Source organism: Streptomyces sp. NPDC030143 (assembly GCF_055573695.1).
Genome location: NZ_JBVIAY010000016.1, coordinates 113,591 through 169,749, shown reverse-complemented (window position 1 = coordinate 169,749; position 56,159 = coordinate 113,591). Strand labels below are relative to the sequence as shown.

54 protein-coding genes (1 of these 54 cut by a window edge) are annotated in these 56,159 nt (G+C 71.8%); 10 read left to right on the top strand and 44 right to left on the bottom strand.

Translation table 11 applies throughout. From position 1 onward, the window contains the following. Positions 1-280: 280 nt before the first annotated feature. The 3 genes from ACZ4YY_RS25970 (at position 281) to ACZ4YY_RS25960 (ending at position 2,772) form a co-directional block, all read left to right on the top strand. Positions 281-700: a VOC family protein gene (locus tag ACZ4YY_RS25970; protein WP_468294734.1), complete on the top strand. Its 420-nt coding sequence runs from the start codon at positions 281-283 to the stop codon at positions 698-700. 34 nt (positions 701-734) lie between these two features. Next, entirely contained in the window at positions 735-1,865 is a 1,131-nt protein-coding gene (locus ACZ4YY_RS25965; protein WP_468294731.1) for an LOG family protein, read from the top strand. Positions 1,866-2,025: 160 nt separating this feature from the next. After that, complete coding sequence (locus tag ACZ4YY_RS25960; RefSeq protein WP_468294728.1) at positions 2,026-2,772, top strand: LAETG motif-containing sortase-dependent surface protein; 747 nt, start codon at positions 2,026-2,028, stop codon at positions 2,770-2,772. A 387-nt stretch (positions 2,773-3,159) separates the two neighbouring features. On the opposite strand, the gene ACZ4YY_RS25955 is transcribed toward ACZ4YY_RS25960, so the two are convergent. The 4 genes from ACZ4YY_RS25955 to rlmN all read right to left on the bottom strand — a co-directional run bounded on the left by ACZ4YY_RS25955 (position 3,160) and on the right by rlmN (position 8,291). After that, entirely contained in the window at positions 3,160-4,194 is a 1,035-nt protein-coding gene (locus tag ACZ4YY_RS25955) for an ABC transporter ATP-binding protein (protein ID WP_468294725.1), read from the bottom strand. Next, entirely contained in the window at positions 4,194-5,867 is a 1,674-nt protein-coding gene (locus tag ACZ4YY_RS25950) for an ABC transporter permease (protein ID WP_468294722.1), read from the bottom strand. Before ACZ4YY_RS25950 ends, ACZ4YY_RS25955 begins: the two co-directional genes overlap by 1 nt. Beyond that, the gene (locus ACZ4YY_RS25945) at positions 5,843-6,973 is read right to left on the bottom strand and encodes a thiamine ABC transporter substrate-binding protein (RefSeq protein WP_468294719.1); all 1,131 of its coding nucleotides are present in this window, start codon (positions 6,971-6,973) and stop codon (positions 5,843-5,845) included. Before ACZ4YY_RS25945 ends, ACZ4YY_RS25950 begins: the two co-directional genes overlap by 25 nt. 211 nt (positions 6,974-7,184) lie before the next feature. Beyond that, positions 7,185-8,291 (bottom strand): dual-specificity RNA methyltransferase RlmN, encoded by a 1,107-nt coding sequence (gene rlmN, locus ACZ4YY_RS25940; RefSeq protein ID WP_468294715.1) that lies wholly within the window; start codon positions 8,289-8,291, stop codon positions 7,185-7,187. 369 nt (positions 8,292-8,660) lie between these two features. Between rlmN and ACZ4YY_RS25935 the strand changes: the two genes are divergently transcribed. Next, positions 8,661-8,996, top strand: a complete 336-nt coding sequence (locus tag ACZ4YY_RS25935; RefSeq protein WP_468294711.1) for a DUF6233 domain-containing protein — start codon at positions 8,661-8,663, stop codon at positions 8,994-8,996. Between the two features lie 167 nt (positions 8,997-9,163). On the opposite strand, the gene ACZ4YY_RS25930 is transcribed toward ACZ4YY_RS25935, so the two are convergent. From ACZ4YY_RS25930 to rpsB, 5 genes are all read right to left on the bottom strand, one after another. Continuing rightward, a complete protein-coding gene (locus ACZ4YY_RS25930) occupies positions 9,164-10,429 on the bottom strand; it encodes a phosphatidate cytidylyltransferase (protein WP_468294708.1) in 1,266 nt (421 codons plus the stop codon). Then, positions 10,429-10,986, bottom strand: a complete 558-nt coding sequence (gene frr / locus ACZ4YY_RS25925) for a ribosome recycling factor (RefSeq protein WP_468294705.1) — start codon at positions 10,984-10,986, stop codon at positions 10,429-10,431. The genes ACZ4YY_RS25930 and frr overlap by 1 nt, the downstream gene beginning before the upstream one ends. Before the next feature lie 228 nt (positions 10,987-11,214). After that, positions 11,215-11,973: a UMP kinase gene (pyrH, locus tag ACZ4YY_RS25920; protein WP_468294702.1), complete on the bottom strand. Its 759-nt coding sequence runs from the start codon at positions 11,971-11,973 to the stop codon at positions 11,215-11,217. 189 nt (positions 11,974-12,162) lie between these two features. Continuing rightward, a complete protein-coding gene (gene tsf, locus ACZ4YY_RS25915) occupies positions 12,163-12,999 on the bottom strand; it encodes a translation elongation factor Ts (protein WP_468294699.1) in 837 nt (278 codons plus the stop codon). A gap of 155 nt (positions 13,000-13,154) precedes the next feature. Beyond that, on the bottom strand, positions 13,155-14,075 hold the full coding sequence (gene rpsB / locus ACZ4YY_RS25910) for a 30S ribosomal protein S2 (protein ID WP_468294696.1): 921 nt from the start codon (positions 14,073-14,075) through the stop codon (positions 13,155-13,157). A gap of 275 nt (positions 14,076-14,350) precedes the next feature. Between rpsB and ACZ4YY_RS25905 the strand changes: the two genes are divergently transcribed. Continuing rightward, a complete protein-coding gene (locus ACZ4YY_RS25905) occupies positions 14,351-14,923 on the top strand; it encodes a peptidoglycan DD-metalloendopeptidase family protein (RefSeq protein ID WP_468294694.1) in 573 nt (190 codons plus the stop codon). Positions 14,924-15,220: 297 nt separating this feature from the next. Here ACZ4YY_RS25905 and ACZ4YY_RS25900 read toward each other — a convergent pair whose 3' ends face one another. The 18 genes from ACZ4YY_RS25900 to proS all read right to left on the bottom strand — a co-directional run bounded on the left by ACZ4YY_RS25900 (position 15,221) and on the right by proS (position 30,288). Next, positions 15,221-15,775: a TetR/AcrR family transcriptional regulator gene (locus ACZ4YY_RS25900; RefSeq protein ID WP_468294691.1), complete on the bottom strand. Its 555-nt coding sequence runs from the start codon at positions 15,773-15,775 to the stop codon at positions 15,221-15,223. 93 nt (positions 15,776-15,868) lie between these two features. Beyond that, entirely contained in the window at positions 15,869-16,711 is an 843-nt protein-coding gene (gene whiG, locus ACZ4YY_RS25895) for an RNA polymerase sigma factor WhiG (RefSeq protein ID WP_468294688.1), read from the bottom strand. Between the two features lie 232 nt (positions 16,712-16,943). Continuing rightward, a complete protein-coding gene (gene dprA / locus ACZ4YY_RS25890) occupies positions 16,944-18,182 on the bottom strand; it encodes a DNA-processing protein DprA (RefSeq protein WP_468294685.1) in 1,239 nt (412 codons plus the stop codon). Further along, positions 18,179-19,804, bottom strand: coding sequence for a YifB family Mg chelatase-like AAA ATPase (locus tag ACZ4YY_RS25885; protein WP_468294682.1), 1,626 nt, complete (start codon positions 19,802-19,804; stop codon positions 18,179-18,181). Before ACZ4YY_RS25885 ends, dprA begins: the two co-directional genes overlap by 4 nt. A 1-nt stretch (position 19,805) precedes the next feature. Next, positions 19,806-20,168 (bottom strand): YraN family protein, encoded by a 363-nt coding sequence (locus ACZ4YY_RS25880; RefSeq protein WP_468294679.1) that lies wholly within the window; start codon positions 20,166-20,168, stop codon positions 19,806-19,808. Positions 20,169-20,276: 108 nt separating this feature from the next. Further along, positions 20,277-20,585, bottom strand: coding sequence for a DUF2469 domain-containing protein (locus ACZ4YY_RS25875; RefSeq protein ID WP_003965949.1), 309 nt, complete (start codon positions 20,583-20,585; stop codon positions 20,277-20,279). A 56-nt stretch (positions 20,586-20,641) separates the two neighbouring features. Next, positions 20,642-21,166, bottom strand: a complete 525-nt coding sequence (locus ACZ4YY_RS25870; RefSeq protein ID WP_468294676.1) for an NUDIX hydrolase — start codon at positions 21,164-21,166, stop codon at positions 20,642-20,644. Next, positions 21,156-21,938, bottom strand: coding sequence for a signal peptidase I (lepB, locus tag ACZ4YY_RS25865; RefSeq protein WP_468294673.1), 783 nt, complete (start codon positions 21,936-21,938; stop codon positions 21,156-21,158). The genes ACZ4YY_RS25870 and lepB (ACZ4YY_RS25865) overlap by 11 nt, the downstream gene beginning before the upstream one ends. 123 nt (positions 21,939-22,061) lie before the next feature. Further along, positions 22,062-23,048: a signal peptidase I gene (lepB, locus tag ACZ4YY_RS25860; protein WP_468294670.1), complete on the bottom strand. Its 987-nt coding sequence runs from the start codon at positions 23,046-23,048 to the stop codon at positions 22,062-22,064. Beyond that, entirely contained in the window at positions 22,936-24,030 is a 1,095-nt protein-coding gene (gene lepB / locus ACZ4YY_RS25855; RefSeq protein ID WP_468294667.1) for a signal peptidase I, read from the bottom strand. Before lepB (ACZ4YY_RS25855) ends, lepB (ACZ4YY_RS25860) begins: the two co-directional genes overlap by 113 nt. Beyond that, positions 24,023-24,886 (bottom strand): signal peptidase I, encoded by an 864-nt coding sequence (gene lepB / locus ACZ4YY_RS25850; RefSeq protein ID WP_468294664.1) that lies wholly within the window; start codon positions 24,884-24,886, stop codon positions 24,023-24,025. Before lepB (ACZ4YY_RS25850) ends, lepB (ACZ4YY_RS25855) begins: the two co-directional genes overlap by 8 nt. Positions 24,887-24,931: 45 nt before the next feature. Next, positions 24,932-25,282 carry a 50S ribosomal protein L19 gene (gene rplS / locus ACZ4YY_RS25845; protein ID WP_020128707.1) on the bottom strand — a complete coding sequence of 117 codons (351 nt, stop codon included), beginning with the start codon at positions 25,280-25,282 and terminating at the stop codon, positions 24,932-24,934. 134 nt (positions 25,283-25,416) lie between these two features. Beyond that, positions 25,417-26,250, bottom strand: a complete 834-nt coding sequence (gene trmD / locus ACZ4YY_RS25840) for a tRNA (guanosine(37)-N1)-methyltransferase TrmD (RefSeq protein ID WP_468294661.1) — start codon at positions 26,248-26,250, stop codon at positions 25,417-25,419. Next, positions 26,250-26,792: a ribosome maturation factor RimM gene (rimM, locus tag ACZ4YY_RS25835; protein ID WP_468294658.1), complete on the bottom strand. Its 543-nt coding sequence runs from the start codon at positions 26,790-26,792 to the stop codon at positions 26,250-26,252. The genes trmD and rimM overlap by 1 nt, the downstream gene beginning before the upstream one ends. 83 nt (positions 26,793-26,875) lie before the next feature. Continuing rightward, positions 26,876-27,115 carry an RNA-binding protein gene (locus tag ACZ4YY_RS25830; protein WP_005479813.1) on the bottom strand — a complete coding sequence of 80 codons (240 nt, stop codon included), beginning with the start codon at positions 27,113-27,115 and terminating at the stop codon, positions 26,876-26,878. Positions 27,116-27,120: 5 nt separating this feature from the next. Then, positions 27,121-27,540 carry a 30S ribosomal protein S16 gene (gene rpsP / locus ACZ4YY_RS25825; RefSeq protein WP_468294655.1) on the bottom strand — a complete coding sequence of 140 codons (420 nt, stop codon included), beginning with the start codon at positions 27,538-27,540 and terminating at the stop codon, positions 27,121-27,123. A 475-nt stretch (positions 27,541-28,015) separates the two neighbouring features. Next, the gene (locus ACZ4YY_RS25820; protein ID WP_468294652.1) at positions 28,016-28,612 is read right to left on the bottom strand and encodes a hypothetical protein; all 597 of its coding nucleotides are present in this window, start codon (positions 28,610-28,612) and stop codon (positions 28,016-28,018) included. 260 nt (positions 28,613-28,872) lie between these two features. Next, complete coding sequence (gene proS, locus ACZ4YY_RS25815; protein ID WP_468294649.1) at positions 28,873-30,288, bottom strand: proline--tRNA ligase; 1,416 nt, start codon at positions 30,286-30,288, stop codon at positions 28,873-28,875. Positions 30,289-30,487: 199 nt separating this feature from the next. Between proS and ACZ4YY_RS25810 the strand changes: the two genes are divergently transcribed. After that, complete coding sequence (locus ACZ4YY_RS25810; protein ID WP_468294646.1) at positions 30,488-31,348, top strand: SAM-dependent methyltransferase; 861 nt, start codon at positions 30,488-30,490, stop codon at positions 31,346-31,348. A gap of 369 nt (positions 31,349-31,717) precedes the next feature. Here ACZ4YY_RS25810 and ffh read toward each other — a convergent pair whose 3' ends face one another. The 5 genes from ffh to nsdA form a co-directional block, all read right to left on the bottom strand. Next, a complete protein-coding gene (ffh, locus tag ACZ4YY_RS25805) occupies positions 31,718-33,268 on the bottom strand; it encodes a signal recognition particle protein (protein ID WP_468294643.1) in 1,551 nt (516 codons plus the stop codon). 111 nt (positions 33,269-33,379) lie between these two features. Beyond that, a complete protein-coding gene (locus tag ACZ4YY_RS25800; protein WP_468294640.1) occupies positions 33,380-35,827 on the bottom strand; it encodes a [protein-PII] uridylyltransferase in 2,448 nt (815 codons plus the stop codon). 26 nt (positions 35,828-35,853) lie between these two features. Beyond that, positions 35,854-36,192, bottom strand: a complete 339-nt coding sequence (locus tag ACZ4YY_RS25795; RefSeq protein WP_030990174.1) for a P-II family nitrogen regulator — start codon at positions 36,190-36,192, stop codon at positions 35,854-35,856. Next, positions 36,189-37,526, bottom strand: coding sequence for an ammonium transporter (locus ACZ4YY_RS25790; RefSeq protein WP_468294637.1), 1,338 nt, complete (start codon positions 37,524-37,526; stop codon positions 36,189-36,191). The genes ACZ4YY_RS25795 and ACZ4YY_RS25790 overlap by 4 nt, the downstream gene beginning before the upstream one ends. 325 nt (positions 37,527-37,851) lie before the next feature. Beyond that, on the bottom strand, positions 37,852-39,345 hold the full coding sequence (nsdA, locus tag ACZ4YY_RS25785) for a transcriptional repressor NsdA (protein WP_468294634.1): 1,494 nt from the start codon (positions 39,343-39,345) through the stop codon (positions 37,852-37,854). Between the two features lie 450 nt (positions 39,346-39,795). Between nsdA and ACZ4YY_RS25780 the strand changes: the two genes are divergently transcribed. Beyond that, a complete protein-coding gene (locus ACZ4YY_RS25780; RefSeq protein WP_468294632.1) occupies positions 39,796-40,452 on the top strand; it encodes a bifunctional DNA primase/polymerase in 657 nt (218 codons plus the stop codon). A 100-nt stretch (positions 40,453-40,552) separates the two neighbouring features. Here ACZ4YY_RS25780 and ftsY read toward each other — a convergent pair whose 3' ends face one another. Continuing rightward, positions 40,553-41,755 (bottom strand): signal recognition particle-docking protein FtsY, encoded by a 1,203-nt coding sequence (ftsY, locus tag ACZ4YY_RS25775; RefSeq protein ID WP_468294629.1) that lies wholly within the window; start codon positions 41,753-41,755, stop codon positions 40,553-40,555. A 132-nt stretch (positions 41,756-41,887) separates the two neighbouring features. Between ftsY and ACZ4YY_RS25770 the strand changes: the two genes are divergently transcribed. Continuing rightward, on the top strand, positions 41,888-42,859 hold the full coding sequence (locus ACZ4YY_RS25770; RefSeq protein ID WP_468294626.1) for an LLM class flavin-dependent oxidoreductase: 972 nt from the start codon (positions 41,888-41,890) through the stop codon (positions 42,857-42,859). A gap of 463 nt (positions 42,860-43,322) precedes the next feature. On the opposite strand, the gene ACZ4YY_RS25765 is transcribed toward ACZ4YY_RS25770, so the two are convergent. The 4 genes from ACZ4YY_RS25765 to ACZ4YY_RS25750 form a co-directional block, all read right to left on the bottom strand. Further along, complete coding sequence (locus tag ACZ4YY_RS25765) at positions 43,323-44,741, bottom strand: sugar porter family MFS transporter (protein ID WP_468294623.1); 1,419 nt, start codon at positions 44,739-44,741, stop codon at positions 43,323-43,325. A gap of 202 nt (positions 44,742-44,943) precedes the next feature. Beyond that, positions 44,944-48,684 (bottom strand): AAA family ATPase, encoded by a 3,741-nt coding sequence (locus ACZ4YY_RS25760; protein WP_468294620.1) that lies wholly within the window; start codon positions 48,682-48,684, stop codon positions 44,944-44,946. 243 nt (positions 48,685-48,927) lie between these two features. Continuing rightward, positions 48,928-49,131, bottom strand: coding sequence for a hypothetical protein (locus ACZ4YY_RS25755; protein WP_058922942.1), 204 nt, complete (start codon positions 49,129-49,131; stop codon positions 48,928-48,930). Positions 49,132-49,512: 381 nt separating this feature from the next. Then, positions 49,513-49,794, bottom strand: coding sequence for an acylphosphatase (locus ACZ4YY_RS25750; protein ID WP_468294617.1), 282 nt, complete (start codon positions 49,792-49,794; stop codon positions 49,513-49,515). Between the two features lie 196 nt (positions 49,795-49,990). Here ACZ4YY_RS25750 and ACZ4YY_RS25745 point away from each other — a divergent pair, with 196 nt between their 5' ends. After that, the gene (locus ACZ4YY_RS25745) at positions 49,991-51,115 is read left to right on the top strand and encodes a CAP domain-containing protein (protein ID WP_468294614.1); all 1,125 of its coding nucleotides are present in this window, start codon (positions 49,991-49,993) and stop codon (positions 51,113-51,115) included. 80 nt (positions 51,116-51,195) lie between these two features. After that, on the top strand, positions 51,196-51,597 hold the full coding sequence (locus ACZ4YY_RS25740; protein WP_468294611.1) for a winged helix-turn-helix transcriptional regulator: 402 nt from the start codon (positions 51,196-51,198) through the stop codon (positions 51,595-51,597). Here the strand turns inward: ACZ4YY_RS25740 and mutM are convergent. The 7 genes from mutM to rsmD form a co-directional block, all read right to left on the bottom strand. Beyond that, positions 51,570-52,430, bottom strand: a complete 861-nt coding sequence (gene mutM, locus ACZ4YY_RS25735; protein WP_468294609.1) for a bifunctional DNA-formamidopyrimidine glycosylase/DNA-(apurinic or apyrimidinic site) lyase — start codon at positions 52,428-52,430, stop codon at positions 51,570-51,572. The two genes, ACZ4YY_RS25740 and mutM, sit on opposite strands and share 28 nt — an antisense overlap. A 124-nt stretch (positions 52,431-52,554) precedes the next feature. Further along, positions 52,555-53,394, bottom strand: coding sequence for a ribonuclease III (gene rnc, locus ACZ4YY_RS25730; protein ID WP_468294606.1), 840 nt, complete (start codon positions 53,392-53,394; stop codon positions 52,555-52,557). 19 nt (positions 53,395-53,413) lie between these two features. Then, positions 53,414-53,587 (bottom strand): 50S ribosomal protein L32, encoded by a 174-nt coding sequence (rpmF, locus tag ACZ4YY_RS25725; protein ID WP_003951102.1) that lies wholly within the window; start codon positions 53,585-53,587, stop codon positions 53,414-53,416. Between the two features lie 2 nt (positions 53,588-53,589). Continuing rightward, the gene (locus ACZ4YY_RS25720; protein ID WP_468294603.1) at positions 53,590-54,234 is read right to left on the bottom strand and encodes a YceD family protein; all 645 of its coding nucleotides are present in this window, start codon (positions 54,232-54,234) and stop codon (positions 53,590-53,592) included. 142 nt (positions 54,235-54,376) lie between these two features. Beyond that, a complete protein-coding gene (locus ACZ4YY_RS25715) occupies positions 54,377-55,453 on the bottom strand; it encodes an ATP synthase F0 subunit B (protein ID WP_468294601.1) in 1,077 nt (358 codons plus the stop codon). 99 nt (positions 55,454-55,552) lie between these two features. Next, on the bottom strand, positions 55,553-56,032 hold the full coding sequence (gene coaD, locus ACZ4YY_RS25710; RefSeq protein WP_468294861.1) for a pantetheine-phosphate adenylyltransferase: 480 nt from the start codon (positions 56,030-56,032) through the stop codon (positions 55,553-55,555). 26 nt (positions 56,033-56,058) lie between these two features. After that, on the bottom strand, positions 56,059-56,159 hold the final stretch of the coding sequence (gene rsmD / locus ACZ4YY_RS25705; protein ID WP_468294598.1) for a 16S rRNA (guanine(966)-N(2))-methyltransferase RsmD. Its footprint extends 484 nt past the window's final position; 101 of the gene's 585 nt are visible here — the last part of the coding sequence; its start codon lies off the right edge, out of view; its stop codon occupies positions 56,059-56,061.

Below are 56,159 nucleotides of genomic sequence, written 5' to 3'. Positions count from 1 at the left end.
CTCATTTTCTCTTGGTTTTTTGTCTTCTCCCTTTCTGTGCGCTCCTCGTTCTTCCCCCCCCCCCCCCCCCCCCCCCCCCCCCCCCCCCCGGCCCGATCAGGCGCTCAGAGTGCAAGGACCCCTGAGGCACGGCGCTCGGAGAAACCGGCGCGGCAGCCCACCCGAAAACCCGCGCGAAAAAAGTCACCGACCACCGATGAGTTCCGCACGACCCCCCGGTCTACCCCACCGAACACCACGAACGAGCCGCACACGCGCCAGATCCGAAAGGGAGAGACCGATGACCGCCCCCGCCTACCAGCAGATGATCTTCGTCAACCTGCCCGTGAACGACCTCGAGGCCTCCAAGAAGTTCTTCACGGAGCTGGGCTACTCGATCAACCCCCAGTTCAGCGACGAGAACGCGGCCTCCGTGGTGATCAGCGACACCATCGTCGCCATGCTGCTCACCAAGCCGTTCTACTCGACCTTCACCAAGAAGGAGATCGCGGACGCCACGAAGACCAGCGAGGTGCTCATCGCGCTGAGCGCCGAGAGCCGCGAGAAGGTCGACGAACTGGTCGACCGCGCCCTGGCGTTGGGCGGCAGCCCCAGCGGCGACACCCAGGACCTCGGTTTCATGTACGGCCGTTCCTTCGACGACCTCGACGGCCACACCTGGGAGGTCGTCTGGATGGACCCGTCCGCCGTCGAGGGCTGACCACCGGCCGTTCGGCGACGCCTAGCATGGGCGGGTGCATCCGACCACACCCGCCCAGACGTTCGACGGATCCCATGACCGGGAGATCGAGTCCCTCGCCGAGTTCGACGAGGTGGTCTCCGCCCAGGGCACCCTGTCCCACTACCGGGTCCAGGCCGTCGACCTGACGGACCGTACGCCGGACCTGCTGGCACTCGACACCACCGGCGCCGTCTTCCTGGGCTGCCCCATGGCCCCGGAGGCGGCGGCCGGGGTGCGGGCCTCGGGCGCCCTGGTCTTCCCGCCGGTCCCCGGCCTCGCCTTCGATCCCTACCGGGCGTTCGTCTACTCCCCCGACGAGCTGTTCGCCTCGCTCGACGAGGGCGGCTACGAGGCGACCCCGGACGCCCGCGCCTACGCCTGGTTCCAGCGGACCAGGGCGAACGGCGACGTCTTCGCCTCCGTCCTCCGCTCGATCCACGACGACGCCGTCTCCGACGCCCTCGACGAACTCCTCACCGGACAGCGCGTGGTGGGCGTCATGGGCGGCCACGCCATGGCGCGCGGAACCGAGGCGTACGCCGGTGCCGCGCGCCTCGGCCGGGAACTGGCCCGCGCCGGACTCACCGTGGCGACCGGCGGCGGCCCGGGCGCGATGGAGGCGGCGAACCTCGGCGCCTACGCGGCACCTCTCGCCGACGGCATGCTCACCGAGGCCCTGCGGATGCTGGCCAAGACACCGTCGTTCACACCGTCGGTCACCGACTGGGCGACGGCCGCCTTCGAAGTGCGCGCCCGCTGGCCGCGGGGCGGCCCCTCGGTCGGCATCCCCACCTGGTTCTACGGCCACGAGCCGCCGAACCCCTTCGCCGCGCACATCGCCAAGTACTTCTCCAACGCCACCCGCGAGGACGGCCTGCTGGCCCGCTGCACGGCGGGCGTGGTGTTCCTGCCGGGCGCCGCCGGCACCGTCCAGGAGATCTTCGACAACGCCACGCCCAACTACTACGGGTCGCGGGGCGAGCCGACGCCGATGGTGCTGGTGGACCGCTCCCACTGGACCGAACGGCTCCCGGCCTGGCCGCTGCTGCGGGCGCTCGCACGGGAACGGTCGATGGAAGGGCGGATCGCGCTGGTCGACCGGATCGAGGAGGCCCCGGAGGCGCTGCGCCGTCTCAGCGGCTGAGAACCGGTCGCCTCCCGGGGCGCACGGGGGGCGCACGGATTGACATTACTTATGAAACGCTTATAGACCTGTGGGACTCGTGGGGACGCTGTCGCCGCCGTATCGGGGGCGTCACCTCCCCCTCCACCCCCCGCAGTTGCGCATCTCGTAAAGGACAAACGTGTCCATATCTCGTCGTACCGCCGCTCGTTCGGTGCGCATGCTCGGTGTCACCGCCGCTTCGGCAGCCCTCGTGTTCGGCGTCGCCGGCCCCGCGCTGGCCTCCGACATCAAGGACTTCTCGGCCGAGGCCGCGTGTGACGGCGCCAAGGGCGTCATCACCGTCACCGACAAGGGCAAGTCGGCGGCTCCGGCCGTCGTCAGCGTCTTCCTCGAGAACAACGGGGCCGACCTGCGCAAGGTCGGCGAACTGCCCGTCGCGGCATCGGCCAAGGGCGTCACCGTCACCTTCGCCGAGGACTGGGAGCCGGGCGCCATCTACCGGGTGCACGTCACGACCGCCGACGTCAACGCCGACATCGAGCCGCACCTGACGACGCCCGCCAAGGCCTGCCGGGCCGGTGCCCCCTCCACTCCGTCCGCCTCTGCGTCGCCCTCGCCCTCGGCGTCGCCGTCGGACACCGCCTCGACCCCGGCCGCCCCGGCCGAGCCCGGGACGCCGTCTGCGTCGGTGCCCTCCGGCGACGGTTCCGCGCCCGCCGCGGGCACGCCGGGCGCCGGAGGGACCGGGGGTACGGCAGGCACCGCGAGCAACGCCCCGTCGCCCGCGGTCGGCGAGTCCAACCTCGCCGAGACCGGCGCCGGCTCGAACACCGGTCTGATCGTGGGCATCGCGGTCGCCCTGGTCGCCGTCGGCGGCGGCGCGGTGTTCTTCGGCCTCCGCCGCAAGGGCTCGAGCAACCGCTGACCCCCACCGCCGCTGCCCCACGCTTCCGCGGTGAGTCGCACCGCTGAGCACGGCCCCGGGGCGGCGGCCCCCACAAGCACGGCCCGGCGCCCCCACCCCCCGCCCAGCCGTCGCACCGGACCACCGGGACACCTACCACCCCGCCTGCGGGCAGTCGTCGCACCGGACCCCCGGGACACCTACCACCCCACGTGCGGGCAGTCGTGCCCCAGCGGCGGCGCACCCCACCTCCCGAACCTGCGGGCAGTCGTGCCGCAGGGGCGGCACGGGTGGGCGCAGCGGCACCCCCCGAGCACGGGCCGGCGACAACCACCCCGCCCCAGCCCCGACACCGGCACCGGCACCGGCCAACCGGCCCGCCGCGCCGACGCCCCCGCCCAGCGCTCCTCAGCCGAGCACCACGACCTCCGCGGCGTCGAACGCCACACCCACCTCGTCCCCGACGCCCGGCGCCAGCCGCAGCGCACACGCCGCCTCCACCCGCGGCGGCGCATCCCTCGGCCCACCCGCCGGCTGGAGTCGGACGGCGACATGCGTACCCCGAAACGTGCGCGCGGCGACCGTGCACCGCAGCCCCTCGTCCGCACCGACCAACCGCACCCCCGCCGGCCGCACCAGCAGCGTGCACGCCCCCTGCCGAGAGCCGGCCGGCACCGGCACCTCGCCCCACGGGGTGTCCGCCACCTCTCCGCGGACGCTCGCCTCCACCACGTTGTCGAAGCCGAGGAACCGCGCCACGAACGCGTCGGCCGGCCGCTGCCACACCTCGAGCGGCGTACCGGACTGGGCGATCCGCCCGTCCCGCATCACCACGACCCGGTCGGCCAGCGCGAACGCCTCCCCCTGGTCGTGGGTGACCGCCAGCACCGTCGTGCCCAATCGCCCGAACAGCTCCCGCAGTTCGACGACGAGCCGCTCCCGCAGCGACCGGTCGAGCTGACCGAGCGGCTCGTCCAGCATCAGCAGCCGGGGCCGGGGCGCGAGCGCACGGGCCAACGCCACCCGCTGCTGCTCCCCGCCGGAGAGCGCGGCGACGGACCGCCCACCGGCACCCGGCAGCCCGACGAGGTCGAGCAACTCGCCCACCCGCTCCCGCCGTCGGTTCTTCGGCGTGCCGTGCATCCGCAGTCCGAAGGCCACGTTGCCGCCCACGTCCCGCTGCGGGAACAGCTGGTGGTCCTGGAACATCAGCCCGAGCTCCCGCCGGTGCGCGGGCACGTCCGTCTGGTCGCGTCCGTCGAGCACCACCCGCCCGCCGTCGAGGGGTTGCAGTCCGGCGACCGCCCGCAGCAGCGTCGACTTGCCGCTGCCGCTCGGCCCGAGCACGCACACCACCTCGTGCTCGGCGACGGCGAGGTCGACACCGTCGAGCACCGCCCGCCCGCCGAACCGCACGGTCGCACCCTCGAGGCGCAGCAGCATCAGAACTCCCCGGTCCGGTCGGTCCGCAGCCGCTCCAGCACCAGCAGGGCCACCGCGCACACCAGCATCAGAATCGTCGAAAGGGCCATCGCCTGGCCGTAGTTGAGCTCACCGGCCCGCCCCAGCAGCCGGGCCACGGCGACCGGCAGGGTCGGGTTGTCGGGCCGCGCGATGAACACCGTCGCGCCGAACTCCCCGAGCGACACCGCGAAGGCGAACCCGGCCGCGACGAGCAGCGCCCTCCGCACCATCGGCAGGTCCACCTCCCGCCACACCCGCCACGGCGACGCCCCGAGCACCGCCGCCGCCTCCCGCAGCCGCTCGTCCACCGCCCGCAGCACCGGCAGCATGGTCCGTACGACGAAGGGGACGCCGACCAGCGCCTGCGCGAGCGGCACGAGGATCCAGGTGCCGCGCAGGTCGAGCGGGGGTTCGTCGAGCGCGATCAGGAAGCCGAAGCCGACGGTGACGGCGGAGACGCCGAGCGGCAGCATCAGCAGCGCGTCGAAGCCCCTGACCAGGCGTCCGGCGTCCCGCCGGGTCAGCGCGGCGGCGGCCAGCCCACCGATCACCACCGCGATGGCGGTCGCGACGACCGCGTACTGGAGGGAGTTGCCGATCGCCTCGATCGGCGGCACCAGGAAGACGTTGCCGTCGTCGCTCGTCAGTGCCCGGTAGTAGGCGAAGCCGGGCGCGTCCAGGGAGCGCTGCACCAGCACCGCCAGCGGCAGCAGGAGCAGGACGACGACGGTGGCGAGGACCCCGGCGAGCAGCGCCCACTGCCCCGCCCCGCGCGGCCGGCGCGCGGTCAGCGAGGCGTCCACCAGCCGCAGGGCCGTCTCCCGCCGCCGTACGGTCCAGGCGTGCAGGGCGAGGATCGCGCCCACGGCGGCGAACTGGACGAAGGTGAGGACGGCGGCCGTGGACAGGTCGAAGATCTCCGACGTCTGCCGGTAGATCTCGACCTCCAGGGTGGAGAAGGTCGGCCCGCCGAGGATCTGCACCACGCCGAAGGAGGTGAAGGTGAAGAGGAAGACCATGAGCGCGGCGGCGGCGACGGCGGGCCCGAGGGCGGGCAGGGTGACCGTGCGCCAGGCGGTGAGCCGGGACGCGCCGAGCAGCCGCGCCGCCTCCTCCTGTCGCGGGTCGAGCTGCGCCCACAGCCCGCCGACGGTCCGCACGACGACCGCGTAGTTGAAGAAGACGTGGGCGAGCAGGATCGCCCACACGGTGGTGTCCAGCCGTACGCCCCACAGCTCGTCCAACAGCCCGCCGCGCCCCACGAGTGCCAGGAACGCCGTACCGACGACGACCGTCGGCAGGACGAACGGGACGGTCACCACCGCCCGCAGGAGCTGCTTGCCGGGGAAGGCGAAGCGGGCGAAGACGTACGCGGCGGGCAGGGCGAGCAGCAGGGTGAGCACGGTGGAGGCCAGCGCCTGCCAGGTGGTGAACCACAGCACGTGCCGGATGTCGGACTGCCCCAGTACGTCGGCGAGGCGCCCGAGGTGCCACGCCCCGTCGTCGTTCAGTCCGCGCGAGACGATCGCGGCGACGGGGTAGGCGAAGAAGACGCCGAAGAACGCGACGGGCAGGGCCATCAGGCCGAGCCGCGCCGCGCTCCCGCGCCGGGTGGTCCGCGCGTCGCTCACTTCAGGACGAGCGAGGTCCACGACTTGACCCAGTCGTCACGGTCGGCGGCGATCTTCGCCGGCTCCATGGTCTCGGGGTCCTTCGCGGCCGGGCCGTACTGCGTGAACTCCGCGGGGACGGCCGCGCCCTTGAGCACCGGGTAGACGAACATGTTGAGCGGCATGTCCTCCTGGAACTCCTTGCCGATCAGGAAGTCGATCAGCGCCTTGCCGCCCGCGCTGTTCTCGGCGTTGCTCAGCAGTCCCGCGAACTCCACCTGCCGGAAGCAGGTGCCGGTCGCGACGCCGGTCGGGGCGGTGGTGGGCTTGGGGTCTCCGTAGACGACCTCGGCGGGCGGCGAGGAGGCGTAGGACACGACGAGCGGCCGGTCGGCGCCGGCCTTCTTCCCGCCGGCCGAACCGGAGAACTCCTCGTTGTAGGCCTGCTCCCAGCCGTCGACGACCTTCACGCCGTTGGCTTTGAGCTTCTTCCAGTAACCCTGCCAGCCTCCCCCGCTCCCCGCTCCGCCCGAACGGGAGGTGTCCCCGTCGCCGTACCGGGCGGCGGTGCCGAGGAGGAAGCCGAGGCCGGGTGAGGAGGTGGAGGCGTTCTCGGTGACGAGGAGGTTCTTGTAGGCGGGCTTGACCAGGTCGTCGAAGGAGGCCGGCGGGGCCAGCCTGCGGTCGGCGAAGTACTTCTTGTCGTAGTTGACGCAGATGTCGCCGAAGTCGACGGGCGTGACGCGGTGCTTGTCGCCGTCGAGCCGGTAGCGGGCGTCGACCTGGTCGAGCCCCTTGGCCTCGTACGACTGGAACAGGTCGTTGTCGAGCGCGCGGGACAGGAGCGTGTTGTCGATGCCGAAGAAGACGTCGCCCTGCGGGTTGTCCTTGGTGAGGATCGCCTTGTTGACGGCCTGCCCGGCGTCGCCGTCCTTGAGGACCTTGACCTTGTAGCCGGACTGCTTCTCGAAGTCGGCGAGCACGTTCTTCGAGACGGCCCACGAGTCGTGGCTGACGAGGGTGACGGTCTTGGAACCGCCGCCGCCGGAGCCCGAGTCGGAGCCGGAGCCGGAAGACTGCGACCCACACGCGGACAGCGTGACGAGACCGAGGCCGACGGCCGCGGCCACGAACGTCCTGGTGTTCACGGATTTCCTCCTGGAGGTGACCAGGAAGAGACGCGGCCCTGCCCGGACCCAACGGGGCCCGGGCAGGGCGCAACAGCTTGAGCGATGACCGAACTTCCTACCCAGAATGACCTGGGCGAGGTTCAGAGGGTCTGCGGCCCGCTCGCCGCACTCTCAGCGCTGTGGCGCTCCCCTGTCGGAATACGAAGGTATGAAGTTGTCCGGGATCAGACTACCGCTCGGTGGCCGCGAGCTGGCCACAGGCTCCGTCGATCTCCTGGCCCCGGGTGTCCCGGATGGTGACTGGCACCCCGTGCGCGGCGATGGCCTCGACGAACGCCTTCTCGTCCGCGGGCCGGGAAGCGGTCCACTTCGAGCCCGGGGTCGGGTTCAGCGGGATCAGGTTCACATGCACGGGCCGCCCCTTGAGCAGCCGCCCCAGCCGGTCGCCCCGCCAGGCCTGATCGTTGATGTCGCGGATCAGGGCGTACTCGATGGACAGCCGCCGCCCGGACTTCGCCGCGTACTCGAACCCGGCGTCGAGCACCTCGCGCACCTTCCACCGCGTGTTCACGGGGACGAGGGTGTCGCGCAGTTCGTCGTCGGGGGCGTGCAGCGAGATGGCGAGGCGGCACTTGAAGCCCTCGTCGGAGAACCGGTGGATGGCGGGCACCAGTCCGACGGTCGAGACGGTGATCCCGCGCTGCGACAGCCCGAGCCCGTCCGGCGTGGGGTCGGTCAGGGCGCGGACGGCCCCCACGACCCGCTTGTAGTTGGCGAGCGGCTCGCCCATCCCCATGAAGACGATGTTGGACAGCCGGGCCGGCCCTCCGGGCACCTCCCCGTCCCGGAGCGCCCTCATCCCGTCGACGATCTGGTGGACGATCTCGGCGGTGGACAGGTTCCGGTCCAGCCCCGCCTGTCCGGTCGCGCAGAACGGGCAGTTCATCCCACAGCCCGCCTGCGAGCTGATGCACATGGTGACCCGGTCCGGGTACCGCATCAGCACCGACTCGACGAGCGTCCCGTCGAACAGCCGCCACAGGGTCTTGCGGGTGGTGCCCTGGTCGGTCGACAGATGCCGCACGACCGTCATCAGCTCGGGCAGCAGCGCCTCGCGCAGCTTCTCGCGCGATCCGGCGGGGATGTCGGTCCACTCGGCGGGGTCGTGCGCGTACCGCGCGAAGTAGTGCTGCGACAGCTGCTTCGCCCGGAACGGCTTCTCCCCGATCCCCGCCACGGCCTCCTTCCGCTCGGCGGGCGAGAGGTCGGCGAGATGCCGCGGCGGCTTCTGGGCTCCGCGGGGGGCGACGAAAGTGAGTTCTCCGGGCTTAGGCATGGCCTTACCAGTGTCGCAGATCGATGGAGTGACCCGGATCTCACCGGTGCCGGCCGGCCGTCGGGGGGGCGTCGGCTCCCGTCGGGGTCAGGGCCGGGAGGCGGCGACCTCGATTCCGGATCCGGTCAGGACGACAAGGGTCGGGACGGCGAGCACACCGATGGCATGGCCGCAGCGGGCTGAGCGGACATCCGGCTCGGTCTCGCACCCGCGACCGCCGCACCCCTTTCGCGGGGCCGGCCCGCCGGTCGGACGTCGGTGGCACGACAGGGCCGGCGTCAGCCTCCGGCGGCGTGGCCGCGCGCGGGCGAGGGACACCGCCCGGTCACGGGGGTGTCCCTCCGGACCACGCACCATAGAATCGAACACGTGAACGATGATTTGCCGCCGGACCTGCCGAGGCTCCGGGTGCTGGAAACGTGGCTGGGCCTCTCCCTGGCGCGGGTGCGGCAGCGCATCGCCGACGTGGAGCGCCGCGAGGCCGAGCGGCGCCGCGGCGAGCGGCGACGGCCGCGGCGGCCCGACTGGACGGTCGACCTGGGGACAGGCGGCGGCGTTCCGGTCTCCGTGCACGTGGGCGGCTGCCACATGGCGGGCAGGCGGCTGCGCGCGATCTCGCGCGAGGAGGCCGTCCGCACGATCGCCGACGGGGTCACGCCGTGCACCCACTGTCGTCCCGACAGCGAACTGGGAATCCTGGACTGAGGGGTCCTTGCAGCACTGTGCCCGCCTGGGCCGCGCGGCCTGATCAGGCGCTCATGGCGCAAGGACCCCTGAGCCCTCACCGCCGCGCACCGGCCCCGGACGCCGTCGAACGCCCGAGCCCCCGCTCACGGGAGCGGGGGCTCGGCGGACGGAGACCGGGGGCAGGGTCAGCCGGACCCCACGAACAGCACCAGCAGCAGCCACACCACCGGAGCCGTCGGGAGCAGGGAGTCCAGGCGGTCCATGATGCCGCCGTGCCCCGGAAGCAGGGTGCCCATGTCCTTGATGCCCAGGTCCCGCTTGATCATGGACTCGCCAAGGTCGCCGAGCGTGGCGCTGGCCGCGACCGCGACGCCGAGCAGCAGGCCCTGCCACCAGGTCCCGTCGTCGATCAGGAACTGCATGCACAGCGCGCCCGCCACCATCGCGAACGACACCGCGCCGAGCAGGCCCTCGCGGGTCTTGCCCGGGCTGATGCGCGGAGCGAGCTTGTTCTTGCCGAAGCGCCAGCCGACGGCGTACGCCCCGGTGTCGCTGACGACCGTCAGGAGCAGGAACGTCAGGACGCGCTGCGGTCCGTCGTCCGCGGTGAGCATCATCGCGACGAAGGTCGCCAGGAACGGCACGTAGAAGGCCGCGAAGACACCGGCCGTGACGTCCTTGAGGTAGCCCTCAGGCGGTTCCGTCATCCGCCAGACCAGGACGGCCAGCGCCGTCAGGGCCATGGCGACCCAGGCGCCCTCGGCGCCGCGGACGTACCCGGCGACGACCATCGCCGCACCGCCCAGCGCGAGCGGCACGAGCGGGGCCCTGACGGCCTTGCGCTCCTGCAGCCGGCTGGTCAGCTCCCACAGGCCGACGACCACGGCGACCGCGACCACACCGACGAAGACGGCCTTGACGACGAACAGCGACGCGACGATCACCGCGCCGAGCCCGACCCCGACGCCTATGGCCGCGCCCAGGTCACGGCCCGCGCTCTTCTTCTGCGGTGCGGGCGCCGGCTGCGGGGCGTCGGGCATGGGCTCCGGATTCTGCGGCACCGCCGCAGGGGGCTGCGCCGACGGGGTCTCGTGGGTCCCGCCGCGGTACGCCCCGTGGCCGTGGGACCGGTGGCCGTAGGGGTCGTCGCCGCCGCGGTGGGTGTCGTCTCGGTGCGCTCCGTCCCGGTGGGTCCGGCCGGAGTGCGTCTCGTGTCGGAACAAGGGGCCGCCCGGCTGAGCGGCCCCCCGGTCGTCATCCTGGTTTCCGCCGTGAGCGGGTACGTCGGGGACGATGGGCATGGGGCGAGTCTGTTGCGCCTCAGGCGCATCGTACGTGGGACCCGCCGGGGCAGCCCCCTGGACAGGCCCGTGGCCTTCGGGCCCCCAGTACCCGGCCTGTGCACCGTGTGAACCGGCTTGTGGCGGAGCGCCCCAGGAAGAGTCGTTCATCAGACCTCGAGAAGCTCCGCTTCCTTGTGCTTCAGGAGCTCGTCCACCTGAGCGACGTACTTCGCGGTGGTGTCGTCGAGCTCCTTCTCCGCACGGCGGCCCTCGTCCTCGCCGACCTCGCCGTCCTTGACGAACTTGTCGATGGCGTCCTTGGCCTTGCGGCGGACGGAGCGGATGGACACCTTGGCGTCCTCGCCCTTGCCCTTGGCGACCTTGATGTACTCGCGGCGGCGCTCCTCGGTCAGCTCGGGGAACACCACACGGATGATGTTGCCGTCGTTGCTCGGGTTGACGCCCAGGTCGGAGTCGCGGATCGCCTGCTCGATGTTGCGCAGAGCGCTCTTGTCGAACGGGGTCACGACCGCCATGCGCGGCTCCGGCACGGAGAACGAGGCCAACTGGTTGATCGGCGTCGGCGCACCGTAGTAGTCGGCCACGATCTTGTTGAACATCGCCGGGTGCGCACGGCCGGTGCGGATCGCGGCGAAGTCCTCCTTGGCGACCACGACGGCCTTCTCCATCTTCTCCTCGGCCTCGAGGAGGGTCTCTTCGATCACCACTTGCTCCTGCGTGTCTTGAGTAGGCCCGGCTGCGGTTCCTTGCGGGGGCGGCGGCCGGCTGCGTCGCGTCTTCTTCCTGCACGGTTCCCGACCGGCAGGACATTGTCCATCCCTCGACCAGGGTCCGTCCCCCGGTCAGGTGTTGTCGTGGCGACCGCTGTTCTCGTCGGTCGGACCGGGGGTCGTGCCGGTCGAACCGGCGGTCTCACCGGTCGGGCCCGGCCGTCAGACCTGGCCGGTCTGGTCGCCCACAAGCGTGCCGATCTTCTCACCCTTGACGGCCCGCGCGATATTGCCCTCGGCCAGAAGCTCGAAGACGAGGATCGGGAGCTTGTTGTCGCGGCACAGCGTGACCGCGGTGGCGTCGGCGACCTTCAGTTCGCGCGTGATGACCTCGCCGTAGCCGAGGGAGTCGAACTTGACCGCCTCCGGGTTGGTCTTCGGGTCGGAGTCGTAGACGCCGTCCACGCCGTTCTTGCCCATGAGCAGCGCCTCGGCGTCGATCTCCAGGGCGCGCTGCGCGGCGGTGGTGTCGGTGGAGAAGTAGGGCATGCCCATGCCGGCGCCGAAGATGACCACACGGCCCTTCTCCAGGTGGCGCACGGCGCGCAGCGGGATGTACGGCTCGGCGACCTGGCCCATGGTGATGGCGGTCTGGACCCGGCTGTCGATGCCCTCCTTCTCCAGGAAGTCCTGGAGGGCGAGGCAGTTCATCACGGTGCCGAGCATGCCCATGTAGTCCGAGCGGGCCCGGTCCATGCCGCGTACCTGGAGTTCGGCGCCGCGGAAGAAGTTGCCGCCGCCGATGACGACCGCGATCTGCGAGCCGTCGCGCACGACGGCCGCGATCTCACGGGCGATCTTGTGCACCACGTCGGGGTCCACGCCCAGGCCCCCGCCGCCGGAGAATGCCTCGCCGGACAGCTTCAGCAGGTACCGGCCGCGTACTTTGCCGTCGTCGCTCTTCTGGGCCTTGGTGCTCATGGGAGATCCCGCCTCTTTCACGTGGTGCACATACGAAGAAGGCCATTGCCGGTGGGGTGTCGTTCGCAACCCATGCGCGGCAATGGCCTCCTCGTCAGATCTGCTGTCGTCCGCCACACGTCCGGTGACGACGTACCCGGACGACTGCTGCCGACCCTATCGGGGCCGGGCGTCCGTCGCGGTACGGACTCAGATGCCGACCTTGATGCGCGTGAAGCGCTTCAGGGTGACACCGGCCTCGTCCAGGACCTTCTGGACGGACTTCTTGTTGTCGAGCGCGTACGGCTGGCCGAGCAGCGTGGCGTCCTTGAAGAAGCCGTTGAGGCGACCCTCGACGATCTTCGGCAGGGCGGCCTCGGGCTTGCCCTCGGCGCGGGTGGTCTCCTCGGCGACGCGGCGCTCGGACTCCACGACGTCGGCGGGGACGTCCTCCTTGGAGAGGTACTTCGGCGCGAAGGCGGCGATGTGCTGGGCGACGCCCTTGGCGACCTCGGCGTTCGGCTTGTCCAGCTCGACGAGGACACCGATCTGCGGGGGCAGGTCGGGCATCGTGCGGTGCATGTACGCGATGACGAAGCCGTCGGTGAACTGCGCGAAGCGGTCCAGGACGATCTTCTCGCCGAGGTTGGCGTTGGCCTCGTCCACGAACGCCTGGACGGTCTTGCCGGGCTCGATCTCGGAGGCGAGCAGGGCCTCGATGTCGGCCGGGGAGGTCTTGGAGACGTGCTCGGCGATGGCGGTGGCGACGCTCTGGAACTTCTCGCCCTTGGCGACGAAGTCCGTCTCGCACTTCAGCTCGACGAGGACGCCGGCCGAGTTGTCGTCGGCGATGATCGAGACCACGGCGCCGTTCTCGGCGGAGCGGCCCTCGCGCTTGGCGACGCCCTTCTGGCCCTTGATGCGGAGCGCCTCGACGGCCTTCTCGACGTTGCCCTCGGCCTCGTCCAGCGCCTTCTTGCAGTCCATCATGCCGGCGCCGGTGAGCTCGCGGAGCTTCTTGACGTCGGCGGCGGTGTAGTTCGCCATGAGTCTGTGAGTCTTTCTCGAAGTCTGGAGGATCGAAGATCTGCGGCGTGCGCTCCCATGGAGACCGGGAGCGCTGTCCGTTCGCTGACCTACGGGTGAACGGCGGGAGCGGACTTCATGTCACCGCTCCCGCCGTCACCAGGGACGCTGACGGGTCAGGCCTGCTCGGCCTCGGCGGCCGGCGCCTCGGCGGGAGCCTCGGCAGGGGCCTCGGCAGGGGCCTCGGCGGGGGCCTCGGCAGCGGGCGTCTCAGCGGCGGGCGCCTCGGCAGCAGCCTCGGCGGCCGGGGCCTCCTCGGCCTTCTTCTCGCCCTCGAGCAGGTCGCGCTCCCACTCGGCCAGCGGCTCGCCGGCGGCCTTCTCGCCCTTGCCCTCGGTGGCGACACCGGAGCGGGCGATGAGGCCCTCGGCGACGGCGTCGGCGATCACGCGGGTGAGCAGGGTGACGGAGCGGATCGCGTCGTCGTTGCCCGGGATCTTGTAGTCGACCTCGTCGGGGTCGCAGTTGGTGTCGAGGATCGCGACGACCGGGATGTTGAGCTTGCGGGCCTCGCCGACCGCGATGTGCTCCTTCTTGGTGTCCACGATCCAGACGGCGCTGGGCACCTTGGACATCTCGCGGATACCGCCGAGGGTCTTCTCCAGCTTGGCCTTCTCACGCGAGAGGACCAGGAGCTCCTTCTTCGTCAGACCCGAGGCGGCGACGTCCTCGAAGTCGATGAGCTCGAGCTCCTTGAGGCGCTGCAGACGCTTGTAGACGGTCGAGAAGTTGGTGAGCATGCCGCCCAGCCAGCGCTGGTTGACGTAGGGCATGCCGACGCGGGTCGCCTGCTCGGCGATGGCCTCCTGCGCCTGCTTCTTCGTGCCGACGAACATGACCGTGCCGCCGTGGGCCACGGTCTCCTTGACGAACTCGTAGGCGCGGTCGATGTACGACAGCGACTGGAGCAGGTCGATGATGTAGATGCCGTTGCGCTCGGTGAAGATGAAGCGCTTCATCTTCGGGTTCCAGCGACGGGTCTGGTGACCGAAGTGGACGCCGCTCTCCAGCAGCTCCCGCATCGTGACGACGGCCATGGCCGTTCTCCTTGGGTTTCTCGGTTGTGCCGCGGATGCCGGACGGCTCCCGCGCCTGACGCCCGCGGTGCGCCGAGCCACGAAGGACCGAGGGGCGCTGATACGTACGGACCGTTTCCGGCCCCCGTACCGGGGCGTGCGAAGTCGACCCGGTGACCCGGATCGCCAGAAGAAGTGTACGGGACCCGCAGGGCACCGGGTGACGCCGCTGTCCACAACACCCGGTTCGTCCACAGGTGCGGGCCGGAGCGGGGCGCCGTCGGCAGGCTTCTCCCATGCACGTGAAGCGATACGCGGCCCTGCTGCTGACCCTCGCGGCCACGACGGCGGCCTCGGCGTCCGGCGCGCCCGCGCCCCCGGTCCCGCCGTCGGCACCGGTCCCGGCGGTCGCCCGTTCGTGGCCGGTGGGCCCGCCGGGGAGCCGGCCGGCGGTGGTACGGGCGTGGAATCCTCCGGTGACGCCCTACGGCCGCGGTCACCGCGGAGTGGACCTGGCGGCCGCGCCCGGCACCCCGGTGCGGGCGGTGGCGGCGGGCCGGGTGTCCTTCGCCGGCCGGGTGGCGGGCAGGGGCGTGATCACGGTGGAACTGGCGGGGACGGGCGCCCCGCCCCTGCGCACCACCTACGAGCCGGTACGGCCGCTGCTGCGGAAGGGGGACGAGGTCACCGCGGGCCGGCCGATCGCCGACCTGGAACCGACGCCGGTCCCCCACTGCCCGACGAGCTGCCTCCACTGGGGCCTGCGCAGAGGCGACTCCTACCTGAATCCCCTCCTGCTACTGCCGCCCTGGCTGGTACGAAGGGGGCCGTCGAGACTGCTGCCGGTCCTGGGAGTCCCGCTCCCCTGAACGCCGGGCCACGGGCGGCGGCACGTCACGGGACGAGGCCCCCGAGCACCTGGCCACATGCGGTGCGCCGCGGACCAAGCCCCGAGCACCGAGCCGCGGGCGGCGCCTCCCGGAGCCCCTGAGCCACGGCCGCAGGCGGCGTGTCCCGGAGGGAGCGGCATGGATCAAGACCCTGCACGCCGGGCCACGGGCGGTGCGTCCCGGAGGCTCTGCGCCTCAAGCCCCGAGCTGTGCGTCCGCAGGCCCCAGACCCCAGGCCTGTGCGTCATGGGTCTGAGCCCACACGGGCGGGGCTCCCTACCCCCGCACCCCCCGCAGCACCATCCCCACCGCGGCCTCCGTGACCCCGGCCGGTTCCTCCGCGCCGAGTTCGATCCTGCGGACCGCCGCGTCCACCACACCCTGCACCAGCATCGCCGCCAGGCGCGGCTCCGCGTGCCCCGTCTCCCCCAGCGCCTCGACGATCATCGCCACGAGCCCGCCGTGCGCGGCGCGGATCTTCTCGCGCGCCCCCGCGTCCAGCTCGCTCGCCGAGATCGCCACGACGGCCCGGTGCCGCCGGTCCCCCACCAGCGCCAGCTGCTGCCGGACGTACGCCTCGACCTTGGCCTCCGGGCCCTCCGCCGCGGCCATCGCCGCCTCGACCTCCGCCGCCCACAGGGGGAAGTCGACCTCGCACAGCTCCTCGACCACGGCCGCGCGGGACCGGAAGTACTCGTAGACGGAGGAGCGCGCGAGCCCCGTCCGCTCGGCGAGGGCGGGGAAGGTCAACGCTTCCGTCCCGCCGTCGGACAGCAACGAGCGGGCCGCGTCCAGCAGGGCGGCTCGCTGCATCGACCGATGCTCGGCCACGGAGGCCGCTCGAATCCTTGGCACACCGACCACTTTACGGACGCGGTACCGCCGGGGAAGTGCAACCGCGCGCACGTCCCTCATACGGCCAGGTCAACGACCGAAGCTCGCCAGCTTCGCGCGCAGTTGCAGCACGGACTTGGTGTGGATCTGACTGACCCGGCTCTCGGTCACACCCAGTACGTTCCCGATCTCGGCCAGCGTCAGCCCCTCGTAGTAGTAGAGCGTCACGACCGTCTTCTCCCGGTCGGGCAGCGTGTTGATCGCCCGCGCCAGGAACCGCCGCAGCTCCCGGTCCTCGGCCACCTCCACGGGGTTGTCGGCGGCGGTGTCCTCCAGCGTGTCCATGACGCTGAGCCCGTCGCCGCCCTCCCCCCCGACGTGCAGCAGCTCCTCCAGCGCCACCACGTTGGCCAGCGACAGTTGGCTGAACACCGCGTGCAGCTCGTCCACCCCGATGCCCAGCTCGGCGGCGACCTCCCCCTCCGTCGGCGTCCGCCGCAGCCGCGCCTCGAGTGTCGCGTAGGCCCGCTCCACGTTGCGGGCCTTCTGTCGCACCGAGCGCGGAATCCAGTCCAGCGCCCGCAGCTCGTCGATCATCGCGCCCCTGATCCGGGTGATCGCGTACGTCTCGAACTTGATCTCCCGGTCGATGTCGAACTTCTCGATCGCGTCGATCAGCCCGAAGACCCCGGACGACACGAAGTCGGCCTGCTCCACGTTCGGCGGCAGACCCACGCTCACCCGCCCCGCCACGTACTTCACCAGCGGCGAGTAGTGCAGGATCAGCTGCTCCCGCAGTCGCTCGTCCCCCGTCGCCTTGTACGACCGCCACAGCTCGTCGAGCGTCGAGGGAGCGGGCGGCCGCACGCTGCCACCGTCGCGGGCGGCTGGGGGGATCGCCGCCCGGTCGGACCCGGAGGTGTGCTGGGGCATTCGTCGCCTTGTGCCGTTCTGCCGTGAAGTACGTGACGTGGAGGTGCGTGGGGAGAGCTGTCGGTCTGGGGTCGGGTGGTACGCGATGGCCGGTCTGTGCCGGAATCCTCGTGAGCGTAGCGTGACTGGACTGTCGCGGTGTGCGAAGGGCGTGACCGGACCTGTGCGCAGATACGTTCCGCTCGACGCCCCCCGGGCCACGGCAGTCGCCCAGGGTGACCGCCGTGGCGCGTCAACTACGGTCATTTCCAAGGCCGTCCGCATTCCCCCGGACGGCCGAACGGTCTCGGTCAACACGAGCCTCGCCCCCTCGCACGGAGAGCATCGCCTGGCGTGTCAACTTCCAGTTGTCGCCGTGTCGTTCGACGTAACCGAGTGCCCTGAGTTCGTACAGCCTCGCGATCGCGTCGTCCTGGGTGGTACCCGCCTCGCGGGCGATCTCCCCGGCCGCCGCCGGCCCGCGGCCCGGCAGTGCGGCCAGGACGCGCCGGGCGCCCGGTGCCAGCAGGTCCCGCGGCAGCACCGGCCCGCGCCGCTCCGGGGCCAGCTCCCCCATGTCGCCGACCAGCTCGACGACCTCCGCGGCGTCGGTGACCAGGGCGGCCTCCCCGCGCAGCAGCTCGTGCACCCCGGCGGAGAGACCGCTGGTGGCCGGACCGGGCACCCCCATCGTGTGCCGGCCGAGCCGCTGCGCCGCCCGGGCGGTGACCAGCGAGCCGCTGCGGTACGCCGCCTCGACGACGACCGTGCCCCGGGTGAGTGCGGCGATCACCCGGTTGCGCAGGACGAACCGGCTCTGCGTCGGATGGTCCCCCGGCGGCAGCTCCCCGACGACCAGTCCCTGTTCCGCGATCCTGTTGATCAGTGCGGTGTGTCCGCGCGGATAGGGCCGGTCCACCCCGCAGGCGAGGACGGCGACGGTGGCGCCGCCCGCGCCGAGGGCACCGCGGTGGGCGGCGCCGTCGACGCCGTAGGCACCGCCGGAGACCACCACCCAGCCGCGTTCGGCGAGGCCGGCGGCGAGCTCGGCCGCCATGTGCGCGCCGTACTCCGTGCAGGCGCGGGCGCCGACCACCGCGACCGACCGCAGCGACCACATCCGCAGGCTGGGGCGGCCCCGGACCCACAGGCCCACCGGTCTGCCGTCGCCGAGGTCGTCCAGCGGGCCGGGCCACTCGGTGTCCCCCGGACACACGAACCGCACCCCGGCCGCTCCGGCGTCGGCCAGGTCCCGCTCCGGCTCGGCCTGCCCGGCCCGCGCCAGCAGCCCCGACCAGCGGCGGGCGCTCACCCCGGGCAGCGGCGCCCCCTCGCCGCGCACCCGCCGCGCCACCTCCGGCGCCCCGACCTCCCGCAGCCACCCGCCGGCGACCTCGTCACCGGGCTCGACGACCCGGGTGAGGAAGACCCGGGCGAGCCGCTCCTCGCCCGGTGCGCCGGCACCGCAGGTGTCCGCGGCGTCAGGGCTCACGTCAGCGCCCCGAGCGCCATGGGCACCCCGCGCGGCACCCCCGTGCGCAGTTGCAGCGCCAGGGCGACGTCCGTGGCGTCGGGCCGGTCGTGGCCGAGGAGGTCGGCGACGGTCCAGGCGACGCGCAGGACGCGGTCCAGCCCTCGCGCGGTGAGCACCCCCCGCTCGAGGTTGCGTTCGGCCTCGTCCATCGCCCCGCTCACGGGATGCCAGCGGCTGCGCAGCTCCCGGCCCGGCACTTCGCTGTTGGTCCGCCAGGGCGTGCCCGCCAGCCGGGCCGCGGCCCGCTCCCGCGCCGCCCGCACCCGCTCGGCGACCGTCGCCGTCGACTCGCCGCCGGGGCCGCGGTGGGCGAGTTCGGCCCGGCCCACGGGATCCACCTCCACGCGCAGGTCGACCCGGTCGAGCAGGGGCCCGGAGAGCCTGGCCTGGTAGCGGCGGATCGCCGAGGGCGGGCACTCGCACAGGGAGTCCCGCTGCGAGAAGCGGCCGCAGGGGCAGGGGTTGGCCGCCAGGACCATCAGGAACCGCGCCGGGAACCGCACCACGCCGGCGCTGCGCGCGATCACCACGTGCCCCGCCTCCAGCGGCTGCCGCAGGGCGTCCAGGGTGTGACTGCTGAACTCGGGGGTCTCGTCCAGGAACAGCACCCCCCGGTGGGCCAACGAAACCGCTCCGGGCCGCGCGACGCCCGGTCCGCCCCCGACCAGCGACTGCATGGTCGCCGAATGGTGCGGGGCGCAGTACGGCGGGACGTCGATCAGCGGCTTGCCCGGGGGCAGCAGCCCGGCGACCGAGTGCACGGCCGTGACCTCCAGCGACTCCTCGCGGCACAGCCGGGGCAGGACGGCCGGCAGCCGCTCGGCGAGCATGGTCTTGCCGGCGCCCGGCGGCCCTTCCAGGAACAGGTGGTGCCCGCCCGCCGCGGACACCTCCACCGCCGTCCGCGCGGAACGCTGGCCCACGACGTCCGCCAGGTCGTGCCCCTGGTCGTGCCGGGCGGCGCCGATGCCGTGCATGCCGGGGGCCGCACCGGTGCCCGGCATCCGCAGGCCGGCGAGGAGCGGATCCGGTCGGCCGAGGTCGTCCGGCTCCTCCTGCGGCACGGGTTCGTCGGCCAGGACGGCGATGAGCTGGCGCAGACTGCGCACGCCGAGCACGGAAACGCCCGGGACCAGCGAGGCCTCGGCGGCGGCGCACTCCGGCACCACCACCTGCTCGTACCCGGCGTCGGCCGCGGCCAGCACCGCGGGCAGGATCCCCCGGACCGGGCGCACCCGGCCGTCGAGGCCCAGTTCCCCGATCATCACGATGTCGGCGAGCACGCGCGGGTCGATCCGCTCCGACGCGCCGAGCACCGCGCAGGCGACGGCCAGGTCGAACCCCGAACCGGCCTTGGGCACGGAGGCCGGGCTCAGACCGACCGTGAGTTTCTTCTGCGGCCACTCGCCGCCCGAGTTCACCACCGCGGCGCGGACCCGGTCCCGGCTCTCGGTCAGGCTCTTGTCGGGGAGCCCGACGAGGGTGAAGGCCGCGACACCTGGCTCCAGGTCGGCCTGGACCTCGACCACGACCCCTTCGACGCCCACCAGCGTCACCGAGCACGTACGGGCGAACCCCATCTCACGCCACCCCCGGCACGTGCTCGACGACGGGTGCGCCACGCCGGGGCAGGACGACGCCGACCAGGTCGATGCGCACTCCGCCCGGTGGCGCGCCTCCGTGGGCCTGGATCCAGCACTCGGCCAGTCCCCGCAGCCGCTCCGCCTTCTGGGGTGTGACCGCGGCCATGGGATGTTCGAAACCGCCGCCCCGGCGGGTCTTCACCTCGCAGACCACCAGGGTGTCGCCGTGCCGCGCGACGATGTCGATCTCTCCGGTCCTGCCGCAGCGCCAGTTGCGTTCCAGGACCGTCATTCCGGTCTCCGCCAGCCTTCGAGCGGCCAGCGCCTCGCCGTACCTGCCGAGTGCACTGCGTGCGTTCATGTCGGCACCACCTCCGGCGCCAACCGTCACGCATCCGGCTCCACGGTGTTGATCTTGGTGGAGAACCCGGCGGCTGTGGACAACCCCGTCACCCACACGGGTGCGGCCTCACCCGCCTGGAAGCTCCAGGTCGCTCTTGTTCAGCTCCTCGATGTTCACGTCCTTGAACGTCAGCACGCGCACCTGCTTCACGAACCGGGCCGGCCGGTACATGTCCCACACCCAGGCGTCCGCCATCGACACCTCGAAGAACACCTCGCCCTGGACCGAGTGCACCTGCATCTCGTAGTCGTTGGTCAGGTAGAAGCGCCGCTCGGTCTCGATCACGTATTTGAACAGCCCGACGACATCGCGGTACTCCCGGTAGAGCTTCAGCTCCATCTCGGTCTCGTACTTCTCGAGGTCCTCGGCGCTCATGGCATGTTCCCCTTCAGCCGTGCGATCCCCCCATTGTGCGCCAGTTCCGTGAGCCGCTAGACAATTTCCGTGTCAAGGGTGACGGGGCGGGCCGGGGCACCTTCGTCGAGCAGCGTGCGCAGCAGCTCGGCGAGTCTGGTCGGGTACACCGTCTCATGCGCCCGGGCCAGTTCCCCACACGTCCACCAGCGTGCTCCGGCGACACTGCGGCGCTCCAGCTCGGTCAGGGCCGTCGCGCGGGTCGCCGTCACCGTCGTACGGGCCAGGTAGTACCACTCGTCCTGGTCCCAGCGGCGGCCCGCGAACGGGAACGAGCACCTACGCCGCCACACCACCGGCCCGAGGTCGACGTCGGTGATCCCGGTCTCCTCGGCGAGTTCCCGCAGAGCGGCCTGTTCACGGGTCTCGTCGCCCTCGACGCCGCCGCCGGGGGTGAACCACCAGTCGTCGGCCGGATCGTCCGGCTCGTGGCCGTGCAGCAGCAGGATGCGGTCCTCGGGGTCGAGCAGGACGACCCGGGAGACCCTGCGCAGTCCGCCCCGGTAGGTGTCGGCGGCCGCCTCGGCCGGCTCAGCGGACACCGGCGGGCTCCGCGCTGCCGACGCCGCGCCGGCGGGCGGCGCGCTGGGCGACCGGGCCGTAGGCGCCGCCGCCCAGGACGAGCACCGCGCCGGCGACGATCAGCCAGACGATCGTGCGCAGCGGACCCGGCTGGGAGAGCGCGCCGAGCGCCTCGAAGCCGGTGGGCCGCTCCAGCAGACCCTCCATGGGCCACACGACGGCGTCGACGCGGGCCGAGACGGCGCTGCGCGCCACCGTTCCGCTGGCGGCGTCCGTGAGGTGGGCGGTGGAGTCCAGGGAGCCCTGACGCTCGTCGCCGAGCAGGAAGAGCCGGCCCTCGGGGACCTTCACGGTGGGGAAGTTCTTGATCTCGGCGAGGCTGCCCGGGGGCAGATACGGTTCCTCGATCTGCTTGCCGTTGACGGTCAGCCGGCCCTCGGTGCAGCAGGAGACCGTGTCCCCGCCGACCGCGACGACCCGCTTGACCACGGGCGCGTTGTCCGCCCAGGTCTTGTCGGTGAAGACGACCACGTCCCCGCGGCGCACCTCGTCGCCGTCCACGACCTGGGCCAGCACCCGCTCACCCGCCTTGATCGTCGGGCTCATGGAACTGGTGGGCACGGTGTACGGCCGGTAGACGAGCGCTGCCCAGCCGAAGCCGCCGAGGAACAGCACGAGGCCCAGCGCGACGGCCACACCGGACAGAACCTGTCCGGTCCGGCTGCCCACCGGGCCACTGCTGGTGCCGCCACCGCTGTGCGGGGCCGTACGTGTCGTGCTCTCGCCACCCATGGATCCGCACCCTACCCGGCGGTACCGAGCCGGGTCAGCCCTTCCCCGCGCGCGGGGACGGCATCCTTGGGAAAGGGTTTGCCCAAGGGTTTCGCCGCGGCCGGCCGTGAGCTCGGGCCGGGATCAGCGGGTCTCGTCCGCCCGCGCCCGCCGACGACGCCACAGGGCGACCGGGACGACACCGGCGAGGGCGAGGCCCTCCGGGGCGACGGTCAGTGCGGTGGCGGCGGCCGACCGGGTGTTCAGGCCGTCCTGGTCGAAGGTGTCCGGAACGGGCAGGGTGCCCCAGCGGTTGATCGGCCAGGCCTTGACGATGGCGCGGCCGACGACCTGGTCGACGGGGACCATGCCGTGGTTCTTGTCGCTCTGGTTGTAGCGGGAGTCCCGTGAGTTCTGACGGTGGTCGCCCATGACCCAGATGAAGCCCTTGGGGATCTTCACCGAGAACTGGCCGCCCTGGTCGTCCTGGCTGCACGGGGTGTTGCCCGGGTACACGTACGGCTCGTTGAGCGCCTTGCCGTTGACCGTCAGCGGGCCGGTGCCCTTGCAGGTGACGGTGTCGCCGCCGACGCCGACCACCCGCTTGATCAGGTCCTTCTCCTCCGCCGACGGCATGAGGCCGATCCAGCTGAGGAAGGTCTGCAGGGCGTTCGGATCGAGCGTGGGCTCGCCGGCCAGCCAGTTGTCGGGGTCGTGGAAGACGACCACCTCGCCGCGTTCGGGCTCGGAGCCGAACCACGGCGTCAGTTTGTCGACGAGGACGCGGTCACCCTCCTGGAGGGTGTTCTGCATCGAGTCGGACGGGATCGAGAACGCCTGCACCAGGAACGTCTTGATGAGCAGCGCGAGGACGAGCGCGATGCCGATCAGTATCGGCAGCTCCTTCCAGAAGGAGCGCGGCTTCTTCGGCCTGGGGGCCGGGCCGCCGCCCGGGCCGTGCCCGTCCCCGGGGGGCTGCTGCCCGTCGCCCGGGCCGCCGTCCCCGGCCGGCGGGTCGTCATTCCCGTCGGTCACGACGCCGTCCACAGCCGGGTCGGCCGCTTCCACGGGACGTCCGCGGTGCTCCTCGCCGTCGTGCCCGGACCGTGCGCCAACCGCCACATCCCCCACGCCAACTCCTTACTCTGTGCCGCTGCCTGCCCCACGTACGGCGCAGGCCCACCACTCCCATAACGAGCGGGAGTTCCGCAGGGCTCGGGAGTCGGATCGTTCCGTTCGGATCGTCGGGAGCAACCCTATGCGACAGCTTGGACGACGCGGTCGTCCCGATGACCGAGTCGGTCACGGAAGAGAAGGTCGGCGGCTCCTGGAGGCGGTTCCAGTGGCCCAGCGGCCAGGCGATGACCATGGCCCGTCCGACCACCTCGCCCTCGGAGACCGTGCCGCCGTAGTCGGTGTCCTGGTGGGCGCGGGAGTCCGCGGAGTTGTCGCGGTGGTCGCCCATGACCCAGAGCCGCCCCTGGGGGACGGTGATGTCGAACGGCGTGCTGGAGGGGGCGTTGCCCGGGTACAGGTAGTCCCCCTCGTTCAGGGGAACGCCGTTGACGGTGACCCTCCCCTGCGTGTCACAGCACTGCACCCGGTCGCCGCCGACGCCGACGACCCGCTTGATGAGGTCCTTCTCGTTGTCCGACGGCAGCAGACCGATGAAGGTGAGCCCTTCCTTGATCTGCTTGATGACGACGGGGTCGTCCTTCTTGGCGGTCGTCTGCTCGTCCTGGAGCCAGCCGCCGGGGTCCTTGAAGACGACGACGTCCCCGCGGGCGGGCTTGGAGCCGAACCACGGGGTGAACTTGTCGACGAGGACGCGGTCGCCGATCTGGATCGTCTGCTCCATGGAGCCGGACGGGATCACGAAGGCCTGCACCAGGAAGGTCTTCAGGACCAGGGCTATGAGGACGGCGACACCGACGAGGAGCGGGATCTCCCGGACCGCGCTGCGCCGGCGTTTGCGCTTGACCTTGCGCTGGAGCTTGCGCCGCTCCGCGCGCGTGCGCCCGCCGCCCAGGCTGGAGGTGCGCCGGGCGCCGGTGGGCAGGAGGTTGTCCGCGGGACTGCTGGGGACGCCGCGTGGCTTGCCGCGGTTACCCATGGGCGCCCGCCGGGGACCCGGGACGGTTCGCGCCCACACCCGCCGGGGCCCCGGGAAGGTTCCCCCCGGCACCGGCCGGCGACCCGAGAAGGCCCACGCCGACGCCCGCCGCGGACGGGGACGGGCTCCCGGGGGCGCCCGCCGCCCGGGCGGGGGACGCGTCCGGCACGCGCGCGTAGGCGCTCGGGCGGTGCAGACGGGTGAGGTGCGCGAACGGCCACACGACCCAGTCGGCGCGGCCGATCACCCGGTCCACGGGAATCATGCCGCCGCCCGGTGAGCCCAGGTGGTCACGGGAGTCGCGGGAGGCACTGCGGTGGTCGCCGAGGAGGAACAGGGTGCCCTCGGGCACCGCCACGTCGAAGGGCACGGTGGACGGGCTGTCGCCCGGATACAGGAAGGTCGACTCGTCGACCGGCCGGCCGTTCACCTGGATCCTCCCCTCCTTGTCGCAGCAGACCACGTGGTCTCCGCCTACACCCACAACGCGCTTGATGTAGTCGGCGTCCCCGAAATACCCAGTGCCGTCGAACACAACCACGTCCCCGCGCTGCGGCCCGGCTCCGAAACGGTACGCCAACCTATTTACGAGTACGCGGTCGCCGATCCTCAATCCGTTCTCCATGGATCCGCTGGGAATCTGGAACGGTTTGACCACGAAAGCGTTGAGGACGGGCAGAAACAGCAGGCAGATCAGCAGGGTCAGACTGATACGGCCACCGGGCAGCCGGTCCGTGACCCGCGCCACCAACGCGAAACGCGACCGGTCCCCCGGTCCTCCGGCGTCCGGAATCGCTCCGGAGGCGGAAGGGCGGGAGGAGCGGTCGCGCTCCGTCGGCTGAGCTTCGGTGTCCATCGGGGCCAGATGCTATCCGGCCCCGCCGGGAACTCCCGAGCGCGCTCAGTTGTCGCGCTTCTCCTTGATCTTCGCGGCCTTGCCGCGCAGCTCGCGCAGGTAGTACAGCTTGGCGCGACGCACGTCACCGCGGGTGACGAGCTCGATCTTCTCCACGATCGGGGTGTGCACCGGGAAGGTGCGCTCGACGCCGACGGAGAAGGAGACCTTGCGGACCGTGAAGGTCTCGCGGACACCGGCACCCTGGCGGCGGATGACTACGCCCTTGAACTGCTGCACACGGGAGCGGTTGCCCTCGATGACGCGGACGTGGACGTTGACGGTGTCACCCGGGCGGAAGGCCGGGACGTCGCTGCGCAGCGACGCGGCGTCGACGGAGTCGAGCAGGTGAGACATTTCGTCTGCTTTCCTCGCTGATGCCACAGGTCATCAACGGAAACTAGGAGTTCTGGAGGGGAGTCGTGCGGGTCGGGGCGGGCGTCGTGTCCCCCTGTGGCAGGGGCGCACGCCGGACGGCGCACAACAGCGGCCTATTCTTCCACGTCGTCGGTCCTGCGCCAAAATCGGCCGTGGGGCCGGCCCTCGGGATCGGGCGCCCAGCCGAGGATGGAGAGCATCTCGCGGTCCTTCTTGTCGAAGGCCTTGGGGTCGGCGCGCTCGATCAGGTCGGGCCGGTTGGCCGTCGTACGCCTCAGGGCCTCGTCGCGGCGCCAGCGGGCGATCTTCCCGTGGTGGCCGCTGAGCAGCACCTCGGGGATCTCCCGGCCGCGCCAGGCGGGCGGTTTGGTGTAGACGGGGCCTTCCAGCAGGGCGGCCATGGCGCCGGGGGCGAAGGAGTCGTCGCGGTGGGACTCGGCGTTGCCGAGCACACCGGGCAGCAGCCGGGCGACGGCCTCGGTGACGACGAGGACGGCCGCCTCCCCGCCGGCGAGGACGTAGTCGCCGATGGAGACCTCGTAGACGGGGATGCGGGTGGCGTACTCGTCGACGACGCGCCGGTCGATGCCCTCGTAGCGGGCCGGCGTGAAGATCAGCCAGGGACGTTCGGAGAGCTCGACGGCGAGCTCCTGGGTGAAGGGCCGCCCGCTGGGGGTCGGGACGACGAGCGCGGGGGCGTGCGCGCCGCTCTCGTAGCCGTCGGCGAGGACGGAGTCGAGGGCGTCGCCCCATGGCTCCGTCTTCATGACCATGCCGGGCCCGCCGCCGTAGGGCGTGTCGTCGACCGTGTTGTGGCGGTCGTAGGTCCACTCCCGCAGGTCGTGCACCCGCACGTCCAGCTGCCCGCGCGCGCGTGCCTTGCCGACGAGGGAGACGTTCAACGGGTCGAGGTACTCGGGGAAGATCGTGACGACGTCGAGGCGCATCAGGACTTGTCTCCGGGGGAGGCGATCTCGGCGCGGTCGTCGATCAGTCCCGGCGGCGGGTCGATGACCGCCCGCTGCTCCTGGAGGTCGATCTCGGTGACGATCTCCTCGACGAAGGGGATCATCACCTCGCTGCCGTCCGGCCGCTCGACGATGAACAGGTCCTGGGAGGGCAGGTGGGAGATCTCGGTGATCCGGCCGACCTCCACACCGTCCTTCGTCACCACGTCCAGGTCGACGAGCTGGTGGTCGTAGTACTCGTCCTCGTCCTCGGGGAGTTCCTCGGGGTCGACCTCGGCGATCAGGAGGGTGTTGCGCAGGGCCTCGGCCGCGTTGCGGTCGGCGACGCCCTCGAAGCGCAGGAGGAGGCGGCCGCTGTGGACGCGGCCGGTCTCGATGGTGAGCGGTCCGGTGGAGGCGGGGTCGGTGGCCAGGACGGCGCCCGGGGCGAGCCTGAGCTCCGGCTCGTCGGTCCGTACCTCGACGGTGACCTCGCCCTTGACGCCGTGGGCGCGACCGATCCGTGCGACTACGAGCTGCACTTTCGAAGATCTCCTGTCGTAACGACCTCGGGCCGGGGACGGCCCAGTGGCCCTCCCCGGCCCGAGCCGGTGCTGCGAATGCGTCAGCGGACGTGGTCCACGTCGACGAGGTCGACGCGGACACCGCGGCCGCCGATGGCGCCCACGACGGTGCGCAGGGCGCGTGCGGTGCGACCGTTGCGGCCGATCACCTTGCCGAGGTCGTCCGGGTGGACCCGGACCTCGAGCACACGCCCACGGCGCAGGTCGCGCGAGGCGACCTGCACATCGTCAGGGTTGTCGACGATGCCCTTCACGAGGTGCTCAAGCGCCTCTTCGAGCATGCTGCTCAGGCCTCGGTCGACTCGGACTCAGCCGCGGCCTCGTCCTTCTTCTCAGCCTTCTTCTTCTGGGTGATCGCCTCACCCTTGCCCTCGTCGTCGCCGCCCAGGGCCTCGAACGACGGGCGGGCCTTCTTCGGCTCGGCAACCAGCAGCGGAGCCGGGGCGGGCTCGCCCTTGAACTTCTGCCAGTCGCCGGTCTTCTTCAGGATGGCGAGCACGGGCTCGGTCGGCTGGGCGCCGACGCCGAGCCAGTACGCCACGCGGTCGGCGTCCACCTCGATGACCGACGGGTTGTAGGTCGGGTGGTACTTGCCGATCTCCTCGATCGCACGGCCGTCACGACGGGTGCGGGAGTCGGCGATGACGATGCGGTAGTGAGGCGAACGGATCTTGCCCAGACGCTTCAGCTTGATCTTGACTGCCACGGGAGTGGGTTCTCCTGGATTTGACGTGGTTGGGCACGGCGAGAAGGCCGCGTGGGGTTGCGGTACCCGAGTGCCCGATGGACGCGTCAGCCGGAGGAGAGAGGGGTCCTGTGCGACTGTCGAGTACAGCTAGCCATTGTGCCACACCCGGTGGGTCGTCCTGAGCCGAGGGCTTGTCGGGCATGCCCGGGAGGCATCCGGCGTGGAGGGACACGTCGGATGCGCCGGCCCCGCCCGGCACGCCGTCGCGGGCTGCACCGGCCGCCGGGCCGTCCTGCCCGACCTGTCCGGTCCCGACGCGGTCCGGCGTGGACGAGCCGGGAGGTCCTGAGCGCGCTGCCGCGCCACGAGGTGCCGCCGCGCCCGCCCGTGCCCCAGCGGCACGACTGCCCGCAGTCGGGCGGGACAGCGGCTCCCCGCAACGTTCGTACGCCGTACCGGCAGCCACGAGATGCCGGTGCCCGGCGCTCGGCGGTTACGCCGCGCCCATGATGTCCGGGATGCGGAACGGCTTGCCGCAGCCGCCGCACACGATCGGTGCCTGGGCCAGGACGGAGGGGACCACCCGGACGTTGCGGCCGCAGTCGCAGACGGCCTTGACGCGGACGCCGCCGCCGGAGGATCCGTGACGGGCGGCCGGGCCGCGGAAGGCGCGGGTGGTGTCGGAGGAGGTGGCCGCCGTGTGGGCCTTCAGGGCCCGCTGGAGGCGCTCGATGGTCGGACGGTAGCGGCGCTTCGCCTCGGGGTTGAGCGTGACCAGCGAGAAGCCGCTGCTGGGGTGCGGTTCCTCGGGGTGGTCCAGGCCCAGCTCCTCGGCGATCGCGAGGAATCTGCGGTTGTGGTAGCGGCCGGCGCGGGAGGTGTCGCGGACGCCGCGCGCGGCGGCGATCCCGTGGACTGCCTCGTGAAGCAGTCGCTCGAAGGAGAGCTCGTGACCGCAGGCGGACGACGACTCCCCGATCAGGGATTCTGGCGCGGCAAGGTCCGGCAGCTCGGGGTGGTACCGCTGAATGTCGGCCCACGCCTGTGCCAGCTCTGCGGCGAGAACAGGTGGTGTCTGTGTCGTGCTCACGTAATGACAACGAGCGGGGGTGCCACTGTGTTCCTATTCCGGGGCATCCCAAATAATTTGCACGTACCCGTCAGTTGCGACTCATGCGTCCTGACGAGGGCGGGTGCGCTGATCTGCGGAGAAGCCTCACAGCTCCTACCAAGCTGGTGCGTAGTTCGCCGTACGGCCCGGCGCGTAGACCCTGTCCGCGCGCCGGGGTACGGATGTGCGAGGGATGCACAAGGGGCGTTTCGGCCGCTCTCGCGGCGGAGGGCTCCGTCTCAGTAAGCGCGTGCCACGACCGCGACGTTACCGGGAGCGTCCCCGTCGTCCGGCACCGACCCGTCCTCGGCGACCAGACACCGTACGGTCACCGCGTGCTCGGCCAGCCCGGCCTCGCCCTCCTCGCCGAGCGTCGCCCAGGGGATGCGCGCCCAGCCGCCGGCGGTCACCGCCTCGACGGCCTCCTCGAGGGTGGACACGTCGGCCGTGCGGGACTCGCGGCGCTCGCGCGACTGCCGCAGCAGCAGCGCCTGGTCCTCCTCGAGGGCCGTGGGCAGCAGGCCGGCCAGGGCGTCGAGGGACACCGGCTCCTTGCCCCCGGGGATGCGGCGCGCCAGCATCGCGGTGCCGTTCTCCAGGTCGCGCGGGCCGATCTCGATACGGACGGGCACGCCCTTGAGCTCCCAGTCGACCGCGCGCCGCCCGAAGGGGATGTCGGTGCGGTCGTCGACGTGAACGCGGATCCCGGCCGCCTTCAGCCGGTCGCCGACCTCGCGGACCTTGGCCAGAACCGTCTCGTCGCCCTTGATCGCGAGGACGACGGCCTGGATCTGCGCGAGCCGCGGCGGGACGCGCAGCCCGTCGTCGTCCCCGTGCGTCATCACCAGCGCGCCGATCATGCGGGTCGTCGAGCCCCAGGAGGTCTGCCAGACGTGTTCCTGCGTGCCGTCCTTGGAGAGGTAGCGGGTGCCGAAGGCCTTGGCGAAGTTCTGGCCGAGCTCGTGGCTGGTGACCATCTGCAGGGCCTTGCCGTCGCCCATCATGCTTTCGCAGGTGAGGGTGTTGATGGCGCCCGCGAAGCGTTCCCTGACCGTCTTGCGGCCGGCGACGAAGTCGATCGCGAGGACGTTCTCCAGGAAGTCCCCGTAGACGTTCCGCTGGATGTGCGCGGCGAAGTCGCGGGCCTCCTCCTGGGTGGCGTGCGCGGTGTGGCCCTCCTGCCACAGGAACTCCGAGGTGCGCAGGAAGAGCCGGGGCCGCAGTTCCCAACGGACCACGTTGGCCCACTGGTTGATCAGCAGGGGCAGGTCGCGGTAGCTCTGCACCCACTTGGAGAAGTACTCGTTGACGATGGTCTCGGAGGTGGGCCGCACAACCGCCGGTTCCTCCAGCTCCTTGCCGCCGCCGTGCGTGACGACCGCGAGCTCCGGCGCGAACCCCTCGACGTGGTCGGCCTCCCGGGTGAGGTACGACTGCGGGATCAGGAGGGGGAAGTACGCGTTCTGGGTGCCGGTCTCCTTGATGCGGGCGTCCATCTCCGCCTGCATCCGCTCCCACAGTCCGTACCCGTACGGTCGGATCACCATGGTGCCGCGCACCGGCCCGTTGTCGGCCAGCTCGGCCTTGGCGATCAGATCCTGGTACCAGCGCGGGAAGTCGTCGGTCCGCGGCGTGAGAACGGGTGCCTTTGCCATGGCGCGATGGTACGGGTCCAGGTTGCCGCCATGTGAAATCTCGCCACACACGCGGGCCGTCCGCAAGCAGGGCTCCGCAACCCCTGGACGCGGGGTCGAGTGGGGAGTTACCTGACATACGGGGGGAGTGCGAGTGCACTGAACGGGGGCCACCTGATCGGCTACGGCGGCAACTGTCCACGGATGGGGGCACTTTTCCATGACACCTACGCTCGTGCGGCAACACCTGCCTCACGCGGGGCCGGCACCCCGCGCGGATCTGGGTGCACGCGCGCGTGACTGGTCCGAGATCCAGGAACGGATGCTGGTCCCGCTCTACGAGGCCGTCTACGAGCGACTGGAAGTGGGCCCGGGCACACGGCTGTTGGGCCTCGGCTGCGGCTCCGGTCTCGCTCTGCTCATGGCGGCCTCCAGAGGCGCCGCGCTCACCGGTGTCGAGAGCTCCTCCCCCGAACGGCTGGCCCTGGCACGGCAGCGACTCCACCCGACGGAGGAGCCGGACAGGCACGCGCGCGTGCGTGTCCGGCTCGTGGACGGCCCGCCCGGGGAGGCGGCCGACGCGGGGACTCCCGCGTACACCCTGGTGACCGCGTTCGAGCCGGTGGGCTGTCTCGCGGGCGACGCGGAGGGGTTGGTCGAACAGCTCGCGGCGGCCACACCGCTCGCGGCACGCGGCACGCCCGTGGTGCTGGTCGGCTGGGGCCCGCCGGAGCGCTGCGCGACGTCGACGGTGCTGCGGGTCGCCACCAAGCTGGCGGATCCGATGCGGGGAGCGGGCCGTTGGCGTCCCGCCCTGCGCGACGACCTGGAGCAGGTCGCCGAACGGGCCGGGCTGCGCCCGGACGGATCGGGGCGCGTGGCCTGCCCGTTCGGGTACGCGGGCGTGGACAGCGCCCTCAGGGGCCTGCTGTCCACCGGCCTGTTCGACGCGGCGGTGGCCGCGACCGACCAGGAACAGGTGGACAAGGAGATGACCGAGGCGCTGCACCCCTACCGCCGCAAGGACGGCACGGTGTGGATGCCGAACGTGTTCCGGTACCTCGTCGCACGGACTGTCTAGGCGCCGCACGGGCGGACCGGGCACAGCACGGACGGACCGGGCACAGCACGGACGGACCGGGCACGCACGGACGGACCGGACGCCGCACGGGCGGACCGGACGCCGCCCGTCGCCGACGGCGTCCTCCTGCTCCGGCATGGTCGCCCAGCGCAGACGGCGCCGCCCTGCGCCGAGGGGCCGACCGGCGCCGCGCGGGTGCCCAGGGCGACGGCGGGGCGGCCCCTCGGCAAGGGATTGGCCGAATCCGTACTCATCGGGCCCCGTCGCACCCGGCAGCCGTACCCGGACCCCTGCTCGAGCACGTACCGGTACGCGCCGAGGGCGCCCTCCCGGAGGAGGGCGCCCTCGGTGTCGTGCGGCTCGGCGCGGTCAGCCCATGAACTTCTTGAACTCGTCCGGCAGCTCGAAGTCCTGGCCGGCCTGCTGGCCCGGCAGGCCGAAGGCACCGCCCTGGGCGGCGGCCGCGCGGCGGGCGGCCTCCTCCTGCTCCTGCTGCTTGCGCTTCATCGGGTTGCCGGAGCGCTGCTTGCCCTTGGCCTTCTTCGGCTGCTTCTTGGTGCGGCCGGGGCCGCCCCCCATGCCCGGCATCCCCGGCATCCCGGGCATGCCGCCGCCCTGGGCCATGCGGGACATCATCTTGCGCGCCTCGAAGAACCGCTCGACCAGGCCCTTCACCGCGCTGACCTCGACACCGGAACCCTTGGCGATACGGGCGCGGCGGGAGCCGTTGATGATCGTCGGGTCCTGGCGCTCGGCCGGGGTCATCGACTTGATGATCGCGGCGGTGCGGTCGACGTCCCGCTCGTCGAGGTTGTTGATCTGGTCCTTGATCTGCCCCATGCCCGGCAGCATCCCGAGCAGCTTGGAGATGCTGCCCATCTTCCTGACCTGCTCCATCTGGGCCAGGAAGTCGTCCAGGGTGAAGTCCTGGCCCTTCTTGGACGCCAGCTTGGAGGCCATCTTCTCGGCCTCTTCCTGGCTGAACGTCTTCTCCGCCTGCTCGATCAGGGTGAGCAGGTCACCCATGTCGAGGATGCGGGAGGCCATCCGGTCCGGGTGGAAGGCGTCGAAGTCGTCGAGCTTCTCGCCGTTCGAGGCGAACATGATCGGCTTGCCGGTGATCTGCCGGATCGACAGGGCGGCACCACCGCGGGCGTCGCCGTCGAGCTTGGAGAGCACCACGCCGTCGAAGCCGACGCCGTCGCGGAAGGCCTCGGCGGTGTTGACGGCGTCCTGGCCGATCATCGCGTCGACGACGAAGAGGATCTCGTCGGGCGAGACGGCGTCGCGGATGTCCGCGGCCTGCTGCATCAGTTCCTGGTCGATACCGAGGCGGCCGGCGGTGTCCACGATCACGATGTCGTGGACCTTGGCCTTCGCGAACTCGAGGGAGTCCTTGGCGACCTGCACCGGATCACCGACGCCGTTGCCCGGCTGGGGCGCGTAGACCGCGACGCCCGCGCGCTCGGCGACGACGCTCAGCTGGTTGACGGCGTTGGGCCGCTGGAGGTCACAGGCGACGAGCAGCGGGGAGTGGCCCTGCTCCTTCAGCCAGCGGCCGAGCTTGCCGGCGAGGGTCGTCTTACCGGCACCCTGCAGACCGGCCAGCATGATCACGGTCGGCGGCTGCTTGGCGAAGCGCAGACGGCGGGTCTCGCCGCCGAGGATCGTGACCAGCTCGTCGTTGACGATCTTGAGTACCTGCTGGGCCGGGTTCAGTGCCCGGGAGACCTCGGCGCCGAGGGCGCGCTCCTTGACGTTCTTGATGAAGGACCGCACGACCGGCAGGGCGACGTCCGCCTCGAGGAGGGCGATGCGGATCTCGCGCGCGGTGGCGTCGATGTCCGCCTCGCTCAGACGCCCCTTGCCGCGCAGATTCTTGAAGGTCGCTGAAAGGCGATCGGAGAGAGTATCGAACACGGCGGCGTCGGTCCTCGGGGTCGGAGTCGGTGTGAGCGTCTTCCAGGGTATCCGGCCGTGCAAGGCAATCGCCCCCGCCTGCTGTATTCGGCGGGCGGGGGCGATCCGGGGTCACCCCCGCAGGGTCTCCTCCAGCTTGCGCGCCACCGCCACCGCCTCGTCCCCGGGCAGCGGCACGCCCCGCACTCCGGTGACGTAGAAGGCGTCGACGGCGTTGGCGCCCAGCGTGCTCACGTGCATGCTCCGCACGCGCACGCCCGCGTCCTCCAGGGCCTGACCGATCCGGAACAGCAGCCCCGGTGCGTCCTGGGCGCGGACCTCGATGACGGTGGCGTGCCGGGAGGCCGCCGAGGCCACCGTCACCCGGGGCGGCGGCGCGACGACACCGCGCCGCCTGGGATAGGCCGCGTCGCGCTCGGCGAGCCTGCCGGCGATGTCCAGGGAGCCGTCGAGGGCGCGCACCAGGTCGGCGCGGAGCCGGGCGGCCTGGGGCAGGGAGCCGTACTCGGCGGCGACCCGCCAGTCCAGCAGCAGGACGGAGCCGTCGACTCCGGCGGGCAGGTCCAGGGCCCGCAGCTCCGCCGTGCGGACGGTCAGCCGGTGCATGGCGAGCACACCGGCCACGGCCGGCAGCACGCCCGTCTGGTCCGGTACGGCGATCAGCAGCTCCACGCCGAGCGGTTCCGGGTCGCCGGACGGCTCCTCGGCCGACGGCGGCTCGGTCTGGGCCCGCAGCGCCAGCACCGGGCTGCCGGTCGCGGCCGCCTCCAGGGCGAGCCGCTCCTGCTCGGCGGTGGGCGCGGCGGCCTCCGGCTCCTCGGGGACGTCCCCGGCGAGCACCGACGACACCCGCTGGACGAGGTCGGCGACGAGCGAGCCGCGCCAGGTGGACCAGGCGGCCGGGCCGGTGGCCAGGGCGTCCGCCTCGGTGAGGGCGTGCAGCAGCTCCAGCGTGCCCTGCGAGCCGACCGCCTCGGCGACCGAGCGGACGGTGGCCGGGTCCTCGAGGTCACGCCGGGTGGCGGTCTCCACCAGCAGCAGGTGGTGACGTACGAGGGTGGAGAGCACCGTCACGTCGTCGCGGTCGAAGCCGATGCGGGCGGCGACGTCCTTGGCGATGATCTCGCCGGCCACGGAGTGGTCGCCGGGCCAGCCCTTGCCGATGTCGTGCAGGAGTGCGGCGACCAGGAGCAGGTCGGGCCGGCTGACGCGGCGGGTGAACGCGGAGGCGCGCACGGCGGTCTCGATGAGGTGCCGGTCGACGGTCCAGACGTGCACGGCGTTGCGCTGCGGCCGGCAGCGCACCCGCTCCCAGTCGGGCAGCAGTCGGGTGATCAGTCCCTCCGCCTCCAGCGCCTCCCAGACCTCGACGGTGGGGCGGCCGGAGCCGAGCAGCGTCACGAGCTGTTCGCGGGCCTCGGCGGGCCAGGGTGTGGGCAGGGGGCGCACGGTGGCGGCGAGGCGCCGTACCGCGTGCAGGGAGAGCGGGAGGCCCGCCTGGGCGGCGGCGGCCGCGGCGCGCAGAGGGAGCACGGGGTCGCGTTCGGGGCGTGCGGCGCGGGCGAGCACCACTTCGCCGTCCTGTTCCACGACCCCCTCGGCCAGCGGGGAACGCTCGGCGACCGGTTTGCCTCCCCCGAGCATGGCGCGCAGTCGCGGCCGCACGGCGCGTGACCGGAGCACGCGCCCCACTTCGCGCCAGGTGACGTCGCTGGCGTACGCGATGACCCGGGCGGCCTCGTAGACCTGCCGCAGGAGGGTGTCGGCGTCCAGCAGGCCCAGCTCGGCGGCGACCTGGTCCTGTTCCTGGAGGGCGAGCCGGTCGGTGGCGCGGCCGGTCGCCAGGTGGAGGGCGTCGCGGACGTCGAGGAGACGGCGGCGGGCGTCGTCGAGGCCCTCGCGCGGGGCGTCGGCGAGCCAGGACGCGGCGACGGCGCGCAGTGCGGTGGCGTCCCTGAGCCCGCCCCGCGCCTCCTTCAGGTCCGGTTCCAGCAGGTACTGCAGTTCGCCCTGGCGTTCGGCGCGCTCGGCGCAGAGTTCCTGGAGTTCGGGCAGCCGCCTGGGGGCCTGGTTGCGCCAGTCGGCGAGGACCGACGTGCGCAGTCCCGCGGTCAGGCCGAGGTCACCCGCGAGGTGACGGGCGTCGAGGAGGCCGAGCTGGACCTTGAGGTCCTCTCCGGCGGTTCTGCGGGCCTCCGCCGGGGTGCGCACGGAGTGGTCCAGGGCGAGGCCGAGGTCCCAGACCGGGTACCAGAGGCGGTCGGCCAGGGCGGCGACGGCCTTGGGGTCGCTGCCGTCGTGCAGCAGGAGGAGGTCGAGGTCGCTGCGCGGGGAGAGCTCGCCGCGGCCGTAGCCGCCGACGGCGACCAGGGACACTCCGCGCAGGTCCTCCGCGCCGGCGGTGAACAGGCCCGCCAGCCAGTCGTCGGTCAGTTCGGAGAGGGCCGCACGGCGCGGCGGCCCGGACCGCGCCTCCTCGGTGAGGAGGCGCAGCCGGGCCGCCGCGTAGCCGCTGGGTCCCGAGTCCTCTGCATCCTTGCGCACGTCCGTACTCGTCACCCGGTGGCTCCTGTTCTCTTCTGCGGTCAGAGCGCGTCCGGACCGCGCTCGCCGGTGCGGACCCGGACGGCCGTCTCGACCGGGAGGGACCAGACCTTGCCGTCACCGATCTTGCCGGTGCGGGCCGCCTTGACGATGACCTCGATCAGCTGTTCGGCGTCGTCGTCCTCGGCCAGCACCTCGATGCGGATCTTGGGGACGAGGTCGACGGTGTACTCGGCACCGCGGTAGACCTCGGTGTGTCCCCGCTGACGACCGTAACCGCTGGCCTCGGTGACCGTCAGTCCGTGCACGCCGAACGCCTGGAGGGCTTCCTTGATCTCGTCGAGCCGGTGGGGCTTGACGACGGCGGTGATGAGCTTCATGCGTCCACCTTCTTGGATGCAGTGGCGACCGGGGCCGGGACGGAGCGGGCGGCACCGCCGCCGGCACCGCTGAAGTCGTATGCGGTCTCGGCGTGCTCGGCCTGGTCGATGCCGGCGACCTCGTCGTCCTCGGAGACCCGCATCCCGATCGTCTTGTCGAGGATGAAGGCGAGGATCGCGGAGACGATCAGGGAGTAGGCGAGCACCGCGAAGACACCGGCGCACTGCTTCCAGAACTGGGTCAGGCCGCCGCCGTAGAAGAGGCCCTCGACCTCGGACTGCCCGTGGCCGGTGGCGAAGAAGCCGATCAGCAGGGAGCCGAGGACACCGCCGACCAGGTGGACGCCGACGACGTCGAGGGAGTCGTCGTAGCCGAACCGGTACTTCAGGCCGACGGCCATGGCGCACAGCAGCCCGGCGATGGCGCCGACGGCGATCGCGCCGAGCGGGGAGACGGCACCGCCCGCGGGGGTGATGGCGACGAGGCCCGCGACCGCGCCGGAGGCGGCGCCCAGCGTGGTGAACGCACCGTGGCGGATCTTCTCGTAGATCAGCCAGGCCAGCATGGCGGCGGCGGTGGCGACCTGCGTGTTGACGAACATCAGCGCGCCGACGCCGTCGTCGTTGCCGAGCCAGGAGCCGGCGTTGAAGCCGAACCAGCCGAACCACAGCAGACCGGCGCCGAGCATGACCAGCGGCAGGCTGTGCGGGCGCATCGGGTCCTTCTTGAAGCCGACGCGCTTGCCGATGACGAGGATCACGCCGAGGGCCGCGGCACCGGCGTTGATGTGGACGGCCGTACCGCCGGCGAAGTCGATGACGCCCAGCTCGAAGGCCCAGCCGCCGGTGCCCCAGACCCAGTGCGCGACCGGGAAGTAGACGACCGTGGCCCACAGGGCGACGAACAGCGCCCAGGCGCTGAACTTCACGCGGTCCGCGAGGGCGCCGCTGATCAGGGCGGGCGTGATGATCGCGAACATCAGCTGGAAGACCAGGAAGACGAAGACCGGGATGGTGTAGCCCGGCCACAGCTCGGTCAGGCCGATGTTGCTGAGGCCGACCCAGTCGCCGTTCCAGCCGATGAGGCTGCCGGAGTCGGTGCCGAACGCGAGGGAGAAGCCGTAGAGCACCCACAGGATGGTGACGATCCCGAGGCTGATGAAGCTCATCATCAGCATGTTCAGGGTGCTCTTGACGCGGACCATGCCTCCGTAGAAGAAGGCCAGGCCCGGGGTCATGAGCATCACCAGGGCGGAACAGATGAGCATGAAGCCTGTGTTGGCGGACGACAGCGTGGGTGCGTCCGCCGCAAGCGTGATGGCGGCTGATGCCATCGGCGTCTCCTCGTCGATTGGTACGGCCCCGTGCGGGCGAAGCCTGTGCGGATTGAGGGGTGGGCCGGTTATGCGCCATGAGATTGGCGCAGCGCGGTTTCGGTGGAAGCCCCTCGTTGTTTCGCCGCCGTGACGAAGGCGCCGTGTGTGTTACGCGTCGATGAACTGGCGGATATCGCCCGAGTCGATCGTTATCGTGGCGCAACCTTGGCGGGGGAGAGAGAACCGGCCGCGGGCGGCCTTCCGATGACCTGGCTTGGGGGAGCCGAGTCGGGCAGTTCGGGAGGGCCGGCCGCGGCCGGGGTTCCGGGGGTGGCGCCGGGTGTCAGACCGCCTCCGCGGTCTCCGGCAGCTCGACGGCGAGCCGGTCGGTGAGATCGACGACCTCGGAGAGGTCACCGAAATCGCGTACGGCGGTGTCGACGGTCTTTCGGATACGAGTGTTGACGCGTTCGGAGCGGACCTTCTTGGCCTGCTTCATCGCCTGCGCGGCCAGCACGGCGCTCTGCTCCGGTTCACGGCGCAGCAGGTGGACGGTGGCCATGCCGATCAGGTTCAGCACGTAGGACCGCTGGTGGTCGGAGTCCTGGGCGAACAGGTCGACGGCCCGCTGCATCAGGGGTTCGGCCAGGGAGGCGTAGGCGGGGCTGCGGCCGGCGACATAGGCCAGGTCGCGGTAGGAGTGGGAGTTCTCCCCGTACAGCTCGGCCTCGGAGAAGAAGCGGATCCAGTTGGGGTCGGGCTCGTCCCACTCGTCGGCCTCGGCGAAGGTGTCCTCGGCCATCCGGACCGCCCGCTTGCACCGGCCGGGCTGTCCCATGTTGGCGTAGGCGCGGGCCTCCATCGCATACAGCATCGACTGGGTGCGCGGGCTCGCGCAGTCCCGGCTGCCGTACTGCGCCAGGTGGATCAGCTCCAGGGCGTCCTCGGGCCGCCCGAGGTGGATCATCTGGCGGCTCATGCTGGACAGGATGTACGAGCCGAGGGGCCGGTCGCCGGCCTCCTTGGCCGCGTGCAGGGCGAGCACGAAGTACTTCTGCGCGGTGGGCTGGAGTCCCACGTCGTAGCTCATCCAGCCGGCGAGTTCGGCGAGTTCGGCGGCGACCTTGAAGAGCTTGCGCGTGGTGGACTCGGGCTGGGGTTCCTGGAGGAGGTCGGTCACCTCGTGCAGTTGTCCGACGACCGCCTTGCGCCGCAGGCCGCCCCCGCACTGGGCGTCCCACTGCCGGAACATCACGGTGGTGGACTCCAGCAGCTCCAGCTCCGGCCGGGAGAGCCGGCCGCGGGCCCGGCTGGTGGGAACGGGCTCCGACGCCTCGGCCGGGACGGGCGGGGAGGGGACGAGCCAGCGCTGCATCGGTTCGATGAGGGACGGACCCGCGGACAGGGACAGCGAGGTTCCGAGGAAGCCGCGCCGCGCCAGCATCAGGTCGCTGCGCGAGAACTCGCTGAGCAGGGCCACCGTCTGCGGGCCCGTCCAGGGCAGGTCGACACCGGTCGCCGCGGGTGCCTGGCGGGCGGCGCGCAGACCGAGGTCCTCGACGGAGACGACACAGCCGAACCGCTCGGAGAACAGCTCGGACAGGATCCTCGGGATGGGTTCGCGGGGGTTCTCGCCGTCCAGCCAGCGGCGCACCCGCGACGTGTCGGTGGAGATGTGGTTGGCGCCCAGCTGGCGGGCGCGGCGGTTGACCTGGCGGGCCAGTTCGCCCTTGGACCAGCCGCTGCGGACGAACCAGGACGTGAGCAGCTCGTTGGGGCGCTTGTCAGCGTGCACAGCGCTTCCAGCACCTGTCCCGCTTCCGCCGTTGCCGCTCACTGGAACGCCCCCATCCCTGAGACCACTTGTCGCTCGAACTGCGCCCAAGCCTTATCAGAATGCCGGTCAATACGGCTCGCCGTCCGGTGCTTCTCACCCTTCGAACGAAGAGACGACTTGCCTCCGGCATACCCACAGAGGCATGTGCCCCCGGGTCTCGCACACTCAACGTAATCCTACGATCACGCGCCCAGCCATGGCGATCCCTCAAACGCCACCATTCGCCACCCCTTCGAATGAACTCGCGACGGCGGGTACGCGATTCACTTGACATGGGACGACCGGGAACGGGCGGAGCGATGCACGCAGGGGCGCATATGCCTGGCCGCACCACCCGGGACACTTCCGGGCGCCGCCTGAATGCGGTGCCACAGGGAAGGCGTCAGTACGGAGAGTCACGGAATGCGTCCGCTACGTAACCACCGGTGCGTCGGACCCGTTGGAGGGGGCATGGGCTTCACGATCGGCAGCATCCGCGAGATCCGCTCCGGCGCGCGCAGGCGCGGTCGCTCGTCCGAGTGCACCGCCGTCGCCGAGTTCACCGGCCTGTGGGGCTGGGACGTGGTGCCGGGCGCGCGGGCAGCGGCCGGCGCCTGCTCGTGCGGACGCGCGGACTGCCGCGCGCCGGGCGCGCATCCCCTGGACTTCGCGCCGCGGGTACCCGCGGGCGCCACCCTCGACGACGTGAGCAGGACCTGGGCGGAGTTCCCGGGCGCCGCGGTGATGCTGCCGGTGGGGCGCGCGTTCGACGTCGTGGAGGTGGCCGAGCCGGCCGGGCGCCGCGCCCTGGTCCGGCTGGAGCGCATGGGCCTCCCGCTCGGCCCGGTGACGGCCACGCCCGAGGGCCGCGCCCAGTTCCTCGTCGCCCCGGGTGCCGCCGCCGAGCTGACCGGCCTGCTCTACCGCATGGGATGGGACGACCACGCCTCGCTCGACCTGCGCGGTCTGGGGCCGGGTTCGTTCATCACGGCCCCACCGTCGGACCGGGGCGGCCTCGGTCCGGTGCGCTGGCTGCGGCCGCCCGCCCTGGACTCGGCGACCCGGCCCCCGGAGGCCCGGCTGCTGCTCGGCACCCTCGCCTACGTGGCACACCGGTCCTGGGCGTAGGAGACCGGCACAGGCCGACACACGGCGAAGCGCCCGCTCCCACTGCACCTGGGGGCGGGCGCTTCTCGCGTCGTGACCTACGGATGTCCGCAGGTGTGCGTCACGACCCGACAAGGGCGTCGACGAACGCCTCCGGCTCGAACGGCGCGAGGTCGTCGGCGCCCTCGCCGAGTCCGATCAGCTTGACCGGCACGCCCAGCTCGCGCTGGACGGCGACGACGATGCCGCCCTTGGCGGTGCCGTCGAGCTTGGTCAGCACGATGCCGGTGATGTCCACGACCTCGGCGAAGACCCGGGCCTGGACCAGGCCGTTCTGCCCGGTGGTGGCGTCGAGGACGAGCAGCACCTCGTCGAGCGGGGCGTGCTTCTCGACGACGCGCTTGACCTTGCCGAGCTCGTCCATGAGCCCGGTCTTGGTGTGCAGGCGGCCGGCGGTGTCGATGAGGACGACGTCGACCCCCATCTCCTTGCCCTCCTTCACCGCGTCGAAGGCGACGGAGGCGGGGTCCCCGGCCTCCGGGCCGCGCACGGTGTGGGCGCCCACGCGCTCGCCCCAGGTCTGGAGCTGGTCGGCGGCGGCGGCCCGGAAGGTGTCGGCGGCGCCCAGGACGACCGTGCGGCCGTCGGCGACCAGGACGCGGGCGAGCTTGCCGGTGGTGGTGGTCTTGCCGGTGCCGTTGACCCCGACGACCATCACGATGCCGGGCTTGCGGTCCGCGGGCTCGGTCCTCACGGTGCGGTCGACGTCGGTGCCGACCAGCTTGAGCAGCTCCTCGCGCAGCAGGCCGCGGAGCTCCTCGGGGGTGCGGGTGCCGAGGACCTTCACCCGCTCGCGCAGCCGTTCGACCAGCTCCTGGGTGGGCTGGACGCCGACGTCGGCGGTGAGGAGGGTGTCCTCGATCTCCTCCCAGGTGTCCTCGTCGAGGTGCTCGCGCGAGAGCAGCGTGAGCAACCCCTGGCCGAGGGCGTTCTGCGAGCGGGAGAGACGGGCGCGGAGACGGACCAGCCGCCCCGCGGTGGGCTCCGGGATCTCGATCCCGGGAGCCTCGACGGTGGGAGGCTCCTCCACGGCGGTGGGAGCGCCGCCGCCCGGGAGGTCCACCTCCTCGATCGTGCGGCGCGGTTCGTCGCGCGGCGTCTCGGCCTCGTCGCCGACGTGCGGCTCGGCCGGAGGCGCGGTGATGTCGGGCGCGGCGGGGGGCGGCGGGGGCAGCGGCTTCTTGCGCCGGCTGCCGACGATGAGCCCGCCGAGCGCACCGAGCACGACCACGGCGATGACTACAGCAAGGATGACGATGTCCATAACGCGTCCAGTATGCGTGACCCCCTCCCGCCGGGGTCGTCGCCCGCGCGTCCGAACGGGGGCCTCTCCCCGTCTGGCTACCTGACGACACGTCAGATACCGTCCCCTTCCCACACCCGAAGGGGGCCCGCCGTGCCCGTGACCGTCGTCCGTTTCAACCTCGTCGCCCCCGGCGCCTCGCCGGCCGCGCTCGCCGCCCGTTACCGGGCCGCCCTGGAGATGGCCGCCTACGCCGACGAGCACGGGGTCTCCACCGTCCAGACGGAGGAGCACCACGGGGCGGAGAACAACTGGCTGCCGTCGCCGTTCACCTTCGCGGGCGCCGTCCTGGGGGCGACCCGCCGCCTCGCGGTCACGGTCTCGGCGGTGATCGGCCCGCTGCACGACCCGCTGCGGCTGGCGGAGGACATCGCGGTGCTCGACCTGCTCGGCGGCGGCCGTCTGGTCACCGTCGCCGGGATCGGCTACCGGCCGCAGGAGTACGCCCGTGCCGGGGTGGACTGGAAGCGGCGCGGACGGCTCCAGGACGAGCTGCTGGAGACCCTGCTGAAGGCCTGGACGGGCGAGGAGTTCACCTACCGGGGCCGCAGGGTCCGGGTCACCCCGCGCCCGTGCAGCGAGCCGCACCCGCTGCTGCTGGTCGGCGGCTCCTCCGAGGCCGCCGCCCGCCGGGCCGCCCGGCTGGGCCTGCCGTTCTTCCCGAGCGCGCACCTGCCCGAGCTGGAGGCGTACTACAAGGAGCGACTGGTCGAGTACGGCACGGACGGCTGGGTGCTGATGCCGGCCGCCGAGACCCCGCTGCTGCACCTCGCCGAGGACCCCGACCGGGCCTGGGCCGAGTACGGCGGCCACTTCCTGCACGAGGCCCGCACCTACGCCTCCTGGCAGTCATCCGGTGTCCGCTCGGCGGTGCGCTCGACGGCGACGACGGTGGAGGAGCTGCGCGCTGAGGGCGTCTACCGGGTGCTGACCCCGGACGAGTGCGTGGCCCGGGGCCTGGACAGCCTCGTCCTGCACCCCCTGGCGGGCGGGATGCCGCTGGAGGAGGGCTGGCGCAGCCTGCGGCTGTTCGCCGAACGAGTACTGCCGGCACTGACGGGCTGAGCACCAAGGCGGCCGCACGGCGTCGGTTCCGGCAGGCCCTCGCACGAGCGCCGTACGCGGGGACGCGGGCGCCGGGTGCGGCGCCGCACGTCGATGAGCCGCAGCGCCGCACCGGCGCGGGCACCGGCACAGGCAGAGGCCCAGGCGCGCCGGCGAGCGGGGGTGGGCAGGCACCGCGGTACGGGCACAGGCGCCGGCGTCCGGGTACCGCGGCCGATACCGGGAGGGCACACCGGTACCGGCGGCCGAGCCGTCACGCGAGCGGCGTACGCGAAGTCGCGCGCCCGGTCCGGGCGTCGCGCCGAGGAGCGTGGGACACGACCCGCGGGTACACCACCGCCCCGGCGGGGCCGTGGCCGGGCCGGGGCGGTGGACGGTACGAGGAGAAGGGCAGCGGGGACTTGGCCCGTCTCCTCGAGTCGTGGGGCCTGCGGGGAGGCCGCGTGTCGTGGGAGCGGGCGGCTCAGCCCATCTCCTCCAGTGCCTTGCCCTTCGTCTCCGTGACGTACTTGAGGACGAACGGGATGGAGAGCGCGGCGAACACGGTGTAGATCACGTACGTGCCGGAGAGGTTCCACTCGGCCAGCGACGGGAAGCTCGCGGTGATGGCCCAGTTGGCGATCCACTGCGCGGAGGCGGCCACACCCAGGGCGGCGGCACGGATCCTGTTCGGGAACATCTCGCCGAGGAAGACCCAGACGACCACACCCCAGGACAGGGCGAAGAAGAGGACGAACACGTGGGCGGCGATCAGGGCGATCCAGCCCTGGGTGGCCGGGAGCCTGCCGTCGACCAGGTCGTAGGAGAAGGCCCACGCCTCCAGCGCGAGGCCGATCACCATGCCGACGGAGCCGATGAGGGCGAGCGGCTTGCGGCCGACGCGGTCCACGAAGATCATCGCGATCACGGTGCCGACGATGTTGATGATCGACGTCGTGAAGGAGTAGAAGAACGAGTCCGTGGGGTCGACGCCGACCGACTGCCACAGCGTCGAGGAGTAGTAGAACGCGACGTTGATGCCGACGAACTGCTGGAAGACCGACAGGCCGATACCGATCCAGACGATCGGCTTGAAGAAGAAGGAGCCGCCGAGCAGGTCACGGAAGGACGACTTGTCCTCGCTCTTCATGGCGTGCTCGATCTCGGCGACGCGGGCGTCCAGGTCGACGTTCTCGCCCTCGACCTCCTCGAGGATCTCGCGGGCCCGCTCGTGCTTGCCGACGGAGATCAGGAAGCGCGGGGACTCGGGGATGGCGAAGGAGAGCAGACCGTAGAGCACGGCCGGGACGACCATGACGCCGAGCATGACCTGCCAGGCCTCCAGGCCCATGATCTCGCCGCGCTGGTCGCCGTCGGCGGCGTTCAGCAGACCCCAGTTGACCAGCTGCGAGATGGCGATGCCGATGACGATCGCGGCCTGCTGGAAGGAGCCGAGGCGACCGCGGTAGGCGGGCGGGGCGACCTCGGCGATGTAGGCCGGGCCGATGACCGAGGCCATGCCGATGGCGAAGCCGCCGACGACGCGCCAGAAGGCGAGGTCCCACAGCGAGAACGGCAGTGCCGAGCCCACGGCGCTGACCGTGAACAGGACGGCGGCGATCTGCATGACGCGGATGCGGCCGATGCGGTCGGCTATGCGGCCGGCGGTCGCGGCGCCGACGGCACAGCCGATCAGCGCGATGGCGATGACCTGGGCCAGGGCCGCGGAGCCGATGTCGTACCGGTCGCGGATGGCCTCGACGGCGCCGTTGATCACCGAGCTGTCGTAGCCGAAGAGGAAGCCGCCCATGGCGGCCGCCGCCGCGATGAAGATGACGTGCCCGAGATGATCGGGATGAGCCGTCCCGGCTCCTGACTTGGGTGCCTGCGCTGTGCTGGTCACGTTCAACTCCTCGGGCTCGCCGGCAACGCTGCCGGCGTGGGGTCTGCCCTTACAGGTGATACCTGAAGGTAAAAGCAACGTTGCCGAGACTATGTCTTCAAGTCTCGAAGTCAATAGCCCGGTGTTGTGAGCATTTAGCCAACGGGTGAGGGGAATGTGTTCAACTCTTGAACATGAGCAGGAGGTTGCTCCGGGGGCGCGGCTACCGCAGCCGCTGGGAGATGACCTTCGACACACCGTCGCCCTGCATGGAGACGCCGTAGAGCGCGTCGGCGACCTCCATCGTGCGCTTCTGGTGCGTGATCACGATCAGCTGCGAGGACTCCTGCAGTTCCTGCATGATGCGGATCAGCCGCTGCAGGTTGGTGTCGTCGAGGGCGGCCTCGACCTCGTCCATGACGTAGAACGGGCTCGGCCGGGCCTTGAAGATCGACACCAGCATCGCGACGGCGGTCAGCGACCGCTCGCCGCCCGAGAGCAGACTGAGCCGCTTGACCTTCTTGCCCGGCGGCCGGGCCTCGACGTCCACGCCCGTGGTGAGCATGTTGTCGGGGTCGGTCAGCACCAGCCGTCCCTCGCCTCCCGGGAACAGCCGGCCGAACACGCCCTCGAACTCACGGGCGGTGTCGCGGAAGGCCTCGGTGAAGACCTGCTCGACGCGCTCGTCGACCTCCTTCACCACCTGGAGCAGGTCGGCGCGGGTCTTCTTCAGGTCCTCCAGCTGCTCGCTGAGGAACTGGTGACGTTCCTCCAGCGCGGCGAACTCCTCCAGGGCGAGCGGATTCACCTTGCCGAGCTGCTGGTACGCCCGTTCCGCCGCCTTCAGCCGCTTCTCCTGCTCGGCCCGCGCGAAGGGCCGGGGCCGGTTGCGCGGGTGCTCGGGGTCCTCCGGCAGCTGCTCGCCCTCGGCGGGGGGCGAGGGCGGCACCAGCTGGTGCGGTCCGTACTCGGACACCAGCCCCGCCGGTTCGACACCGAGTTCCTCCAACGCCTTCGTCTCCAGCTGCTCGATCCGCAGCCGCTTCTCGGCGCCGAGTACCTCGCCCCGGTGGACTGAATCCGTCAACTTGTCGAGTTCCGCCTTGAGGTCGCGTCCGGCCCCGCGGGCGGCGGCCAGCTCCTGCTCGCGCCGGGCCTTCGCGGCCTCGGCGGCGACGCGTTCCTCCTCCGCCCTCCGCAGCGACACCTCGACGTGCGCGAGGAGCTGCCGCGCGCCGGAGGCGACGGCCTCCGCGACGGCGGCCTCGTGGCGCAGGCGCGCCCGCCGCTGCTCGGCACGCGCGCGTGCCTCGCGTTCCGCCCGCGCCGCCCGGTCCAGCGAGTCGGCCCGTCCGGCGAGCCCCTTGACCCGCTCCTCGTGCGTGCGGACCTGGAGCCGCGCCTCCATCTCGGTCTGCCGGGCGTTGGCCCCGTCCGCGGCGAGCCGGTCCCGCGCCGCGGTGTCCGGTTCCTCCTCGACGGGCATCTCCTCGGCCACGGCCAGCCGCTCCGCCAGTTCCTCGGCCTCCTGGACGGCGTTGTCGAGCGCCTCCTGGGCACGCGCGGCCGCGGCGGCCGACCGCTCGGCCTCCCCGGCGGCCCCCCGCGCCTGCCCGGCGAGCCGCCCGAGCTGCTGGGCGACCGACGACTTCTCCCGCTCGGCGGCCCGCCGGCGCTCCCCCAGTTCCTCGACGAGCGCAGCACACTCCGCGCGCCGCTCCCCCGCCGCCCGCTGCGCCTCGGTCAGCTCCGCGCACCGCACCGCCAGCTCGTCCAGCTCGGCGGCGGCCTCGTCCACGGACGCCTGCACCTCCAGCAGGCTCGGCGCCCCGGCGGACCCCCCGTACGCGAAGTGCGCCCCGAGCAGATCGCCCTCGGCGGTGACGGCGGTGAGCTCGGGCCGCGCGTGCACCAGGTCCTCGGCGTCCTCGAGGGTCCCCACGACGACGATCCCCCGCAGCAGCCGCCGCACGGCCGGCATCAGCTCGACGGGGGCTCGGACCAGGTCGGCGGCACAGGGGTGGGCGCGGTGGGGTGTGTCCACCGACGCGTGGCCGCCGGGCGAGGACGACCCGCTCAGCTCCTCGCCCTCCGGGCGGCCCGACGCCGGCGAATCGGCGCCCCCGGCACGGCCCCCCACCGTCCGCTCCCCCTCACCCGGGCGACCCGACCCGGCCGAACCCGCGTCCCCGGGGCGGCCGCCCGACGTCCGGCCCCCGGCCTCGCCGCCCCCCGGCGTCTCCGGCGTCCCGGCCAGCAGCAGTGCGGCACGGCCCGCGTCCTGTTTGCGCAGGAGGCGGATCGCGTCGGCGGCGGCCGAGGGGGTGGTGACGGCGAGGGCGTCGGCGGCGGCGCCGAAGGCCGCGGCCAGGGCGACCTCGTACCCCGGGGTGATCGTGAGGAGCTCCGCGGCCGGGCCGAGCAGGCCGGTGAGGCGGTCCCGGGCACCGAGCAGCGCGCCCGTGCCGTCCTTGCGGCGCAGCCCGAGTGCCAGGGCCTCGTGCCGGGCCTGGGTCGCGGCGCGCCGGCGCTCGGTGGCCGTGGCCGCCTCACGGGCGGCGTTGAGGGCGGCCTCCGCCTCGGTGAGCTGCCGTTTCGCCGCCTCGTGCTGCGCGGCGAGCCGGGTGTCGTCCACGTCGAGGCCGTCGACCTCGGCCTTCAGGGTCTCGTACTCCTCCTGGGCGCGGACCGCGCGTTCCTGTGCCTCGTCGCGGGCGGCGGCCAGTCGGTCGATCTCGGCCTGGGCCGAGGCAGCACGGGAGCGGGCGGCGTTGACCTGGCCGTGCAGCCGGGCCAGGCCCTCGCGGCGGTCGGCGATCGCGCGGGCCACGTCCTTGAGCCGCCGTTCCTCGACGGCGAGCTCGCGCTCCAGATCGGCGCGGTGGGCGACGGTGTCGTCCAGGGCCCGCCGCGCCGCTTCGAGGGCGGCCTCCAGCTCGGCCTCCTGCTCGCGGACTCGGGCGGCCTCGCGCTCCATGTCCTCGGGGTCACGGCCGCGCCGTTCCTCGGGCGGGGCGGAGGTGGCGCTCTTCACGCGCGCGTCGGCCAGCGAGATCGTGCCGCGTACGCGTTCGGCGAGCTGGGACAGCTCGTACCAGGTCTGCTGGGCGCGCTGGAGCCGGGGCGTGAGCCGGCGGACCTCGTCCTCCAGGTGGCCCTCGCGCTGGAGGGCCTTCCTCAGCTCCTCCTCGGCGGCTTCCTTGCGTTCCTTCAGCGCGGCCTCGTCGGCGACCTCGGCCCGCAGCGCCTCCCGCAGCCGTACGAGGTCGTCGGCGAGGAGCCTCAGCCGGGCGTCACGCAGGTCGGCCTGGATGACCGCGGCCCGGCGCGCGACCGCCGCCTGCCGGCCCAGCGGCTTGAGCTGGCGCCGCAGCTCGTCCGTCAAATCCTGCACGCGCGCGAGGTTGGCCTGCATCGCGTCCAGTTTCCTGAGCGCCTTCTCCTTGCGCCTGCGGTGCTTGAGGACGCCCGCGGCCTCCTCGATGAAGGCGCGCCGGCCCATCGGGTCGGCGTGCAGCACGGAGTCGAGCTGGCCTTGGCCGACGATGACGTGCATCTCCCGGCCGATGCCGGAGTCGCTCAGCAGTTCCTGGATGTCCAGCAGACGACAGGTGTCGCCGTTGATCTGGTACTCGCTGCCGCCGTTGCGGAACATGATCCGCGTGATGGTGACCTCGGCGTACTCGATGGGCAGGGCCCCGTCGGTGTTGTCGATGGTCAGGGACACCTCGGCGCGGCCCAGCGGGGGGCGGCCGGTGGTGCCGGCGAAGATGACGTCCTCCATCTTCCCGCCGCGCAGCGACTTGGCGCCCTGTTCGCCCATGACCCAGCTGAGCGCGTCCACGACGTTGGACTTGCCGGAGCCGTTGGGTCCGACGACGCACGTGATGCCCGGCTCGAAGCGCAGTGTGGTCGCCGAGGCGAACGACTTGAACCCCCGGAGGGTCAGGGCCTTGAGGTGCACGGCGCTGGACTCTACCTCCCGGGGGTGTCTCGCTCCATGAACCCGCGGTTTCACCCATGAACACGCAGGGCACACCATTCGTTGAAGAGACTGAAAGGATGCGCGGGTAAAGAAGGCGGGGGCCCGGGCGGGAAAGAAAGAAGGGACGCCGAAGCGTCCCTTGCAACTCTGACAACTGAGCGGTCCGACGCGGTTGTTGTGTGCCGCCCGACCACTGCGTGCCGTTGTGGAGCGGTGCAGTGATCAGGTGAGCGCAGGCTCCGCCTGGTGTGCGTCGATGCTCTCCATGATCCTGTCGTGAGAAGCGGCAGCCGTCAGGGCGTCGTTCTCGGCCTGGATCCGTACGAGCTCGGATTCCAGGTCCTGGACACGCTGCTGGAGCCGTCGCATCTCGGCGAGGAGTCGCGGGTCGGAGCCGCCGACGTAACCGAGAAGCGCCTTTGCCATGATGGATGGTCCTCCACACTGAGTGACCGACCGAAGCGGTGTGGGTCGTGAGGGATTCGCACCCGCGGTGCTTGGCAGGATCTTGTTCGTGCTGCCGTTCATCCATGCCAAACAGCTAGGTGCGCGGGGTGCTTTCAGCGTCTCACCAAAAAGTTTGACGGTCAACACGATCACGCCCCGTATTGGGGGGCGACCCGTGCGCACGCGGCCGGAAACGGCGGCATCGCGGCATCTGCGGGGCCCTGGGGGCGTGGCGATCATCCTTGCGTGCGGAGCCTGCCACGGCAAGCGGTTCTTGGCAACCACCTGCTCCTTTCTGCTCCGGGCAGGTGCCGGAGGCATGTCCCTCCGCTTGCGAGGGGCTGCTGCGCGCGTCGACCGTCAGCGGATCGCGAAGCCGTCGTAGCCGCCGCGGGGTGTGTCCCATATCTCTGTGACTCCGTCCACGCGCCCGGGCGTGTCGTCACTCTGGAGCCACTCCAGCAGGCCCTCGCACCCCTTGCGGGCCCCCTCGGCCACCACCTGGACGCGGCCGTCGGCCAAATTGAGAGCAAAACCACTCAGGCCGCCGATCTCCAGCGCCTTCGCCCGCGTGAACCAGCGGAAACCCACGCCCTGCACGTGTCCACGCACCCAGGCGACCAGCCGTACATCCTCGCTCATGACTGCAACCTAACCGGGCGGTGTCTCTCGGGGCACTTCCTCCCCGAGCGGCATGAGGTACCGTCCCGACCCAATACATCTCATCGGAAACTCACTCGTTCGAGTGAGTCAGGTTGACCATGAGAAGTCATGCGCCCCGGGCGCGGGTCGACCCGCCGGGACCCCACAGGACCAGTTGGACGAGGAAGGCCAGGACATGGGACGCCATCGACGCTCCGCCACGGGCCGTGCCACCGGGGCCGGCCACACGGACGGCTCGTACGGCGCCGGCCGCACCTTCGGGGACGGGCACCCGGGCGACCGCCCCACGAGGGGCATCGCCCCGTACCTGAACCCCGAGGCGTACGCCGACTCCGTGGCCAGGAGCGAGGAGTACCTGTTCGCCACGGACGACGGCCACGCCCACACCTCCGGCGAGACCGCGGTCCTCTCCGGCCAGGGCTTCTCCCCCGACGGCGGGGCGCGCCGGCCTGGTTCGCGGCGCCGCCGCAAGCGCCGGGCCGTGACGCCCGTCAGAACGGGTCTGCTCGGCGTGTCCGCGGCGGTCGCCCTCGGCACGGTCGCGGTGGCCACCGGCGCGGTGCCCGGCCTGGACAACTACCGGCTCGGCGGAGGCGGTGCCGGCGGCAACAACGTGCAGGCCGCCGACTCGCCGACCAACTCGCCCTCCGAGCAGGGCGGCACCTCCGGCTCCGCCGCGGCCGGCCGCGGCGACGCGCCGACCAGCCGCGACGCCGGCCGCGACCCCCGCCACGGCACGTCACCGTCGGCCACACCCTCCACGGCGTCCCCGTCGGCCTCGGCGTCCACGACGTCGCCGAGCGCGACGCCCACCACCGAGAAGCCGAAGCCTGCCACGACGACGAAGGAGCCCCGGCGGACTCCGGCGAGGACGGCCACGAGGACTCCGGTCAGGACCGAGGCCCCGGTGACCGTCTCGGCCGAGACGCAGGCGGCGGCGGAGGTGCTGAAGCTCGTCAACGAGGAGCGGTCCAGGGTCGGCTGCAGCGCCGTCTCCGCCAACAGCGCGCTGGCGGGTCTCGCCCAGCGGTTCAGCGAGGACATGGCCGCGCGGGGCTTCTTCGACCACACCGACCCCGACGGGGCGACCCCGTGGGACCGGGCCGCCGAGGCCGGCATATCCGACCTCGGGGGCGAGAACATAGCCCGCGGGCAGTCCGACGCCGCGGCGGTGATGGAGGCCTGGATGAACAGCCCCGGCCACCGCGCCAACATACTGAACTGCGACTTCAAGACCCTCGGTGTGGGCGTCCACCTCGGGGCCGGCGGTCCCTGGTGGACCCAGGACTTCGGCTACTGAGCGAACCTCCCCAGGCCAGAGCACTTACCCGTGGTTAGTGCAACCCTCCGGTTAGCGCTTTCTTCGTCTACCCTCTAGGTATGGACGGCATTCAGGAGCACCCGGCGGAGCAGGACCTCCCGTACAACGTGTTCGCCAAGGCCTGCCCCTCGCGCGGCACGCTGGAGCATGTGACGGGACGCTGGGGCGCGCTCACGCTCGGGGCGCTGCACGAGGGCTCCCTGCGGTTCAACGAGCTGCGCCGCCGTGTCGACGGCGTCAGCGAGAAGATGCTGTCCCAGACGCTGCACGCGCTGGAGCGCGACGGCCTGGTGCACCGTGAGGCCCAGCCGACCAACCCGCCGCGCGTGGACTACCAACTGACCCCGCTGGGCCATGAAGTGGCCGAGCGGCTCCTCGGCCTGATCCACCTGGTGGAGGGGCGGATGGACGAGGTCATCGCCGCCCGCGGGCGCTACGACGAGGCGCGCGGCGGCCTCTGACACTTCGGGCAGAAGTAGCTGGACCGGTTCATCCAGGGGCGCCGGCGCATCGGTGTGGCGCAGCGCTTGCAGGGCAGCCCCTCACGCCCGTAGGCGTCCAGGGAGCGGTCGAAGTAGCCCGACTCGCCGTTGACGTTCACGTACAGGCTGTCGAAGCTGGTGCCGCCGACGGCGAGGGCCTCGGTCATCACGTCCCGGACGTGGCCGAGGAGTTCGGCGGTCCGCGGGCGGGTGAGGGTCGCGGTCGGGCGCTCGTAGTGCAGACGGGAACGCCACAGCGCCTCGTCGGCGTAGATGTTGCCGACGCCGCTGATCAGCGACTGGTCGAGCAGGGCCCGTTTGATCGTGGTCCGCTTGCGGCGCAGCGCCCGGTGGAAGGCGTCGTCGTCGAAGAGCGGGTCGAGGGGGTCGCGGGCGATGTGCGCGATGACGTCCGGCAGCCCGTCGGGCGTGGTGTCGTGCAGCGAGAGACCGCCGAAGGTGCGCTGGTCGACGAAGCGCAGCTCGGTGGCCAGCGCGTCGGCGAACCGGACGCGGATGCGCAGGTGCTTCTCGTCAGGCGACCCCTGCGGCTGCACCAGGAGCTGCCCGCTCATCCCGAGATGCGCCAGGACCGCCTGGGGGGTGTCCTCCAACGGCAGCCACAGGTACTTGCCGCGCCGGCTGGGGACGCCCACGCGGTGACCCTTGAGGCGGTGGGTGAAGTCGTCGGCGCCGGCCAGATGCCGGCGGACGGCACGCGGGTGCAGCACCTCGGCCTCGGCGACCGTGCGGTGGGCGACCCACCGCTGGAGTCCCCGGCGGACCACCTCGACCTCGGGCAACTCGGGCATGTGATCCCCCCTCGGTGTGCTCGGGTACGGGCCGAGCGCCCTCCCCTGCGGCGGGGCGGGCGCTCGGTCGCGTCGTGCGTCGGCGCACGTCGGTGCACCTCAGGAAGGCGCACGTCGGTGCACGTCAGGCGGAGGTGGCCGACTCGGTGTCGACGCCTTCGTCGGCGACGACGACGGCGGCGGCCTGGGTGGCGGCCTGGGCGGCCGTCCGGGCCCGCTCGTCCGCCGCGGCCCGGATGGACCGCCATGCGGACTCGGCGGCCTGCTGCTCCGCCTCCTTCTTGCTGCGGCCGGTGCCGGTGCCGTACGAGACGCCTCCGACGCGGGCGGCAGCAGTGAAGGTCTTCTCGTGGTCGGGGCCGGTCTCCGTGACCAGGTACTCGGGGACGCCGAGGCCTTCGGTCGCGGTGAGCTCCTGGAGGGACGTCTTCCAGTCCAGGCCGGCTCCGAGGTTCGAGGACTTCTCGATCAGCGGGTCGAACAGGCGGTGCACCAGTTCGGAGGCCGCGTCGAGGCCCTGGTCGAGATAGACCGCGCCGATCACCGCTTCCAGGGTGTCGGCGAGAATGGACGCCTTGTCCCGGCCGCCCGTGCCCTCTTCACCCCGGCCGAGCCGGATGAAGGAGCCCAGGTCGAGGCCGCGACCGACCTCCGCCAGCGCACGCGAGTTCACCACCGCGGCCCGCAGTTTGGCCAGTTGGCCTTCGGGCAGGTCGGGATGGGTGCGGTACAGCGTGTCCGTGACGACGAGGCCGAGCACGGAGTCCCCGAGGAACTCCAGCCGCTCGTTCGTCGGCAGGCCGCCGTTCTCGTACGCGTAGGAGCGGTGGGTCAGCGCGCGCACCAGAAGGGCGGACTCGACGTGGTAGCCGAGCCGCCCTTCCAGAAGCGTGTGGGACGAGGCCGTGTTGTCCGCCGGACCACCCCCGCGCTGGCGGGGACCGGTTGTCTTGGCGTCAGACATGAAGCCTCTCACCAGCCGCTCAGACCTCGAGGACCTGGCGCTTGTTGTAGGTGCCGCAAGACGGGCACGCGATGTGCTGCTGCTTGGGCTCGTGGCAGCGCTCGCACGCAACCAGGGTGGGGACCGCAGCCTTCCACTGCGACCGGCGGTGGCGCGTGTTGCTGCGCGACATCTTCCGCTTCGGAACAGCCACGGCTACTTCTCCTGCTTCTCGTCGACGCCCGCTTCGGCGCCGCTCATCTCGTCCTTCTCGCCGTCTTCGAGTGAACCGGCGAGTCCCTGCAATGCCGCCCAACGGATGTCGACGGCGTCGTGGTGGTGGTCCGGGTCGTCCGCCAGCCGCTCTCCGCACTCGGAGCACAGGCCGGGGCAGTCGTCCTGGCACACCGGCTGCATGGGCAGTGCGAGCACCACCGCATCGCGCAGCACGGGTTCGAGGTCGAACAGGCCGTCCTCGATGAAGAGCCTGTCCTCGTCTTCCTCGGCGTCGTCGGCCGGTTCCGCCTTGGGGCGGCCCCGGTCGTCGGCGTCAGGGTACGAGAACATCTCCTGGAAGTCCGCTTCGAGCTCCAGCTCGAGCGGCTCCAGACACCTTACGCACTCCCCCTCGGCCCGTGCACGGGCGGTGCCTGTGACGAGCACACCTTCCATGACCGACTCGAGACGGATCTCCAGCTCCACCGGAGCGCCTTCCGGCACTCCGACGACCCCCTGGATGCCGAGGTCCCTGGGGGCGTCGATCTCACGGGTCAGGCGCTGCAGCGCGCCAGGACGCCGACCCAACTCGTGCGTGTCGAACACGAGGGGGTTGCGGTGGTCGAGGCGGGCGTTGGGAGCCATTCCTGCTTTCGATCTTTCGAGCTTCGAGGGTGCCGCCCACCGGTGTTCCGGGCAGCGGTGATCGCGGACGTTCATGCGACCGAAGAGCCAGGATACTGGAGCTTTTGCTCTCAGCCCAATCCGGTGCCCTTCGCACCCGCCGTCACAGGCCGCGACCCTGTTCGTAGGCCCGCAACTGCTCGGCGCTGATCATGCCCGTGTCGAAGAGACTGGTCTCGTCGAGCGCGTACGCCTGCTGGTCCTGCGGGGGCTCTTGGGGCTGCTGGGACTCCTGGGGCTGCTGAGCGGCCTGGTGCGGGTCGTAGGCGGCCTGCTGGGCGTCGTAGCCCTGGTAGGCGGCGTACGGGTCGGCCTGCTGGTAGCCGTACGCGTCCTGGCCGCCGTAGGTCTGGTGCTGGTAGCCGCCCGCGTACGGGTCCGGGGACTCCTGGTAGGCGTAGGCCGGCTGCTGGTCGTACCGCTGTTGTTGCGGGGCGGGCTGCTCGGCCGGGGTCTCCTGGTCGGTGAGGGCGGCGAGGTCGGCGAGGTAGTCGGCGTCCGAGGAGTGCTGGAAGGTCGTGGTGTCGTCGGCGAGGGCACCCAGGTCGTCGGAGGCGATCCGGCCGTGCAGCTTCTGCCGGCCGCGGCCGACGGCCTCCAGGGTCTTGGCCAGGACCGCCTCGAAGGCGCCGAGCTTGGCGTCGACGTAGGCGTCGGCGTCGCGGCGCAGGGTCTCGGGGTCGTGGCTGCGCTCGGGGGCGTCCTCGTCCTCGTAGCCGTTCTCGTCGGTGCCGGGGCCGGTGCCGAGGAGCTTCTCTCGGCCACGGCCGACGGAGCCGAGGGTCTTGGTGAGGACGACCTCGAAGTTGGCGAGTTTGGAGTCGACGTAGTCGTCGGCCTCGGCGCGGATCTCCTCGGCCTCCTTGCGGGCCTCGGCGAGGATGCGGTCGGCCTCGGCCTGGGAGCGGCGGGCGATCTCGGTGTCGGAGATCAGCGAGCCGCGCTCGGCGTGGGCGGTCTCGATGATCCGCTCGGCCTCCTGCCGGGCCTGCTCGACCATGTGCTCACGGCCGCCGATCAGCTCCTGGGCCTGGGCGAGGGAGTCGGGCAGGGCCGCCCGCACCTCCTCCAGAAGGGCGAGCAGGTCCGCGCGGTTGACCACGCACGAGGCCGACATCGGCATGGATCGGGCGCTGGAGACCGCCGTGACGATCTCGTCGAGCTTCTTCTGCACGTCCACCGGGTGCTCGCCACTCTCTACAGCTGTGATGGAGACGGACGGGACGACTGTACGGCCCTGAGGTGTCCGCCGGACACCGGGTGACGGGCCGTCAGTGGGTCAGTCCCGCCTCAGCCGCTCGTGGAGCGCCTCCAGGACGAGGGGGGGCACCAGGTGGGAGACGTCGCCGCCCCAGGTCGCGACCTCCTTGACCAGGGAGGACGACAGGAAGCTGTAGGTGGGGTTGGTCGGCACGAAGAGCGTCTCGACGCCCGAGAGGCCGTTGTTCATCTGGGCCATCTGGAGCTCGTAGTCGAAGTCGCTGACCGCGCGCAGGCCCTTGACGATGGCCGGGATGTCGCGCTCCTTGCAGAAGTCGACGAGGAGACCGTGGAAGGCCTCGACCCGGACGTTCGCGTACTCGGCGGTGACCTCGCGGATCAGCTCGATCCGCTCCTCGATCTCGAACAGCCCCCGCTTCGACTTGTTGATCATCACCGCGACGTAGACCTCGTCGTACAGACGGGAGGCGCGGGAGATGATGTCGAGGTGTCCGTTGGTGATCGGGTCGAACGACCCGGGACAGACGGCGCGGCGCACTTGTGATCCCTCGCTCTCCGGTCCGGTCATCGTGCGTCTTCGCACGTAGAGGCGGCGCGACCGTACCAAAACGTTCCCTCGCCGTAGCGACGGGACCTGATCGCCTCAAAGCCTTCCGGCCAGTCGA

Bases quoted from the DNA above. Each gene is read 5' to 3' on its own strand.
- ACZ4YY_RS25970 (WP_468294734.1), top strand. From the start codon at position 281: ATGACCGCCCCCGCCTACCAGCAGATGATCTTCGTCAACCTGCCCGTG.
- ACZ4YY_RS25955 (WP_468294725.1), bottom strand. From the start codon at position 4,194: ATGCTGCTGCGCCTCGAGGGTGCGACCGTGCGGTTCGGCGGGCGGGCG.
- rlmN (WP_468294715.1), bottom strand. From the start codon at position 8,291: ATGCCTAAGCCCGGAGAACTCACTTTCGTCGCCCCCCGCGGAGCCCAG.
- ACZ4YY_RS25930 (WP_468294708.1), bottom strand. From the start codon at position 10,429: ATGAACGACTCTTCCTGGGGCGCTCCGCCACAAGCCGGTTCACACGGT.
- pyrH (WP_468294702.1), bottom strand. From the start codon at position 11,973: ATGAGCACCAAGGCCCAGAAGAGCGACGACGGCAAAGTACGCGGCCGG.
- tsf (WP_468294699.1), bottom strand. From the start codon at position 12,999: ATGGCGAACTACACCGCCGCCGACGTCAAGAAGCTCCGCGAGCTCACC.
- rpsB (WP_468294696.1), bottom strand. From the start codon at position 14,075: ATGGCCGTCGTCACGATGCGGGAGCTGCTGGAGAGCGGCGTCCACTTC.
- ACZ4YY_RS25905 (WP_468294694.1), top strand. From the start codon at position 14,351: ATGCACGTGAAGCGATACGCGGCCCTGCTGCTGACCCTCGCGGCCACG.
- whiG (WP_468294688.1), bottom strand. From the start codon at position 16,711: ATGCCCCAGCACACCTCCGGGTCCGACCGGGCGGCGATCCCCCCAGCC.
- ACZ4YY_RS25885 (WP_468294682.1), bottom strand. From the start codon at position 19,804: ATGGGGTTCGCCCGTACGTGCTCGGTGACGCTGGTGGGCGTCGAAGGG.
- ACZ4YY_RS25880 (WP_468294679.1), bottom strand. From the start codon at position 20,168: ATGAACGCACGCAGTGCACTCGGCAGGTACGGCGAGGCGCTGGCCGCT.
- ACZ4YY_RS25875 (WP_003965949.1), bottom strand. From the start codon at position 20,585: ATGAGCGCCGAGGACCTCGAGAAGTACGAGACCGAGATGGAGCTGAAG.
- lepB (WP_468294673.1), bottom strand. From the start codon at position 21,938: ATGGGTGGCGAGAGCACGACACGTACGGCCCCGCACAGCGGTGGCGGC.
- lepB (WP_468294667.1), bottom strand. From the start codon at position 24,030: ATGGGTAACCGCGGCAAGCCACGCGGCGTCCCCAGCAGTCCCGCGGAC.
- lepB (WP_468294664.1), bottom strand. From the start codon at position 24,886: ATGGACACCGAAGCTCAGCCGACGGAGCGCGACCGCTCCTCCCGCCCT.
- rplS (WP_020128707.1), bottom strand. From the start codon at position 25,282: ATGTCTCACCTGCTCGACTCCGTCGACGCCGCGTCGCTGCGCAGCGAC.
- trmD (WP_468294661.1), bottom strand. From the start codon at position 26,250: ATGCGCCTCGACGTCGTCACGATCTTCCCCGAGTACCTCGACCCGTTG.
- ACZ4YY_RS25830 (WP_005479813.1), bottom strand. From the start codon at position 27,115: ATGCTCGAAGAGGCGCTTGAGCACCTCGTGAAGGGCATCGTCGACAAC.
- proS (WP_468294649.1), bottom strand. From the start codon at position 30,288: ATGGCAAAGGCACCCGTTCTCACGCCGCGGACCGACGACTTCCCGCGC.
- ACZ4YY_RS25810 (WP_468294646.1), top strand. From the start codon at position 30,488: ATGACACCTACGCTCGTGCGGCAACACCTGCCTCACGCGGGGCCGGCA.
- ACZ4YY_RS25795 (WP_030990174.1), bottom strand. From the start codon at position 36,192: ATGAAGCTCATCACCGCCGTCGTCAAGCCCCACCGGCTCGACGAGATC.
- ACZ4YY_RS25790 (WP_468294637.1), bottom strand. From the start codon at position 37,526: ATGGCATCAGCCGCCATCACGCTTGCGGCGGACGCACCCACGCTGTCG.
- ACZ4YY_RS25780 (WP_468294632.1), top strand. From the start codon at position 39,796: ATGGGCTTCACGATCGGCAGCATCCGCGAGATCCGCTCCGGCGCGCGC.
- ftsY (WP_468294629.1), bottom strand. From the start codon at position 41,755: ATGGACATCGTCATCCTTGCTGTAGTCATCGCCGTGGTCGTGCTCGGT.
- ACZ4YY_RS25755 (WP_058922942.1), bottom strand. From the start codon at position 49,131: ATGGCAAAGGCGCTTCTCGGTTACGTCGGCGGCTCCGACCCGCGACTC.
- ACZ4YY_RS25750 (WP_468294617.1), bottom strand. From the start codon at position 49,794: ATGAGCGAGGATGTACGGCTGGTCGCCTGGGTGCGTGGACACGTGCAG.
- ACZ4YY_RS25745 (WP_468294614.1), top strand. From the start codon at position 49,991: ATGGGACGCCATCGACGCTCCGCCACGGGCCGTGCCACCGGGGCCGGC.
- ACZ4YY_RS25740 (WP_468294611.1), top strand. From the start codon at position 51,196: ATGGACGGCATTCAGGAGCACCCGGCGGAGCAGGACCTCCCGTACAAC.
- mutM (WP_468294609.1), bottom strand. From the start codon at position 52,430: ATGCCCGAGTTGCCCGAGGTCGAGGTGGTCCGCCGGGGACTCCAGCGG.
- rnc (WP_468294606.1), bottom strand. From the start codon at position 53,394: ATGTCTGACGCCAAGACAACCGGTCCCCGCCAGCGCGGGGGTGGTCCG.
- ACZ4YY_RS25720 (WP_468294603.1), bottom strand. From the start codon at position 54,234: ATGGCTCCCAACGCCCGCCTCGACCACCGCAACCCCCTCGTGTTCGAC.